This is a genomic window from Microbacterium sp. Beta (genome assembly GCF_005502545.1).
In the GTDB taxonomy this organism is placed as follows: domain Bacteria; phylum Actinomycetota; class Actinomycetes; order Actinomycetales; family Microbacteriaceae; genus Microbacterium; species Microbacterium oxydans.
This window is the reverse complement of the sequence record NZ_SCOG01000010.1, coordinates 1-56973: the sequence shown is the minus strand read 5'-3', so window position 1 is coordinate 56973 and position 56973 is coordinate 1. Positions and strand designations below refer to the sequence as shown.

51 protein-coding genes and 1 riboswitch are annotated in these 56973 nt (G+C 69.5%); of the genes, 31 read left to right on the top strand and 20 right to left on the bottom strand.

Features of this window, described 5'->3' with window-relative positions:
• Window positions 1-13: 13 nt before the first annotated feature.
• On the bottom strand, window positions 14-451 hold the full coding sequence (locus tag FFS56_RS11755) for an Lrp/AsnC family transcriptional regulator (RefSeq protein ID WP_127011923.1): 438 nt from the start codon (window positions 449-451) through the stop codon (window positions 14-16).
• Between the two features lie 150 nt (window positions 452-601).
• Between FFS56_RS11755 and FFS56_RS11750 the strand changes: the two genes are divergently transcribed.
• From FFS56_RS11750 to paaZ, 8 genes are all read left to right on the top strand, one after another.
• The gene (locus FFS56_RS11750; RefSeq protein ID WP_046748877.1) at window positions 602-1720 is read left to right on the top strand and encodes a thiamine pyrophosphate-dependent enzyme; all 1119 of its coding nucleotides are present in this window, start codon (window positions 602-604) and stop codon (window positions 1718-1720) included.
• Window positions 1717-2745, top strand: a complete 1029-nt coding sequence (locus tag FFS56_RS11745; RefSeq protein ID WP_127011922.1) for an alpha-ketoacid dehydrogenase subunit beta — start codon at window positions 1717-1719, stop codon at window positions 2743-2745. Before FFS56_RS11750 ends, FFS56_RS11745 begins: the two co-directional genes overlap by 4 nt.
• A complete protein-coding gene (locus FFS56_RS11740) occupies window positions 2742-4187 on the top strand; it encodes a dihydrolipoamide acetyltransferase family protein (RefSeq protein WP_127011921.1) in 1446 nt (481 codons plus the stop codon). The genes FFS56_RS11745 and FFS56_RS11740 overlap by 4 nt, the downstream gene beginning before the upstream one ends.
• Before the next feature lie 135 nt (window positions 4188-4322).
• On the top strand, window positions 4323-5642 hold the full coding sequence (locus FFS56_RS11735; protein ID WP_046748874.1) for an MFS transporter: 1320 nt from the start codon (window positions 4323-4325) through the stop codon (window positions 5640-5642).
• A gap of 122 nt (window positions 5643-5764) precedes the next feature.
• Window positions 5765-6955, top strand: a complete 1191-nt coding sequence (locus FFS56_RS11730) for an acetyl-CoA C-acyltransferase (protein WP_127011920.1) — start codon at window positions 5765-5767, stop codon at window positions 6953-6955.
• Window positions 6955-7725, top strand: coding sequence for an enoyl-CoA hydratase/isomerase family protein (locus FFS56_RS11725; RefSeq protein ID WP_127011919.1), 771 nt, complete (start codon window positions 6955-6957; stop codon window positions 7723-7725). Before FFS56_RS11730 ends, FFS56_RS11725 begins: the two co-directional genes overlap by 1 nt.
• On the top strand, window positions 7722-8606 hold the full coding sequence (locus FFS56_RS11720) for a 3-hydroxyacyl-CoA dehydrogenase family protein (RefSeq protein ID WP_058632478.1): 885 nt from the start codon (window positions 7722-7724) through the stop codon (window positions 8604-8606). Before FFS56_RS11725 ends, FFS56_RS11720 begins: the two co-directional genes overlap by 4 nt.
• On the top strand, window positions 8603-10684 hold the full coding sequence (gene paaZ / locus FFS56_RS11715) for a phenylacetic acid degradation bifunctional protein PaaZ (protein WP_127011918.1): 2082 nt from the start codon (window positions 8603-8605) through the stop codon (window positions 10682-10684). Before FFS56_RS11720 ends, paaZ begins: the two co-directional genes overlap by 4 nt.
• Window positions 10685-10705: 21 nt before the next feature.
• On the opposite strand, the gene FFS56_RS11710 is transcribed toward paaZ, so the two are convergent.
• From FFS56_RS11710 to dhaK, 7 genes are all read right to left on the bottom strand, one after another.
• Window positions 10706-11347: a TetR/AcrR family transcriptional regulator gene (locus FFS56_RS11710; RefSeq protein WP_127011917.1), complete on the bottom strand. Its 642-nt coding sequence runs from the start codon at window positions 11345-11347 to the stop codon at window positions 10706-10708.
• 97 nt (window positions 11348-11444) lie between these two features.
• Entirely contained in the window at window positions 11445-12764 is a 1320-nt protein-coding gene (gene paaK / locus FFS56_RS11705) for a phenylacetate--CoA ligase PaaK (RefSeq protein ID WP_061017939.1), read from the bottom strand.
• 23 nt (window positions 12765-12787) lie between these two features.
• Window positions 12788-13216, bottom strand: coding sequence for a hydroxyphenylacetyl-CoA thioesterase PaaI (gene paaI, locus FFS56_RS11700; RefSeq protein ID WP_046748869.1), 429 nt, complete (start codon window positions 13214-13216; stop codon window positions 12788-12790).
• A gap of 136 nt (window positions 13217-13352) precedes the next feature.
• Window positions 13353-14639 (bottom strand): sensor domain-containing protein, encoded by a 1287-nt coding sequence (locus FFS56_RS11695; protein ID WP_127011916.1) that lies wholly within the window; start codon window positions 14637-14639, stop codon window positions 13353-13355.
• A 155-nt stretch (window positions 14640-14794) separates the two neighbouring features.
• Complete coding sequence (gene ptsP / locus FFS56_RS11690) at window positions 14795-17302, bottom strand: phosphoenolpyruvate--protein phosphotransferase (RefSeq protein ID WP_127011915.1); 2508 nt, start codon at window positions 17300-17302, stop codon at window positions 14795-14797.
• Entirely contained in the window at window positions 17299-17943 is a 645-nt protein-coding gene (gene dhaL / locus FFS56_RS11685; protein ID WP_127011914.1) for a dihydroxyacetone kinase subunit DhaL, read from the bottom strand. The genes ptsP and dhaL overlap by 4 nt, the downstream gene beginning before the upstream one ends.
• Complete coding sequence (dhaK, locus tag FFS56_RS11680) at window positions 17943-18935, bottom strand: dihydroxyacetone kinase subunit DhaK (RefSeq protein ID WP_058632482.1); 993 nt, start codon at window positions 18933-18935, stop codon at window positions 17943-17945. Before dhaK ends, dhaL begins: the two co-directional genes overlap by 1 nt.
• Before the next feature lie 88 nt (window positions 18936-19023).
• Between dhaK and FFS56_RS11675 the strand changes: the two genes are divergently transcribed.
• The gene (locus FFS56_RS11675) at window positions 19024-19863 is read left to right on the top strand and encodes an IclR family transcriptional regulator (RefSeq protein WP_227751373.1); all 840 of its coding nucleotides are present in this window, start codon (window positions 19024-19026) and stop codon (window positions 19861-19863) included.
• 37 nt (window positions 19864-19900) lie between these two features.
• On the opposite strand, the gene FFS56_RS11670 is transcribed toward FFS56_RS11675, so the two are convergent.
• Window positions 19901-22054, bottom strand: a complete 2154-nt coding sequence (locus tag FFS56_RS11670; protein WP_127011913.1) for a DEAD/DEAH box helicase — start codon at window positions 22052-22054, stop codon at window positions 19901-19903.
• Window positions 22055-22172: 118 nt separating this feature from the next.
• Here FFS56_RS11670 and FFS56_RS11665 point away from each other — a divergent pair, with 118 nt between their 5' ends.
• The 8 genes from FFS56_RS11665 (at window position 22173) to FFS56_RS11630 (ending at window position 28848) form a co-directional block, all read left to right on the top strand.
• Complete coding sequence (locus FFS56_RS11665; protein WP_046748864.1) at window positions 22173-22592, top strand: hypothetical protein; 420 nt, start codon at window positions 22173-22175, stop codon at window positions 22590-22592.
• Between the two features lie 87 nt (window positions 22593-22679).
• Window positions 22680-23654, top strand: a complete 975-nt coding sequence (gene paaA, locus FFS56_RS11660; protein ID WP_046749059.1) for a 1,2-phenylacetyl-CoA epoxidase subunit PaaA — start codon at window positions 22680-22682, stop codon at window positions 23652-23654.
• Complete coding sequence (gene paaB, locus FFS56_RS11655; protein ID WP_017828375.1) at window positions 23654-23959, top strand: 1,2-phenylacetyl-CoA epoxidase subunit PaaB; 306 nt, start codon at window positions 23654-23656, stop codon at window positions 23957-23959. Before paaA ends, paaB begins: the two co-directional genes overlap by 1 nt.
• Window positions 23956-24822 (top strand): 1,2-phenylacetyl-CoA epoxidase subunit PaaC, encoded by an 867-nt coding sequence (paaC, locus tag FFS56_RS11650; protein ID WP_127011912.1) that lies wholly within the window; start codon window positions 23956-23958, stop codon window positions 24820-24822. The genes paaB and paaC overlap by 4 nt, the downstream gene beginning before the upstream one ends.
• Window positions 24816-25310, top strand: coding sequence for a 1,2-phenylacetyl-CoA epoxidase subunit PaaD (gene paaD / locus FFS56_RS11645; RefSeq protein ID WP_046748862.1), 495 nt, complete (start codon window positions 24816-24818; stop codon window positions 25308-25310). Before paaC ends, paaD begins: the two co-directional genes overlap by 7 nt.
• A gap of 1 nt (window position 25311) precedes the next feature.
• Window positions 25312-26475, top strand: coding sequence for a 1,2-phenylacetyl-CoA epoxidase subunit PaaE (paaE, locus tag FFS56_RS11640; RefSeq protein ID WP_113680093.1), 1164 nt, complete (start codon window positions 25312-25314; stop codon window positions 26473-26475).
• Between the two features lie 13 nt (window positions 26476-26488).
• Window positions 26489-27259: an enoyl-CoA hydratase/isomerase family protein gene (locus FFS56_RS11635; protein ID WP_046748860.1), complete on the top strand. Its 771-nt coding sequence runs from the start codon at window positions 26489-26491 to the stop codon at window positions 27257-27259.
• A 65-nt stretch (window positions 27260-27324) separates the two neighbouring features.
• Window positions 27325-28848 (top strand): ATP-dependent DNA ligase, encoded by a 1524-nt coding sequence (locus tag FFS56_RS11630; protein ID WP_127011911.1) that lies wholly within the window; start codon window positions 27325-27327, stop codon window positions 28846-28848.
• A gap of 43 nt (window positions 28849-28891) precedes the next feature.
• On the opposite strand, the gene FFS56_RS11625 is transcribed toward FFS56_RS11630, so the two are convergent.
• Window positions 28892-29401, bottom strand: coding sequence for a phosphoribosyltransferase (locus FFS56_RS11625; protein ID WP_046748858.1), 510 nt, complete (start codon window positions 29399-29401; stop codon window positions 28892-28894).
• Between the two features lie 163 nt (window positions 29402-29564).
• On the opposite strand from FFS56_RS11625, the gene FFS56_RS11620 reads away from it, so the two are divergent.
• Window positions 29565-31214: a thiamine pyrophosphate-binding protein gene (locus FFS56_RS11620; protein ID WP_046748857.1), complete on the top strand. Its 1650-nt coding sequence runs from the start codon at window positions 29565-29567 to the stop codon at window positions 31212-31214.
• A gap of 89 nt (window positions 31215-31303) precedes the next feature.
• On the opposite strand, the gene FFS56_RS11615 is transcribed toward FFS56_RS11620, so the two are convergent.
• The gene (locus FFS56_RS11615) at window positions 31304-33232 is read right to left on the bottom strand and encodes an endonuclease/exonuclease/phosphatase family protein (RefSeq protein ID WP_164734084.1); all 1929 of its coding nucleotides are present in this window, start codon (window positions 33230-33232) and stop codon (window positions 31304-31306) included.
• Window positions 33233-33325: 93 nt separating this feature from the next.
• On the opposite strand from FFS56_RS11615, the gene FFS56_RS11610 reads away from it, so the two are divergent.
• Window positions 33326-33718, top strand: a complete 393-nt coding sequence (locus FFS56_RS11610) for a VOC family protein (protein ID WP_046748856.1) — start codon at window positions 33326-33328, stop codon at window positions 33716-33718.
• Between the two features lie 24 nt (window positions 33719-33742).
• Here FFS56_RS11610 and FFS56_RS11605 read toward each other — a convergent pair whose 3' ends face one another.
• The 6 genes from FFS56_RS11605 to FFS56_RS11580 form a co-directional block, all read right to left on the bottom strand.
• Window positions 33743-34117, bottom strand: a complete 375-nt coding sequence (locus FFS56_RS11605; RefSeq protein WP_058632490.1) for a VOC family protein — start codon at window positions 34115-34117, stop codon at window positions 33743-33745.
• A 161-nt stretch (window positions 34118-34278) separates the two neighbouring features.
• Window positions 34279-34908, bottom strand: a complete 630-nt coding sequence (locus FFS56_RS11600) for a response regulator transcription factor (RefSeq protein ID WP_046748854.1) — start codon at window positions 34906-34908, stop codon at window positions 34279-34281.
• Window positions 34902-36023, bottom strand: a complete 1122-nt coding sequence (locus FFS56_RS11595) for a histidine kinase (protein WP_046748853.1) — start codon at window positions 36021-36023, stop codon at window positions 34902-34904. Before FFS56_RS11595 ends, FFS56_RS11600 begins: the two co-directional genes overlap by 7 nt.
• Window positions 36024-36051: 28 nt before the next feature.
• Entirely contained in the window at window positions 36052-36807 is a 756-nt protein-coding gene (locus tag FFS56_RS11590) for an ABC transporter permease (protein ID WP_058632493.1), read from the bottom strand.
• A 1-nt stretch (window position 36808) separates the two neighbouring features.
• Complete coding sequence (locus FFS56_RS11585) at window positions 36809-37783, bottom strand: ABC transporter ATP-binding protein (RefSeq protein ID WP_127011909.1); 975 nt, start codon at window positions 37781-37783, stop codon at window positions 36809-36811.
• A gap of 87 nt (window positions 37784-37870) precedes the next feature.
• Entirely contained in the window at window positions 37871-39742 is a 1872-nt protein-coding gene (locus FFS56_RS11580; RefSeq protein ID WP_046748851.1) for an FAD-dependent monooxygenase, read from the bottom strand.
• A 189-nt stretch (window positions 39743-39931) separates the two neighbouring features.
• Here FFS56_RS11580 and FFS56_RS11575 point away from each other — a divergent pair, with 189 nt between their 5' ends.
• Window positions 39932-40639: an IclR family transcriptional regulator gene (locus FFS56_RS11575; RefSeq protein ID WP_127011908.1), complete on the top strand. Its 708-nt coding sequence runs from the start codon at window positions 39932-39934 to the stop codon at window positions 40637-40639.
• A gap of 114 nt (window positions 40640-40753) precedes the next feature.
• Here FFS56_RS11575 and FFS56_RS11570 read toward each other — a convergent pair whose 3' ends face one another.
• Window positions 40754-42133: an MFS transporter gene (locus tag FFS56_RS11570; RefSeq protein ID WP_046748849.1), complete on the bottom strand. Its 1380-nt coding sequence runs from the start codon at window positions 42131-42133 to the stop codon at window positions 40754-40756.
• A gap of 150 nt (window positions 42134-42283) precedes the next feature.
• Here FFS56_RS11570 and FFS56_RS11565 point away from each other — a divergent pair, with 150 nt between their 5' ends.
• The 9 genes from FFS56_RS11565 to FFS56_RS11525 all read left to right on the top strand — a co-directional run bounded on the left by FFS56_RS11565 (window position 42284) and on the right by FFS56_RS11525 (window position 51502).
• Window positions 42284-43753: a fumarylacetoacetate hydrolase family protein gene (locus FFS56_RS11565; RefSeq protein WP_046748848.1), complete on the top strand. Its 1470-nt coding sequence runs from the start codon at window positions 42284-42286 to the stop codon at window positions 43751-43753.
• Window positions 43750-44478 carry a GntR family transcriptional regulator gene (locus FFS56_RS11560; protein WP_058632498.1) on the top strand — a complete coding sequence of 243 codons (729 nt, stop codon included), beginning with the start codon at window positions 43750-43752 and terminating at the stop codon, window positions 44476-44478. The genes FFS56_RS11565 and FFS56_RS11560 overlap by 4 nt, the downstream gene beginning before the upstream one ends.
• Complete coding sequence (hpaE, locus tag FFS56_RS11555) at window positions 44475-45974, top strand: 5-carboxymethyl-2-hydroxymuconate semialdehyde dehydrogenase (protein WP_137772061.1); 1500 nt, start codon at window positions 44475-44477, stop codon at window positions 45972-45974. Before FFS56_RS11560 ends, hpaE begins: the two co-directional genes overlap by 4 nt.
• Before the next feature lie 92 nt (window positions 45975-46066).
• Complete coding sequence (hpaD, locus tag FFS56_RS11550; protein WP_046748845.1) at window positions 46067-47230, top strand: 3,4-dihydroxyphenylacetate 2,3-dioxygenase; 1164 nt, start codon at window positions 46067-46069, stop codon at window positions 47228-47230.
• A gap of 9 nt (window positions 47231-47239) precedes the next feature.
• Window positions 47240-48025, top strand: coding sequence for a fumarylacetoacetate hydrolase family protein (locus FFS56_RS11545; protein ID WP_127011907.1), 786 nt, complete (start codon window positions 47240-47242; stop codon window positions 48023-48025).
• Entirely contained in the window at window positions 48010-48810 is an 801-nt protein-coding gene (locus FFS56_RS11540; protein WP_046748843.1) for an HpcH/HpaI aldolase/citrate lyase family protein, read from the top strand. Before FFS56_RS11545 ends, FFS56_RS11540 begins: the two co-directional genes overlap by 16 nt.
• 113 nt (window positions 48811-48923) lie before the next feature.
• Window positions 48924-50153, top strand: coding sequence for an MFS transporter (locus FFS56_RS11535; RefSeq protein WP_052748791.1), 1230 nt, complete (start codon window positions 48924-48926; stop codon window positions 50151-50153).
• A gap of 38 nt (window positions 50154-50191) precedes the next feature.
• Window positions 50192-50914, top strand: a complete 723-nt coding sequence (locus tag FFS56_RS11530) for a DUF6882 domain-containing protein (RefSeq protein ID WP_046748842.1) — start codon at window positions 50192-50194, stop codon at window positions 50912-50914.
• 30 nt (window positions 50915-50944) lie between these two features.
• Entirely contained in the window at window positions 50945-51502 is a 558-nt protein-coding gene (locus FFS56_RS11525) for a hypothetical protein (RefSeq protein ID WP_046748841.1), read from the top strand.
• A 76-nt stretch (window positions 51503-51578) separates the two neighbouring features.
• On the opposite strand, the gene FFS56_RS11520 is transcribed toward FFS56_RS11525, so the two are convergent.
• Together FFS56_RS11520 and glyA are read right to left on the bottom strand one after the other, a co-directional pair.
• Window positions 51579-52457, bottom strand: coding sequence for a bifunctional methylenetetrahydrofolate dehydrogenase/methenyltetrahydrofolate cyclohydrolase (locus FFS56_RS11520; protein ID WP_137772062.1), 879 nt, complete (start codon window positions 52455-52457; stop codon window positions 51579-51581).
• Window positions 52458-52625: 168 nt separating this feature from the next.
• Window positions 52626-53900, bottom strand: a complete 1275-nt coding sequence (glyA, locus tag FFS56_RS11515; RefSeq protein WP_046748839.1) for a serine hydroxymethyltransferase — start codon at window positions 53898-53900, stop codon at window positions 52626-52628.
• Window positions 53901-53938: 38 nt separating this feature from the next.
• A riboswitch (ZMP/ZTP riboswitch) is annotated at window positions 53939-54023 on the bottom strand.
• Window positions 54024-54131: 108 nt separating this feature from the next.
• Between glyA and FFS56_RS11510 the strand changes: the two genes are divergently transcribed.
• Together FFS56_RS11510 and nagA are read left to right on the top strand one after the other, a co-directional pair.
• Window positions 54132-55643, top strand: a complete 1512-nt coding sequence (locus FFS56_RS11510) for a family 20 glycosylhydrolase (protein ID WP_137772063.1) — start codon at window positions 54132-54134, stop codon at window positions 55641-55643.
• Entirely contained in the window at window positions 55640-56812 is a 1173-nt protein-coding gene (gene nagA, locus FFS56_RS11505) for an N-acetylglucosamine-6-phosphate deacetylase (protein ID WP_127011905.1), read from the top strand. Before FFS56_RS11510 ends, nagA begins: the two co-directional genes overlap by 4 nt.
• Window positions 56813-56973 lie beyond the last annotated feature (161 nt).

The following is a 56973-nucleotide window of genomic DNA, read 5'->3' as shown; positions in this document are numbered from 1 at the left end:
GACAGAAGAACCCTCACACCAGGTCGGAGTCCTCGAAGATCAGGATCGTCCGTGTGGAGCGGATCGACGGGATCGCCTGGATGTCCTCCAGCACGATGCGACGGAGGTCGCGGGCGTCGTTGGCCCGCACGAGCAGCAGCACGTCGAAGTCGCCCCCGACCAGAGCCATGTGCTCGATCTCGGGGATCACCCTGAGCCGCGCGCTCACCTCCTGCCACGTGGCCTGCTCGATCGCGAGCGTCACATAGGCGCTCGCGTGGTGTCCGAGCAGTACGGGGTCGGTGCGCACCGTGTACCCCGTGATCACCCCGGCGTCGGTGAGTCGCTTGATCCGCGCGTGCGCTCCGGCGCGGGAGATGTGCACCGACTCGGCGATCGCGGTCATCGACGCGCGAGCATCCCGCCGCAGCTCAGCGATGATCGCGCGATCCGTGTCGTCGAGCGCCGCCATGGCACCCCTCTCTCCTCCGGGAAATACTGACACTTCGGAGGCCATTCTGACACGGCGAGCGCAATCGTCCATGATTGCGCAGCAGTTCTTGGATGACTGTCGCATGCGCGGCATGCTGTCCTCATCGAGTTCGGCAAGGAAGGCGGACGGATGCACCCCCATGACATGCTCCCGCGAGACACCGCGGTACGACTGATCGACGAGGACGGGACCACCCTCCCCGACGAGGCATACGCGCTCCCCGCCGCCGACGTCCTGCTCGCCGCTTACCGCGGGCTCGTCGAAGGCAGACGCATCAACGACCAGGCGGGCGCGCTCGTCCGCCAAGGCCGCCTCGCGGTCTACCCCTCGTCACATGGTCAGGAGGCATGCCAGGTGGCAGCGGCGATGGTGCTCGGTGACACCGACTGGCTCTTCCCCACGTACCGCGACTCGGTCGCGGTGATCGCCCGCGGCATCGCTCCCGCTGAGGCGATGGTGCTCCTCAAGGGCGACTGGCACTCGGGCTACGACGTGCGCGCGCACCGCGTCGCCCCGCAGGCCACCCCGCTCGCGACCCAGCTCCTGCACGCGGTCGGCTTCGCGCAGGCGGCGAGGCACCGCGGTGAGGACACCGTCGTGCTCGCGCTCTGCGGCGACGGTGCCACGAGCGAGGGCGACTTCCACGAGGCGATGAACTTCGCCGCCGTGTTCCATGTCCCGGTCGTGTTCTTCGTGCAGAACAACGAGTTCGCCATCTCGGTGCCCCTCTCCCGGCAGACCGCTGCCCCCTCCCTGGCGCACAAGGCGGTCGGCTACGGCATGCCGGGGCAGCGCGTCGACGGCAACGACGTGGCCGCGGTCCTCGCGGTACTCACGGAAGCCGTCGACCGCGCCCGCGCCGGCGGCGGCCCCTCCCTGGTCGAGGCGCACACCTATCGCATGCAGGCGCACACCAACGCCGACGACGACACCCGCTACCGCGAGCGCGAGGAAGTGCAGGCCTGGCTCGCCCGCGACCCGCTCCTGCGCCTGCGCGCGCATCTCACTGCGACAGGGGCGCTCGACGCCGCCGCCGAGGAGCGCTTCGCCTCGGGTGCCGAGGAGATCGCGGCGGCGATGAGGGCAGCGCTGAACACCGACACAGACCTCGATCCCGAAGACCTGTTCCGCTTCGTGACCGCGACCCGCTCCCCTCAGCTCGACGAGCAGTGGCACCTACTGCGCGACGAGATCGAACGCTCGCGTCTCGTCGACGCCGAGCACGCCACGACCGGAGGCCACCGATGACGATCGCACAGGACGACACGCGCATCGAGAGCGGAGCCACCACGACGACCACGATGACCATGGCCGCCGCCTTGAACAGGGCGCTGGCCGACGCCATCGAGTCGGATCCGGATGTGGTGGTCTTCGGCGAAGACGTGGGAGCCCTCGGTGGCGTCTTCCGCATCACGGATGGACTCACCGCACGTTTCGGTGAGGACCGCTGCTTCGACACCCCGCTCGCGGAGTCCGGGATCGTCGGCACCGCGGTGGGGATGGCGATGAACGGGCTGCACCCCGTGATCGAGATGCAGTTCGACGCCTTCGCCCTCCCCGCGTTCGAACAGGTCGTGAGCCATGTCGCCAAGCTCGGCAACCGCACGCGCGGTGGCATGCGCATGCCCCTGGTGATCCGCATCCCGTTCGGGGGCGGCATCGGGGGCGTCGAGCACCACTGCGACTCGTCCGAGGCCTACTACGCCCATACCCCCGGCCTCACGGTCGTCAGCCCGGCCACTCCGCAGGACGCGTACTCCCTGCTGCGTGCGGCCATCGCCTCGCCCGACCCGGTGATCTTCCTCGAGCCCAAGAAGCTGTACTGGAGCAAGGGCGAGGTCGACACCTCGGTCACCGCGGAGCTCGGTTCGGCGCGTATCGCCCGCGACGGCACGGATGTGACGCTCCTCGCGTACGGCTCGTCCGTGCCGCTCGCGCTGGAGGTCGCCGAGGTGGCCGCTGCGGAGGGGCGGAGTGTGCAGGTCGTCGACGTCCGCTCCCTCTCGCCGTTCGACGACGCCACGGTGACGGCCGCCGTGAAGTCGACAGGCCGTGCCGTGGTCATCGCGGAGGCGCCGGGCTACGTGAGCGTCGCCTCCGAGATCCAGGCACGCGTGTTCGAGCGCTGCTTCGAATACCTGGCGGCGCCCGTGCGACGGGTGACCGGATTCGACACGCCCTACGCACCTCCGAAGCTCGAGCACTGGTACCTGCCGGACGTCGACCGCGTGCTCGATGCGATCGACACCCTGCACTGGGAGGACGAATCATGAGCACTCCGGTGAAGCCGCAGACGGGCACGCGGGTGTTTCGACTGCCCGACCTCGGCGAGGGGCTGACCGAGGCCGGACTCGTGCAGTGGCTCGTCGCGGTCGGCGACACCATCGTGACGGACCAGCCGATCGCCGAGGTCGAGACCGCGAAGAGCATCGTGGAGCTGCCGTCGCCGTTCGCCGGAGTCATCACGGCTCTGCACGGCACCGCCGGGGACACGATCGACGTCGGCGCCCCCGTGCTCGAGGTGGCGGACTCCCCGTCTTCCGCGGCGGCTCCCGAATCACCGGCGACTCCCGCTCCACCGGCCCAGCCCGAGCACGAGGCGTACCGCGAGGAGGAACGCGCGGGCTCAGGGAACGTCCTCATCGGCTACGGCACCACCGCTCGTGCGACCAAGGGACGGCGGCGCCCCCCGGTCGCATCGACGACGATTCACCCCGCATCGACGACGATCCACTCCGCATCGGGGACGCTTGCGGGCACTTCGCCCGCTGGATCGTCCGAGCGGCACCCCGTCGCCGTCCGCTCCCCGCTCGTGCGTCGTCTCGCGCGAGACCTCGGTCTCGACGTCCACTCGATCACAGCGACCGGCGCCGATGGTGCCATCACCCGCGCCGACGTGCTGCGTGCCGCGGTGGACGGCGCGGTCGACGCAGTGGCCGACGGCGCCTCCGCACACGACAGCGGCCGGACGACGCCAGGAACAGGCGTGGGCCCCGAAGCAGGCGAGACGGTCGACGGTCTCGAGGTGCGCGCGCGCGAGCGGATGTCGCCGCTGCGCAGGGCTGTCAGCGCGAAGCTCTCCCGCAGCCGGTCCGAGATCCCCGAGGCCACGGTCTGGGTGGATGTCGACGCCACCGAGCTGTGGGATCTGCGTGCGCGGATGGCTCCGGAGGGAGGCAAGGCGCCGTCGGTGACCGCACTGCTCGCCCGCTTCGTCCTGCTCGCCCTCGAGGAGTACCCCGTGCTGGCCTCGCGCCTCAGCGAGAACGGGGACGAGATCCTCTCCTTCGACGGAGTGAACCTCGGCATCGCCGCCGACACCGAACGAGGGCTCCTGGTCCCGGTCGTCCCCCGCGCCCATGACCTCTCCGTGACCCAGCTCGACTCAGCGCTGCGCGAACTCACCACCACGGCCCGCTCCGGCGCGATGCCACCGGAACGGCTGCGGGGATCGACCTTCACGCTCAACAATTACGGAGGCCTGGGCGTTGACGGCTCAGCCGCGATCATCAACCACCCCGACGTGGCCATCCTCGGGATCGGCCGGATCATCGAGCGCCCGTGGGTCGTGGACGGAGCGATCGTCGCCCGCCGCATCGTGCAGATCTCGCTGGTGTTCGACCATCGGGTATGCGACGGAGGCTACGCCGCGGGCTTCCTGCGCCGGGTGACCGAACTCATCGAGCATCCGTTGCGGGCATTCGGGAGGATCTGACGAGAGGTCCCTCGACCTCGATCCGAGGGCCACCATGCGCTACGCTCGGCAATTACTGACCGATCATTCGGTTAGGAAAGTCCCGAGCACCGCACAGTGCTCTCTCCCCCGGAATCGCAGAACAATGGAGTTCTCATGACGTCAGCAGTCTCCGACCGCACCCCATCCACACGGATGCCCGCCGAAGAACGGCGCGTACTCGCCGGCACCCTCGTGGGCACGTCGATCGAGTGGTACGACTTCTTCATCTACGCGCAAGCAGCGGGGTTGGTGCTCGCGCCCCTCTTCCTGGCTCCGATCGCACAGGAGAACCCCGGCTTCGCCCAGGTGCTCTCGTTCGCGACAATCGGCATCTCCTTCCTCTTCCGCCCGCTCGGCGCGATCGTCGCGGGCCACCTCGGCGACAAGCTCGGTCGCAAGAAGATGCTCGTGCTCACCCTCGTCATGATGGGCCTGTCCACGTCGTTGATAGGCCTCCTTCCGACGTATGCCGCGATCGGCGTGGCCGCGCCCATCCTGCTGATCCTGCTCCGCATCGTGCAGGGATTCTCCGCGGGTGGCGAATGGGGCGGAGCCGCCCTGATGGCCGTCGAGCACGCGCCGAACAGCCGCAGAGGACTCTTCGGGGCGTTCCCGCAGATCGGCGTCCCCGTCGGCATGATCCTTGCCACTTCCACCCTGTGGGTGCTCACCAGTTCGATGTCGCCGGAGGCCTTCCTCGAGTGGGGCTGGCGCATCCCCTTCCTGCTCTCGATCGTGCTCATCGCAGTCGGCTACGTGATCCGACGCGCGGTCGATGAGAGCCCGGTGTTCGAGGACCTGCGGCGCCGCCGCAAGGAGGCATCCGCTCCCCTGCGCCGGCTCTTCCGTCAGAACACCAAGCAGGTCGTCCTCACCGCGATCATCTTCATCGCGAACAACGCGGCGGGGTACCTGCTCATCGCGTTCTTCGCGACCTACGCCGTCACCACCCTCGGCATGGACCGACCCCCGGTGCTGCTGGCGACCACCCTCGCCTCGTTCGGGTGGCTCATCTTCACCCTGTGGGGCGGACACCTCTCCGACCGGCTCGGCCGCATCCGCACGTTCCAGATCGGCTACGTGGCGCTCGCACTCTGGGCGGTGCCGATGTGGTTCCTCATCGACACCGCGAACATCCTCTGGTACTTCGTGGCACTGTTCGTGATGACGTTCGCGCTCGGACTCTCTTACGGCCCGCAGGCAGCCCTGTACGCGGAGATGTTCCCCGCGAACGTGCGCTATTCGGGCGTCTCCATCGGCTACGCCCTCGGTGCGATCCTCGGCGGAGCGTTCGCGCCGATGATCGCGGAGGCGCTGATGAACCAGTTCCACGCGGCCTGGACGATCGGCGTGTACATCGCGGTGGCATCCGTGATCTCACTGATCGGCGTCTCGCTCGTCAAGGAGACGAAGGGCGTGGACCTGCTCAGCTGAAGCCGCCCCGATCGCGGCGCCGGCCACACCTGTGACATAATTACCGGACGATCGGTCAGTAATTCGGGCCGATCGTCCGGACAACGGGCAACCCGTCGAGACAACGCAGTCAGGAGTTCCGCATGACCGAGGCCTACCTCGTCGGAGGCGTACGCACCCCGGTCGGTCGCTACGGCGGAGCCCTAGCCTCCGTCCGTCCCGACGACCTCGCAGCGATCGTCGTCCGCGAGGCCGCGCGACGCGCAGGCGTCGACCCCCTCCAGGCGGAGATCGACGAGGTCATCCTCGGCGCCGCGAACCAGGCGGGCGAGGACAACCGCAATGTCGCCAGGATGGCGGTCCTGCTCGCCGGCCTTCCCGACAGCGTCCCCGGCATCACGGTCAATCGACTGTGTGCCTCCGGCATGTCCGCCGTCACGATCGCCGCTCAGGCGATCCGAGCCGGCGACGCCGACCTCATCATCGCCGGCGGCGTCGAATCGATGACCCGCGCACCCTGGGTGCAGGCCAAGCCCGAGAAGGCATGGGCGAAGCCCGGCGCCGCGTTCGACACCTCGATCGGCTGGCGATTCCCGAACCCGCGGCTCCTGGCCCGCGAGAAGGCGACGTACACGATGCCGGAGACCGCGGAGGAGGTCGCGCGCGTCGACGGCATCGGACGCGAAGAGGCGGACGCGTTCGCCCTGCGCTCGCAGCAACGGGCCGCCGCGGCGATCGCAGTCGGACGGTTCGAGGCGGAGATCGTCGGAGTCCCCGTCGGCTCGGGTGAGGTGCTCGTGGACGAGGGCCCTCGACCGGAGACGACGCTCGAAGGCCTCGCCCGACTGCGGCCCGTCGTCGCGGGCGGTCAGGTCGTCACCGCCGGAAACTCCAGCGCGCTCAACGACGGTGCCTCCGCGATCATGGTCGCGAGCGCGGAGGCGGTCGAGCGGCACGGGCTGACACCGCGGGCGCGGATCGTCGTCGGCACCAGCGCAGGACTCGCGCCCGAGATCATGGGCCTCGGACCGGTGCCCGCCACGGAGAAGGCGCTGCAGCGCGCCCGGCTCTCCATCGACGACATCGGCTCCGTCGAGCTCAACGAAGCGTTCGCCACCCAGTCCATCGCCTGCCTCCGACGCCTCGGGCTGGACGAATCCCGCGTGAACGCCGACGGCGGAGCGATCGCGCTCGGTCACCCGCTCGGCTCGTCCGGCTCCCGCCTTCTGGTCACGCTCCTCGGACGCATGGAGCGCGAGGGCTCCCGCTACGGACTCGCCACCATGTGCGTCGGCGTCGGCCAGGGCGCTGCTCTGATCGTGGAGAAGGTGTGATGCCGCGGTCTCCCCTCGGCGATACGCAGGCGCACGACGAACCCCTGCTCGTCGAAAGGCGTCACGACCGCGTGGTCGCCACCCTCAATCGGCCGCACAAGCGCAACGCGATCGACCAGGCCACGATCGACGCGCTGCACGCGCTGTGCGCCGAGCTGGAGACCGTGCCGCTCCCGCTGATCCTCACCGGCGCCGGCGGGGTCTTCGCGGCGGGTGCCGACATCGCCGAACTGCGCGAACGGCATGCCGCCGACGCGCTGCGCGGGATCAACGCTCACGCGTTCGTCCGACTCGCCGAACTGCCGATGCCCGTCATCGCGGCGATCGACGGCTACGCGCTCGGCGGTGGAGCCGAGCTCGCCTACGCGGCAGACATCCGCATCGGGACGCCGACGCTCGCGATCGGCAACCCGGAGACCGGGCTGGGCATCCTCGCAGCGGCCGGCGCGAGCTGGCGTCTCAAGGAGATCGTCGGCGACGCCAGGGCGATCGAGCTGCTGCTCACGGGTCGCACGGTGAAGGCAGAGGAGGCGCTGCGCATCGGGCTGGTCTCGGCGATCCACGAGACGACGGACCTGCTGCCGACCGCCCACGCCATCGTCGACCGCATCGCCCGCAACGACCCCACAGCGACCATCGCGACCAAGCGGGTGTTCCGGGCACCCCGCGACCACCACCCCGCCGCCGATCTGGAAGCCCAGGCCGAGCTCTTCGAGAGCCCGGAGAAGTTCCGACGGATGACCGACTTCCTCGAACGGAGAGACCGATGACCGAGAGCACGTTCATCGCGCCCGAACAGGTGGGGGTGCTCGGCGGCGGACGTATGGGCGCGGGCATCGCGCACGCCTTCCTGCTCGCCGGCTCCCGGGTCGGCATCGTCGAACGCGACGCCGACGCGGCGGAGGCGGCCACGGCACGCGTGCTCGAGTCCATCGACGCCTCGGTCGCACGCGGCACGGCCCTCGACTCCCCCGAGGCCTATCGGGCGCGCCTGACCACGGGCACGGATGCCGCCCTGTTCGCGCAGTGCACGCTCGTCGTCGAAGCCGTTCCGGAGGACCTCGCCCTCAAGGTCGACGCGCTCCGTCGGGTCGAGGCGCAGATCGCACCGGACGCCGCCATCGCCTCGAACACCTCGTCCATCTCGATCGATGAGCTGGCCGCGGTGCTCGATCGCCCCTCGCGGCTGCTGGGCATGCACTTCTTCAATCCGGTGCCCGCCTCCACCCTCGTCGAGATCGTCCATGGTGCGAGCACCGCTCCTGCGCTCGTCGATGCCGCCCGCGGCTGGGTGGCCGCCATCGGCAAGACACCGATCGTCGTGGCCGATGCTCCCGGATTCGCGTCGTCCCGCCTCGGCGTCGCGATCGGGCTCGAGGCGATCCGCATGCTGGAGGAAGGTGTGGCCTCCGCCGAGGACATCGACGCCGCGATGACGCTCGGATACAAGCACCCCGTCGGTCCGCTGCGGCTCACCGACATCGTGGGCCTCGACGTGCGCCTGGGCATCGCCGAGTACCTCTCCGCACAGCTGGGTGAGCGCTTCGAACCTCCGGCCCTACTGCGACGCCTGGTCGCCGAAGGCCACCTCGGCCGCAAGAGCGGACGCGGCTTCTACGAATGGGACGCCTCAGGAAGGGAACAGAAATGATCGAGATCCTCCCCAGCTACGTCGAGGGAGCGTGGTGGACGCCGTCGTCCGACGCCGAGGCCACGGATGTCCGTGACGCCTCAACGGGAGAGGTCGTCGCCCGCGTCTCGACCGACGGGCTCGATCTGGGGCCCGTGCTCGACCACGCCCGCACCGTGGGACAGGCGTCGCTGGGAGAGCTCACATTCCATCAGCGCGCCGTGGTGCTCAAGCAGCTCGCCCTCGCCCTCACCGAGCGCAAGGCCGAGCTGTACGAGCTGTCCAGCCGCACCGGTGCCACAGCGCAGGACTCCTGGGTCGACATCGACGGCGGGATCGGCGTGCTGTTCGCGTACTCCAGCAAGGGCCGGCGCGAGCTGCCCAACGCGAAAGTGTACGTCGACGGGGGTGTCGAGAACCTCTCCAAGGACGGCTCGTTCCTCGGCCGCCACATCTACACGCGACTCCGCGGCGTCGCCGTGCAGATCAACGCCTTCAACTTCCCGGTCTGGGGGTCTCTCGAGAAGTTCGCACCCGCGTTCCTCGCCGGCGTCCCCACCGTCGTGAAGCCGGCCACCCCCACCGGATACCTCGCCGAGGCCATGGTGCGCGTGATGGTGGAATCGGGGCTCCTCCCCGACGGGTCGCTGCAGCTGGTCTCCGGCAGCGTGCCGGGTCTCTTCGACGAACTGCGGCTGGGCGATCTGGTCGCCTTCACCGGCTCCGCGTCGACCGCCGAGAGCCTGCGTGCCCACGATGCCGTGCAGACGGGAGGGGTGCGCTTCACGAGCGAGACCGACTCGATCAACGCGTCGGTCCTCGGAACGGATGCCGTCTCGGGCACGCCGGAGTTCGATGCGTACGTCAAGCAGCTGGTCGCCGAGATGACCACGAAGGCCGGGCAGAAGTGCACCGCGATCCGCCGGGCGATCGTGCCGGCGGAAGCTGTCGACGACGTGATCGCCGCGGTCCGCGAGCGGCTGTCGTCGCGCGTGATCCTCGGCGACCCGCGCGCCGAAGGGGTGACCATGGGCCCGCTCGCCTCCACCGCGCAGCGTGAGGAGGTGCTGCGTCAGGTCGACCGCCTGCAGGCCGGCGGCGGCGAGCTGGTGATCGGCACGACCGAAGCGCCGATCGTCCGCCATGCCGACGGCACCGAAGGAGCAGCCCCCGACGGCGCCTTCGTGGCGCCGATGCTGCTGCGCTTCCCCGATCCCACGAGCCCCGCCGTGAACGAGATCGAGGCGTTCGGACCGGTGTCGAGCATCGTCGGCTATCGCACCCTCGACGAGGCGAGCAGCCTCGTGGCTCGCGGCGGCGGCTCGCTCGTGACGAGCGTGGCGACGCACGACCCGGAGGTGGCCGTCGCCCTCGCCACCGGCATGGCCGCCTACAACGGGCGCGTCCTCTTCCTCGACCGGGACGACGCCCGCACCTCGACGGGGCACGGCTCTCCACTCCCGAACCTCGTGCACGGTGGCCCGGGCCGCGCGGGCGGAGGTGAGGAGCTCGGCGGCATCCGGGCGGTGCTGCACCACATGCAGCGCACCGCGGTGCAGGGTTCCCCGGAGATGATGACCGCCCTCACGGGAGTCTGGCACCAGGGCGCGAGCTCGCGCCCGTACGAGCGGGGCGACGGCGTGCACCCGTTCCGAAAGTCGCTGGCCGAACTGCACGTCGGCGATCAGGTGGCCAGCGGCTCGCGCACGGTGACCCTCGACGACATCGAGACGTTCGCGGCGTTCACCGGCGACACGTTCTACGCGCACATGGACGAGGACGCTGCCTCCGCGAACCCGTTCTTCCCCGGACGCGTGGCGCACGGATACCTGCTGGTGTCGTGGGCTGCGGGACTGTTCGTCGACCCGGCTCCCGGCCCCGTGCTGGCGAACTCCGGGCTGGAGAATCTGCGATTCGTCACGCCCGTCTCCCCCGGCGACGACATCAGGGTCGAGCTGACCGCGAAGCAGATCACCCCAAGGGAGACCGACGAGTACGGGGAGGTGCGGTGGGATGCGGTGCTGAAGAACCAGCACGATGACATCGTGGCCACGTACGACGTGCTCACCCTGGTGGCGAAGGAGCGGGCGGCGGCGTGACGCTGAGCGCGGGAGCCCCGGTCAGTCGACCGCGGCTCCCGCGCCATCGTCCGTGCGCAAGCCGTCCAGGGCGATGGCCACCACGTCGTCTGCGAGACGGTCGGCGCCCTCGCGCCCGCCGGGCCGATACCACTCGACGATCGAGTTGATCATCCCGAACACCAGACGCGCCACCACACTCGCGTCGATGTCGGCCCGCAGCTCCCCCTCGCGCTGCGCCTCAGACACGAGAGCGGTGATCCGACGGTCGAACGCCCGGCGACGGATGAGAGCCCTGCGCTCCACCTCGGTGTTGCCCCGCACCCGCAGCAGCAGCGTCACGGTCGGCAGCTGCTCCACGAGCACCCGGACGGCGCCGCGCAGCACCTGCTCGAGCCGGTCGACCGCGCTCGATGCCCCCTGAGCGGCAGCCGAGTCGGGAATCGGGCCGTCCACCACGGCTTCCAAGCCGCTCAGCGCCGCGTCCAGAGCGAGGTCGAGGATCTCGTCCTTCGAGCCGAAGTGATGGTAGATCGCCGACTTCGACAGACCGAGGCGCTCGGCGAGCGTCCCGATCGACGTGGCGTCGTACCCGTACTCATTGAACGCGGCGACGGCGACGGCGAGGATCCCCTGCTGGTCGTACCCCGGTCGGCCTCGTCGCGTGCTCTGCATCTCGGACATCACCCCACAGTCTCGCACTCGAAGCGGCGGGCGGGCGGGAGCACCGACCGCGAGGCGGGCGCGACGGCTCTCCGTGTCAATCCCCGCATCGCCCGCATCAGCGCAGGTCGTACACCCGCTTGTACTTCCCCTCGCTCCGGGGCAGCGCTCCCGGCTCCTCGAGTTGGACGGCCACCGTCGATCCGACGAAGATCTTGATCCGCTGCGCCAGCACCTCCGCGGCGCTGCGGCAGGTCTCGACGGACAGGTCGGGGTGCCGCTCGATGCGGACCTTCAGCGTGTCCATGCGCCCCGCCTTCGACAGCTCGAGGATGAAGTGCGGGGTCAGCTGCTCGATCCCCAGCACCAGCTCCTCGATCTGCGTGGGGAACAGGTTCACGCCCCGCAGGATGATCATGTCGTCGTTGCGGCCGGTGATCTTCTCCATCCGCCGCATCCCGGGCCGGGCCGTCCCCGGAAGCAGGCGGGTGAGGTCGCGGGTGCGATAGCGGATGACCGGGAACGCCTCCTTGGTCAGAGAGGTGAACACGAGTTCCCCGAGTTCGCCGTCCGGCAGCACGGCGCCGCTCTCTCCGTCGATGATCTCCGGCAGGAAGTGGTCCTCCCACACATGCGGACCATCCTTGGTCTCGAGACACTCGTTGCCCACACCGGGCCCCATCACCTCGCTGAGACCGTAGATGTCGAGCGCGTCGATGCCGAGGCGCTGCTCGAGCTCGTGACGCATCTCGTTCGACCAGGGCTCCGCTCCCAGAACCGCGACCTTCAACGAGGTGGAGCGCGGGTCGACTCCCTGCGCGGCCATCGCATCGGCGATCGTCAGCAGATAGCTGGGCGTGCACAGGATCGCGTCGGGCTCGAAGTCGAGTATCAGCTGCACCTGGCGTGCGGTCTGGCCGCCGGACATCGGGATGACCGTCGCGCCGAGCGCTTCGATGCCCGCGTGTGCGCCGAGCCCGCCGGTGAAGAGTCCGTAGCCGTAGGCATTATGCACCTTCATGCCGGGGCGGATGCCGCTGGCTCGCAGCGAACGCGCGACCAGCGCGCCCCACCGCTGGAGATCGCCTCTGGTGTAGCCGACGACCGTCGGGCGGCCGGTGGTGCCGCTGGAGGCGTGGATGCGGGCGACGTCGGACATCGGCACAGCGAACATCCCGAACGGATAGGTCTCGCGCAGATCCGCCTTGGTCGTGAAGGGAAGCAGCCGCACGTCGTCGAGCGTGCGGATGTCGTCCGGGTGCACGCCGGCCTCGTCGAACTTGCGCGTGTAGAGAGGCACGTTCGCGTAGGCGTGGCGCACGGTCTGCTGGAGTCGACCGAGCTGGAGCGCGGCGATCTCGTCGCGCGTCATCCGCTCTTCCGCGTCGAGCTCGGCGGATGCGGGCGGGTGGACGTGGGAGGGTGTTGCGGTCGTCATCGACACGAGGTTCTCCGGAGCATTCAGAAGGTCTGGCTGGTGATGCGGGAGCGCCCGCGGAACTCGGCGACGGGGTGGCCCCGTTCGTCGACCACGGTCACGTCGTAGATGCCGGAGCGTCCGCTGAGCGACCGTCGGACGGCGGTGGCGGTGAGGGTCTGTCCCGATACGGTCGGCTTCAGGAAGGAGATGTCCGCACCGGCGGCCACGGTGACCCTGTCGTCTTCGTTGCACGCGATCGCGAAGGCGGTGTCCGCCAGGGCGAAGACGAAGCCGCCGTGGGTGATGTGGAAGCCGTTGGTCATGTCGTCCCGCACGCGCATCGAGACGACCGCGTGGCCGGGGTCATCGCGTTCGACCACGAGGCCCAGCGAAGCCGAGGCGCGGTCGCGCTCCATCATCGCGCGGTTCGGGCGCACGTCGTCCGTCGTCTGCGCCGTCGCTTCCGTCATCGTCGACCTCCTCGTCGAGCGGGTTCGGGCGCTGCACCTGCGGTACCCGATCCGCTCATACTAACCGACCGATCGTTCAGTTAGTCAAGCAGGTCAGCCTCGTCTGCTCCGGGATCCCGGCCTGTGGACGAACCCCTCAGCTGAAATCGGGAAGCCGGCGCAGTGTCGCATCCTCCGTCAGGATGCCGGTGATCACGGCACTCGGGTCGCCGGCGTCGCGATCGACGCGGAACCGGATCGCCGCCCCCTCGCGCGTCGTCCACTGATAGAAGTACTCGCCGGAGGAGACGATGCGGATCGCCGTGCCCCCGGGGAACGCATCCTCGGCCTCGCCGACGGTGTCCCCGATCCGCACCTCGCCTGCCGTCGGCAACGCGGCAGGATCCTCCTGGGGCTCGTTCCCGACGTTCGCGGAACCGATGGATGCGGCATCGACGACGGAGTCGCCCGCGTCGGTCCACAACAGCACAGAGGCCGAACCGTCCGGACTGACGATCCGCGTCTGCCCTCCGTCCCACTCCGGCCTGATCACCGTCGCTCCCGGGACGGCCGCGATGGCCTCGTCGAGGTCGGAGCCGAGGACGATCGGCCCGATCCCGGTAGCGCTCACCTGCCAGCTGCTCCACGCCGCAGCAGGGTCGACAGCAGGCGGCGTCGCTGCGGGCGCCGGCGGGTTCGCGGTCAACTCCTCGATCAGCTGCGACCGAGCGTCGGACGCCTGGTCGCTCAGGAACGCGGCGGCCCGCTCAGCGTCGAAGGCGGCGTCGCCGGTGAACGGCTGCCAGAAGTTCACGAGGACGTTGCCGACCGACGCGTACCCCTGGTAGAGCCGGTGTCCGCCGCCGAGTCCGTCGTCGAGCACCAACGCTCCGGTGACGGCGCGGATCCCATCCCCGGAGTCGAGCGTGGTCGAGTCGAACGTCGACGCGCCGCTGCCGTAGGTGAAGTCCGCACACTGCTTCGCCACCTCGACGTACCGGTCCATCAGCCCCTGCGCCGTCGCCTCGTCCGCGAACTGGAGCACATGCATCCAGCCGTCCCGCCCATCGGGGAGGGAGCTGGTCCACGTGACCGAACGCGCGCCGATCGACGCCTGGGAAGGCTCGTAGAGGAAGAGGTTGCAGATCGCCGGCGAGAGCTCGGGGCCGCCTCCGTCGGAGATCTGGATCAGCGACGGTGACGGCGACCCCACGTCGCCGACGTCGGGGAGGAGACCGGCGATCTCGTCGGCGCTCGGCAGGAACCAGTCGAGCTGGTCTCCGACGAACACCGTCGGACCGTCGTACGGCGCCGGAGCAGGGCTCTCGGTTGCCGGAGTCGGCTTCGGTGTGGCTTGCGGTGCGGGCACGCACCCCGACAGGGCGATGATCGCCCCCGCCGTGAGCATTCCCAGGACAGTTCGTGACGACCACCGTGTGGACATGGACCCTCCGATTGCTCGCGACGCCACGATCGACGCCCCCTCGCTGATGAGCCTAGGGCCGGATCCATCGCCCTCACGCTTCTGGACCATGTCGATATCAGAATGGAACGAAACGCATGCCGAGGTGCGCATACGACGTGGCAGGACCGTCTCGTTCACCCCTCGACGAGAGTCGAGGAGACGGCTGCGCGCGCGGCATCCGCAGAGCTCGCACCGACTGCTGCCTCCGCGGCTCGTCGGCAGTCATCGCCGGACAACTCCTGCAGGCGCGCGGCCACGCGACCGAGCGATCGCGGCGCCATGGACAGCGACGTCACCCCGAGGCCGATCAGGACCGGAGCGAGCGCGGGGTCGCCGCCTGCTTCGCCGCAGACGCCCACCGACTTTCCGGCAGCCCGACCTGCGGCACCGACGGCGGCGATGAGTCGCAGCACTGCGGGCTGCCACGGATCGTTGAGGTCGCCCAGATCGCTGAGCAGCCGATCCGCCGCCATCGTGTACTGGGCGAGGTCGTTGGTGCCGAGGCTCACGAAGTCGACGACCTCGAACAGCTCCGCGGCGAGCAGTGCGGCGGACGGGGTCTCGATCATGATGCCGACCCTGTCGAGCCCCGCGGACCGACAGCGTTCGGCGAAGTCCCTGGCCTCGTCGACCGTCGCGACCATCGGAGCCATCACCTCGACCTCCGCCGCTTCCGCCGCGGCCGCTCGTGCGAGGGCGACCAGCTGATCATCGAGCAGCTGCGGGCGGCGTCGGGCGATCCGCAGCCCGCGTACGCCGAGCGCGGGGTTGTCCTCGCTGTCGGAGTTGGCGAAGGGAAGGGGCTTGTCGCTCCCCGCGTCGAGGGTGCGCACGACGACCTTGCGCCCAGGGAAGGCGGACAGCACGCCGCGATAGGCGGTCACCTGTTCGTCGATGCTCGGCGCCTCGGCGCGGTCGAGGAAGCAGAACTCCGTGCGGAAGAGTCCAACGCCCTCCGCATGCGCCGCGGCCGCCACCGTCGCGTCCGCCGCTCCTCCGACGTTGGCGAGCAGCGGTACGCGCTGCCCGTCGGAGAGCGCTCCGACGCCGTCGAAGTCGACAGCGGTCGCCGAGGCGCGCGCTTCGGCGACGCGGGATTCCGCCGGGGCGACCTCCACCGTGCCGCGGTCGCCGTCCACGAGGACCATCGTCCCCACCGGGATCGCCCGGGCGTGGACGACACCGACGACAGCCGGCAGCCCCAGGGAGCGCGCGATGATCGCCGTGTGCGAGGTCGGTCCGCCCTGAACCGTGACGAGGGCGACGCATCGGCCCCCGGCGAGCAGAGCGGTGTCAGCGGGAGCGAGGTCGGCGGCCACCAGCACGAAGGGATCGTCGCGCTCGGGGACACCCGGCATGTCGACTTCGAGGATCTCGGCGATGATCCGGTCGCGTACATCGCGGATGTCGGCGATGCGCTCGGCCATCCGACCCCCCAGCGCGGCGAGGGCCTTCTCGTGGACGACGGCGGTCTCCCAGACCGCACGGGCGGCGGTGCGCCCCTTGGAGAGGACCAGAGCCGTCGCCTCGGACACCAGCTCGGGGTCGGAGGCCAGCAGGCGCGAGGCATCGAGGATGGCCTTGGTCTCTCCCGTCGCCTGCGCCGTGCGTGAGCGGAGCTGATCGGCGACCGCGACGGCGGCCCACTCGATCGCTGACACCTCGGAATCGCGGTCGGCGGGGGGCACCAGCACGTCCGGATCGGGTTCGGGAAGCGGCGGTGCGAGATGCACGACGGGGGCGGCGGCCCGGCCGGAGCTCACCCCGCGCCCGCGGAGCACGGCGCCCGGCGCGACGGTTCGCGTCGGCTCCTCCTGCTCACGCGAGTTCGGTTCATCCGCGCGCGTCGGCAGACCGGGTGCGGGTGCGATCGCGGTCGAAGTCGCGTCGCCATCGGGTCCGGTCTCCTCGGTCCCCTCCCCGAAGCCGTCATCGAACAGAGCGACCAGGCGATCCAGCGCCTCCTCTCCCGCATCGCCCCGTGCGGTCAGCTCGATCTCGTCCCCCTGCCGCGCACCGAGCACGAGCAGCCGCGTCAGGCTCGCCGCCGACGCGTCGGGGCCGTCGGGAAGCCGGCGCACGCGCACATCCGCGCCGGACGACGCCTTCGCGATCAGTGCCGCGGGGCGCGCATGGATCCCCTGCGGGTTGCGGACCCGCACTCGTCGCACCTGCGCGTCATCGTCCTTCGGAGCATCGGAGGTCTCCGCCTCGTGCGCCTCCTCGACACCGAGGGCGCCGGTCTTCGCCGTCAGGGCCGTCGAGGCCTCAGCCGCCACGGTGTCGAGCGATCCGCCCGCCGCAGCGGACACGACAGCGGCGAGAAGCCCCTCCACGAAGGGTGCGGGAGCGAGCCGGACGGGCACGTCGCTCGAACGCAGCTCCACCGCGAGTTCCGCGCTGAGCACGGCTGAGCCCAGATCCATGAGCACGAGGACGCCGTCGCACTCCGTGGCGAGCTCATCGATGGCGGCGGACACCGCGACAGCGTCCGTACCGAGGATCGGTACGCCCTCGGCGTCGACTCCGGCGCCGGCGGCGACCCGCACCCGCACCTCGCCGTCGTGGACCATCTGCAGGGCGAGCTCCAGCGCCGCCTCCCCGAGCCGTGCACTGTGGGAGACGGCGACGATGCCGATCATCTGGCGCTGTCCTCGATCGTCTCGGCGAGCGTCTCGAAGAGGATCGCCGTCGAGGCCGCTCCGGGGTCGAGGTGTCCGCCGCTGCGCTCGCCCAGGTAGCTCGCCCTGCCCTTCCGGGCGACGAGAGGGAGGGTGGCGTCCCGACCTGTCGCCGCGGCATCCGCAGCGGCTCTGGCGGCGTCGGAGACGGAGGTGCCCGCGGCGAGCGCGGCATCCATCGCGTCGACCGCCGGCGCCATCGCGTCGAACATCGTCTTGTCCCCCGCCTCGGCCTTGCCGCGCGCGACGATACCGTCGAGTCCTGCCCGCAGTGCGGCCGCGAGAGCGTCGCCGTCGAGATCGGACACGGCACCCGCGGCCATGCCCATGCGGAGGAAGAACGTGCCGTACAGAGGCCCGCTGGCACCGCCGACCGAGCTCACCAGCGTCATGCCGACCGTCTTCAGGAGCTCGTCCACCGTTGCCGGCGCGCCCGCGGACAGCTTCTCGCCGACAGCGCCCATGCCCCGAGCCATGTTGGCCCCGTGATCGGCGTCGCCGATGGCCGAGTCGAGTTCGGTGAGCCAGTCGCGCTTCTCCGTCACGGCGGCGCCGAAGCGTGCGATCCAGTCGGCGAGGAGCGTGGTGTCGACCGCGGCCATCAGACGCCCCATCGCAGACCGGGGGTGTTCACCGGGGCATCCCACAGCCGCAGCAGCTCATCGTCGGCTTTGAGCAGGGTCACCGAGCACCCGGCCATGTCGAGCGAGGTGATGTAGTTGCCGACGAGGTTCCTGGCGACCTGCACTCCGGCCTTCTCCAGCAGCGCGGCGACCTCGCCGTACATGAGGTACAGCTCGATCAGCGGGGTCGCACCCATGCCGTTGAGCATCACGATCGCAGGACCGGTGCCGTCGATGTCGGCCAGGATCGGCTCGACGAGCTGCCGGGCGATCTCGGAGGCCGGGGCGAGGGGTTCGCGATGCCGGCCCGGCTCCCCGTGGATCCCTATGCCGATCTCCATCTGATCGTCCGGAAGGTCGAAGGTGGGCTTGCCCGCTGCGGGCACCGTGCAGCTGGTGAGGGCCATTCCCATCGAGCGGCCCTGTCCGTTCACCTTCTTCGCCAGCTCGACCACGGCCGGGAGGTCGCGCCCCTCCTCCGCTGCCGCACCGAGGATCTTCTCGAGCAGCACGGTGAGGCCCACCCCGCGGCGTCCTGCGGTATACAGGGAGTCCTGCACCGCGACGTCGTCGTCCACCGTGATGCTGCCCACCTCGATGCCGTCCATGGCGGCGAGCTCGGCGGCCATCTCGAAGTTCAGCACGTCACCGGTGTAGTTCTTCACGATGTGGAGCACACCCGCTCCGCGATCGACGGCCTTGGTCGCGACCTGCACGCGGTCGGGGGTGGGTGAGGTGAAGATCTCTCCGGCGACAGCGGCGTCCAGCATCCCGGTGCCGACGAAACCGCCGTGCAACGGCTCATGGCCGGAGCCTCCGCCGGAGACGATCGCGACCTTGCCCTGCGCCTTGGGCGTGGCGCGCGTGATGACATGGTTCTCCAGGTCGACGGAGAGCTCGGGGTGAGCGAGCGCGACGCCTCTCAGCGACTCGACGAGAACGTCTTCCGGGGCGTTGATGAGCTTCTTCATCGTTCGATCTCCTTTGATCTTTCGCGGACTCTTTCGCAGAAATCCGAAAGCAATTCGTTAATGTCGAATATGCTCGGAGCCTGCCGGGTTGTCAAGATCAATCGTGAAGCCCGGCTCCATCGACACCGGCTCGACGACGCACCGGAAGGAGGCCCTCCCCGTGATCCAGGCGATCGACCGCGCGGCGAAGATCCTCGAACTGCTCCAGGGAGCACGCCACCTCGGCATCACCGACCTCTCTGCAGCCCTCGGCCTGCCGCCGTCGACCGTGCACGGGATCGTGAAGTCGCTGCGCGCGCATGGGCTCGTCGCGAAAGAGCGGGGTGGCCAGCGCTACATGCTCGGCCCCACCCTGCTGCGCCTGAGCAACGTCTACCTCGACACCCTCGACGTGCGCGCCAGAGCCATGCGGTGGACGCAGGAGCTCGCACGCCGCACCGACCTGTCCGTACGGCTGGGCGCTCCGCACTTCACCGATGTGCTCGTCATCCACCACAATCTGCGCCCCGATGACAGCCAGCAGATGCTCGAGACCGGTGTCGCCATCCCCGCCCACGCCTCGGCGATGGGCAAAGTGCTCCTCGCCTACGACCTCGGGTTCCAGCAGAGCGTCTTCGAACAGCCGCTGCGCAGCCTCACCGGCGACACCGTCACCGACGTGGCGCGCCTGACGCTGGAGTTGCCGTCGATCGCCGAACGCGGCATGGCCGGGGAGTTCGACGAGGCCGTCCTCGGCGAGTCCTCGATCGCCGCCCCCGTCGCTGACGCGTCGAACGACATCGTCGCCGCGGTCGCCGTCGTGTTGCCCACCTCGCAAGCGCCGGCGTCGGATGCGATCCTCAACGCACTGCGGGAGACGGCACGCAACATCTCACGCGAACTCGGCGCCACCGCCTGGCCCCCGCGCATCGCGCCCGCCGACGACTGACACCTGTCCCACGCAGCGCCACCCCGACGGTCGGCTGTCAGCCGCGCAGCGCCAGCGCGAAGGGCAGCACGCCCGTCGCCCCGGCACGACGGAGCTCACGCGCCGCGACGGTCATCGTCCACCGGCTGTCGACGAGGTCGTCGACGAGCAGCACCGGTCCGGTCGGCACATCCAGATGCCGAGCGCTGAAGCGCTCCCAGAGTCCCGCCAGGCGGAAGACGCTGTTCCCACCCGGCCCGCCGGAAGGCCCTCCTCCCACGAGTTCGAGCGCCCCGAGATACGGCAGGCGCCCGACATCGGCGAGTCCGCGCGCGAGCGAGTCGACCAGCAGCGGGTGCGAGCGCGAGGGCATCGCGACCACCGCCACGGGGCGCTCCTCCCACCCCCAACCTGCGAGCACGCGGACGCACGCCTGCAGCAGCTGCGGTGTCACCGCGGCATCGGGCGCCCCGGCCGCGAACAGCTCGCGCAGCGCCCCGCCCCAGCCCAGATCGGTGAGACGCGCGAGTGCACGCCCCTCACTCGCCTGCTCCTCTGCCGGGATGCGCCCCTTGACCGGCACGTCCAGCCGGTCCGCACCGGTCGGCCAGGCACGACGAGGCTCGATCGGCACTCCGACGCGGTCGAGCGATTCCACGGCCTGCGAGCTCGCGGAGGCACCGATCTCCCGCGGGAACCACTCCCCCGCGCAGTTGTCGCACCTCCCGCACGGAGCGGCCGTGTCGTCGTCGAGCGCGCGCTGCAGGAACTCCATGCGGCACCCATCGGTCTGCTCGTACTCGATCATGTGCTGCTGCTCGGCCACACGCTCGGCGGCGATGCGCTCATACCGCTCGGCGTCGTAGCTCCAGGGTGCACCGGTCGCGACCCACCCTCCCTGCACGCGCCGGACCGCCCCGTCGACGTCGAGCACCTTCAACAGCAACTCGAGCGGCGTGCGGCGGATGTCGACCATCGCCTCGAGCGCCGGCGTCGAGATCGGAACGTCGCCGAGGGCCCCGATCACCCGCTCGGCTCGTTCACGATCGGGCATCGAAGCTGTCGCGAAGTAGTGCCAGATGTCACGGTCCTCGACGCCGGGGAGCAGCAGCACGTCCGCGCTCTCGCTGGCACGTCCGGCACGACCCACCTGCTGGTAGTAGGCCACGGGGGAAGACGGCGCGCCCAGGTGCAGCACGAAACCCAGATCGGGCTTGTCGAACCCCATGCCCAGCGCGCTCGTGGCGACGAGAGCCTTGACCTCGTTGCGCTTGAGCATCCCCTCGGACTCGGCGCGCTCGTCGGGGTCGGTCTGCCCGGTGTAGGCACGCACGTCGTGGCCGTGCTCACGCAGCAGGCGTGCGGTGTCGACGGCGGCCGCGACCGTCAACGTGTAGATGATGCCGGAACCGGGAAGGTCGTCGAGGTGGCTCAGCAGCCAGGCGAGGCGACTCGCCGAATCGCGCAGGCGCAGCACTCCCAGTCGCAGCGACGTCCGGGCGAGCGGCCCGCGGATCGTGAGCACCGGAACCGCATCGGCGTCGGCGGCCGTCCCGTCGTCCGCTCGGAGGCTGCCGAGCTGCTCGGCCACGTCGGCCACGACACGGCTGTTGGCGGTCGCCGTGGTCGCGAGCACCGGCAGGTCAGGCGGCATCTGGGCGATCAGGTCGCGCAGGCGGCGGTAGTCGGGACGGAAGTCGTGCCCCCAGTCGCTGATGCAGTGCGCCTCATCGACCACCAGCATCCCGATGCGCCGGACGAGCGCCGGCAACTGCTGCTCACGGAAGGCGGGGTTGTTGAGCCTCTCGGGAGAGACCAGCAGCACATCGACCTCATCGCGATCGAGCTGCGCGAGCACATCCGACCACTCGTGCGCATTGGTGGAGTTGATCGCCACAGCCCGCACCCCCGCACGTTCGGCGGCGGCGATCTGGTCGCGCATGAGGGCGAGCAGCGGAGACACCAGCACGGTCGGGCCCGCCCCCTGCCGACGCAGCAGGAGCGTGGCGACGAAGTAGACAGCGGACTTGCCCCACCCGGTGCGCTGCACCACGAGCGCGCGGCGGCGTCCTTCGACGAGCGCCTCGATCGCGTCGTACTGTCCGTCGTGGAAATCGGCATCCGGGCGTCCGACGAGTTCGCGCAGCGCGACACGGGCGGACTCGCGGAGGTCGGCGGCCTCGGGGGATGCTGCAGCGGCGTCGGCGGTCATCCCCCCACTCTGCCCCACACCTCCGACACCTCCGACACCTCCCACACCTCCGACACCCGTGGTCGCGTTCCACAGGTTCGCCGGGCCCCGGGCGAGTGCCGTCGTCTAGCGTGAGGGGATGATCACACGCGAGCTCGCCGTCGCCCTGCGGGACACCGGACTGATCTGGCATCCGGCCGATGGCGACCGCTTCCAGCTCGATCTCCCCGACGACGTGGAACTCGAAGCGGAGGCCGACGTTTTCACCGTGAGTGAGATGACGATCGAGGCCCGTCAGACGCCGAGCGGCACCGATCTGGCGTTCAACGGCACGACGGAGTGGGCGCTCGACGCGGTGACGCTCGCGGACGCCGTATGGCTGCCGCGGGAGGACCAGCTTCGCGATCTGCTCCGCGGCACGTTCCGTTCGCTGGCGCGCCTCGAGGACTCCTTCCGCGTCGAGATCGAGGTCGGGGGCGAGCTGCTCGCTTTCGAGCACCCCGACCCCTCGGAGGCGTACGGCCGCGCCCTCCTCGATCTGATCTCCCGTTCGCGCTGACCCCGCCGTCTTGAATCCGGCAGTCCACTGTGTCAGAATTACCAAACGATCGGTCAGTAAAGATGGCCCGATGCCGAGGAGTCGATGATGACCAGTCCTGCAGACCTGTCCCTGGTGGGCGAGATCTCCGATGAGGAGCGCCTGTTCGACGAGCTCATCGCCAACGAGCAGCGCATCGAACCCCGCGACTGGATGCCCGACGCCTATCGCAAGACACTGGTGCGGCAGATCTCGCAGCACGCGCACTCCGAGATCATCGGCATGCAGCCGGAGGGCAACTGGATCACGCGCGCGCCGAGCCTCAAGCGCAAGGCGATCCTGATGGCCAAGGTGCAGGACGAGGCCGGTCACGGCCTCTACCTGTACTCCGCCGCCCAGACCCTCGGCACCACGCGCGACGAGATGATGGACCAGCTCATCAGCGGCAAGGCCAAGTACTCGTCGATCTTCAACTACCCCACCCCGACCTGGGCGGACATGGGCGCGATCGGCTGGCTCGTCGACGGCGCCGCGATCTGCAACCAGGTGCCGCTGTGCCGGGCGTCCTACGGCCCCTACGGCCGCGCCATGGTGCGCGTCTGCAAGGAGGAGTCGTTCCACCAGCGTCAGGGCTTCGAGATCCTGCTCACCCTGATGCAGGGCACCGAGGAGCAGCGCGCGATGGCTCAGGATGCGGTGAACCGCTGGTACTGGCCGAGCCTCGCCATGTTCGGGCCGCCCGATGACCAGTCCCCCAACTCGGCGCAGTCGATGAAGTGGAAGATCAAACGGTTCTCCAACGATGAGCTGCGCCAGCGCTTCGTCGGCATGCTCGTGCCCCAGGCCGAGATCCTCGGCGTCACGCTGCCCGACCCCGACCTGCACTTCGACGAGGAGAGCGGGCAGTACGTGATCGGCGAGATCGACTGGGACGAGTTCTTCGAGGTGGTGCGCGGCAACGGGCCCTGCAACGCCGAACGCCTCGAACGCCGCCGGACGGCTCATGAAGAGGGCGCCTGGGTGCGCGAGGCCGCGGCCGAGTACGCGCGCAAGCAGTCGCCGAAGACGAAGGCGGTGGCGTGATGGCGACGCCCGGCGCCGACGAGCGCGAGCCCTGGCCGCTGTGGGAGGTCTTCGTCCGAGCGAACCGCGGACTGAGCCACGTGCACGTCGGCTCGCTGCACGCTCCGGACGCCGAGATGGCGATCCGCAATGCGCGCGACCTGTACACGCGTCGTGGAGAGGGCGTCTCGATCTGGGTCGCCCCCGCAGACGCGATCACCACGAGCGACCCCGACGCCAAGGGCGCCTACTTCGAGAGTCCCGCCGGCAAGAACTACCGCCACGCCGTGTACTACACCGCCTCAGAGGGAGTGCCGCACCTGTGAGCACGGCACACGAGGAGACGGCACACGAGGAGACGGTGCACGAGGACATCGACGTGCACGGGAACGTCTCGGTCGACGAACTCGACCTGGCGCAGGAGCTGTCCGGCACCGGCGCGGTCGCCGCATCGGCCGACGTGGCGGAGTACGCACTTCGTCTCGGCGACGACGCGCTGATCCTCTCGCAGCAGCTGGGCGCGTGGATATCCCGCGCTCCCGAGCTCGAGGAAGACGTGGCCCTGGGCAACATCGCCCTCGACCTGCTCGGTCATGCGCGCTCGTTCCTCCACTACGCCGGGTCCTTCGACGGGCGCAGCGAAGATGATCTGGCCTTCTTCCGCGACGAACCCGATTTCCGCTGTGCATGGATCGTGCAGCAGCCCAACGGCGACTTCGCCCAGACCATCGCTCGCCAGTTCGTGGTGGCCACGTACATGTTCGAGCTGTACTCGGCCCTGCGCGGCAGCAGCGACGAGACGTTCGCCGCGATCGCGGAGAAGTCGCTCAAGGAGGTCGACTACCACCGCGACCACGCCGTGCAGTGGATCCTGCGTCTCGCCGGAGGCACGGAGGAGTCGCGCGCCAGGATCATCCGCGCACTCGGCGACGTGTGGCCGTACGTCGATGAGCTGTTCCGCGACGACGATCTGATCGCGCGGCTCGGCGACGCGGCCGTGGTGCCGTCGACGCTGCGGCCTGCTTTCGACGGCGTGGTCGAGACGGTGTTCGCGGAAGCGGAGCTCTCGGTGCCCGCCGTGATGTCGTCGTCAGCCGGCGGGCGCACCGGTGCGCACGCGACCCCGCTCGGCCACATCCTCGCCGAGATGCAGGTGCTCGCCCGCAGACATCCGGGGGCGACATGGTGACTCTCACGCCGACGCAGGCCGCGTGGCGGATCGCTGCCTCCGTGCCCGACCCCGAGGTTCCTGTGCTCACGATCGAGGACCTCGGTGTGCTCCGCGCGGTGGAGGTCGACGGCACCGCGGTGCATGTCGACATCACCCCGACCTACAGCGGCTGCCCCGCGATGGACACGATCCGCGACGATGTGGTCCTGGCTCTCACCGCCGCCGGCTTCGACGAGGTGTTCGTGCGCCTGGTCCTCTCCCCCGCCTGGACGACCGACTGGATGACACAGGCGGGCAAGAGCAAGCTCGCCGAGTACGGCATCGCACCGCCCTCGGGCCGCGCCGCCGTGTCGACCGGCCCCATCCGCCTGGCGTTGAGCGTGCGCTGCCCCCGCTGCGGGTCGCTCGACACGCGCGAGGTCTCCCACTTCGGCTCCACGTCATGCAAAGCCCTGTTCGAGTGCCGCGCCTGCCTCGAACCCTTCGACCACTTCAAGGTGCACTGACATGTCGCTCTTCACCTCCGCGCCAGCGCCCATCCCGCAGGCGACGACGCCCCGCGAGACCGCACCCCGCAAGCGCGCCCGGTTCCACACCCTCACGGTCGAAGACGTGCGCCCGCTCACCGACGACGCTGTCGAGGTGACCTTCACGGTTCCCGCCGCCCTCGCCGACGAGTACGACCACCTGCCCGGTCAGTACGTCGCGCTGCGCACGACACTCGACGGCGTCGAAGTCCGGCGTTCCTACTCGCTGTGCCGCGCCCCGGAACACCGCGGCGACGGTCAGGACACGCGCTTGAGCGTCGCCGTGAAGCGGGACGAGGGAGGTCTCTTCTCCACGTGGGCGCAGACCGGTCTCCACGCCGGCTTCGAGATCGACGTGATGAGCCCGCAGGGCACCTTCACCTCCGCTCTGCCCGACCTCGACGACCGACACGTGGTGGGGATCGCGGCCGGCTCCGGCATCACGCCACTGATGGCCCTCGCGCACACTGTGCTCACCCGGTCGGACACGTCGCGATTCACCCTGCTGTACACGAACCGCGCCACGCTCGACGTGATGTTCCTGGAAGATCTCGCCGACCTCAAGGACCGCTACCCCACCCGACTCGTGCTGCACCATGTGCTGTCCCGTGAACAGCGGGCCGCTCCCGTCCTCTCCGGGCGCATCGACGAGGAGAAGCTCCGCACGATCCTGGCGACCCTCATCCCCCCGTCGACCGTCGACGAATGGTTCCTGTGCGGCCCTCTCGCTCTCGTCGACCTGTGTCGCGAGGTGCTGGCCGACCACGGTGTCGACCGCTCCCACATCCGCTTCGAGCTGTTCACGACGGGTGATGAACCCGTGCGCGCGGCACGGCCGGTGCAGGTGCGTGCCGGCGAGAAGACGGTGCGTATCGAGGTCACTCTCGACGGCGTCTCGTCGACCGTGGAGAGCCCCGTCGACGCCAGGGAGTCGGTGCTCAATGCGGCACTGCGCGTACGGCCCGACGCTCCGTTCGCCTGTGCCGGCGGAGTCTGCGGCACCTGCCGCGCACGCGTGATCGAGGGCAGCGTGACGATGACCGAGAACTACGCCCTGGAGCCCGACGAGCTCGAGCGCGGCTTCGTACTCACCTGCCAGTCCCACCCCACCAGCGACCGCGTGGTCGTCGACTACGACGTCTGACCGAGGAGCGCCCATGCTCGACCTCACCATCGCCGACGACGTGGCCACGATCGTGCTGGACGCGCCATCGAAGCTGAACGCTCTCGACGAGAGGGCACTCGCCGAACTGGATGCCGCCTATGTCGAGGCCGAGGCTGCGGGAGTGAGAGCACTCGTGCTCCGTGGCGAGGGGCGCGCGTTCTGCGCGGGGCGTGACATCTCCGGCGTCAACCCACGGGACGACGATGTGCTCGGCTATCTCGGCGGTCTGGTGACCCCTCTGCTGCAGCGCATGTCGCGGTTCCCCGCGCCGACGTTCGCTGTCGCCCACGGCGCCTGCCTCGGCGTGGGCCTCGGCCTGCTGATCGCGACCGACGTGGTCTACGTGGCGGAATCGGCGAAGATCGGCTCCCCGTTCGCCTCCCTCGGTGCGACGCTGGACTCCGGCGGACACGCGCTCTTCCTCGATCGGCTCGGCGCGCACAAGACGCTGGACCTCATCTACACGGGACGCCTGATGAGCGGTACAGAGGCCGTGGCGTCCGGTCTGTTCTCCCGCGTGTTCCCCGATGATGAGGTGGTGCAGGCCACGACCGATGCGGCCGCCGCCGCCGCTCGCGGTGCGACGGCGGCGTTCCTCGCGAGCAAGGAGCTCATCGCCCGCATCCGCGACGAGCGACTCGCCCTGTGGGATGCGGTCGGGATCGAGAACGCCGCACAGGCCGCGCTCTGCGACACCGACGACTATCGCGAGGGCTTCGCGGCGTTCCAGGAGAAGCGCAGGCCCGAGTTCCGCGGGCGCTGACGCCCGGGTTCCCGCTTCTCGGCAGCGTCGTCTCCAGCGTCGGAGGCCGATGCGACAATACGGAGATGATGCTCTCCGAGGTCGTCTCCACGGCAGAAGAGGTCTCCGCCACGGCGTCCCGCCTCACGAAGATCGATGCCCTCGCACGGCTGCTGGCGCGTTCCGCAGCGGACGAGCTCCCAGCCGTCATGGGGCTCCTGCTGGCCGCTCCGCGCCAGGGACGGCTCGGCGTCGGTTGGCGGGGACTCGCCGCCATCGAGATCACGCATGCGGAAGATCCCACCCTCACGGTGAGCGACGTCGATGCCTCACTCACCGCCCTCGCCGCCGCCTCCGGATCAGGCTCCGCGGCAGCCCGCACCGGGATCCTCGGCGAGCTCGGCTCGCGAGCGACGGCCGCCGAATGGGACTTCCTCGTCCGCGCCATGCTCGGCGAGCTTCGCACCGGGGCATTGTCCGGCGTCCTTCTCGACGCGGTCGCGAAAGCGTCCGACCGGCCGCTCTCCCTCGTCCGCCGCGCCGCCATGCTCTCCGGCGATCTCGGCGAGACCGCTCGTGTCGCCCTCACCGAAGACGCAGACGCGCTGGACGCGGTCGGCCTCGAAGTCGGTCGCCCTGTCCTTCCCATGCTCGCCTCCACCGCGGCGACGCCATCGGCTGCACTCGAGATCACCGGCACGGCGTCGGTGGAGTACAAGCTCGACGGTGCTCGCATCCAGGTGCACCGTCACGGCGACGACGTCGGCGTCTACACGCGGAGCCTGGCCGACATCACCCACCGCGTACCGGAACTCGTCGAGATCGTGCGCGCTCTCCCCGTGGACGATGTGATCCTCGACGGCGAGACGCTGTCGCTCGATGAAGACGGTGGGCCCAGGCCCTTCCAGGAGACGATGTCGAGGTTCGGTGCCGATGCCTCCCGCGAACTGGTGCTGCGGCCATGGTTCTTCGACGTGCTGCACGTGGACGGACGCGACCTGATCGACGAGCCGCTCTCGATCCGCCTCGCCGAGCTCGAGCGCGTGGCCGGCGAGTGGCGGATGCCCGGCATCGTGACCGACGACCCGGATGCCGCGGAGCAGCTGTCGCACGAAGCCCTCGCCGCCGGCCATGAAGGCGTGGTGGTCAAGGGTCTCGACGCCCCCTACGCCGCCGGCCGTCGGGGCAAGTCCTGGGTCAAGGTCAAGCCCGTGCTGACCTTCGATCTCGTCGTGCTCGGCGCGGAGTGGGGTTCGGGCCGCCGCCGGGGATGGCTGTCGAACCTGCACCTGGGTGCGCGCGACCCCGACGGCGAGTTCGGCGACGCCGGGGAATTCGTCATGGTGGGCAAGACCTTCAAGGGCCTCACCGACGAGCTGCTGCGCTGGCAGACCGAGGAGTTCCCCGAGCATGAGACCCACCGCACGGCGTCGACCGTGTTCCTGCGCCCCGATGTCGTGGTCGAGATCGCCATCGACGGCGTGCAGCGCTCTCCGCGTTACCCGGGAGGTGTCGCGCTGCGTTTCGCCCGGGTGAAGGGCTACCGGCCCGACAAGTCGCCGGCCGAAGCCGACACGATCCAGACGCTGCGCTCCCTGCTGCGCGGCTGACGAACCACGCGAGTCAGGCGGACGGCGTCCAGGCCGACGGCATTCAGGCCGACGGGGCGAGTCCCAGGTCCTCTTCCCGCACGGTGCCGCGGAACGACCACGGGAAGTTGATCCAGAGGTCGGTGTCCTTCCATGCGAAGTCGGGCTGGATGATCGTGGAGGGCTTGGTGTAGATCGTGACCGACCGCACATCGGCGCCCTTGTCCTTCAGTAGCTGCACGGCCAGGGCGAGCGTGCGTCCGGAGTCGGCGACGTCGTCGACCAGCAGCACGCGGCGGCCATCGAGGTACGCCATGTCGAGCTCGGGAGGCAGCACCTCGGGCGCGTCGAGCACCGTGCCGATGCCGGTGTAGAACTCGACATTGATGGCGCCGCAGTTCTTCGCGCCCAGCCCGTAGGCGATCGCCCCTGCCGGGAGCAGGCCGCCCCGGGCGATGGCGACGACGACCTCCGGCATGAAGCCGCTGTCCAGGATGCTTCGTGCCAGATCGCGCGTCGCCTCCCCGAAGCCGTCCCAGGTGAGTGTCTCGCGCTCGATCTCCGCATCAGTCATTCCTGCATTCTCCCGCATCTCTGCGGGTTCGCTCGCCGATAGACTGAGCTGGTCCGGCCAGGCCGGTGCCTGAAAAAGAGGCACGAAGCACTTCGCGAAGACGCGGAGGCGAGACACATACGGATCCCGCAGTTCCTCCGTCCCTGTCTCGAAAGGCTTTCCCATGCCCTCCGTGTCCGCCCATGTCGCCCTCACCCTCGCCCAGCACATCGATGCCGTCTTCGGGGTGATGGGCAACGGCAACGCCTACTTCCTCGACGCGATCGAGACGCAGACGGATGCGGTGTTCACCGCCGTCCGTCACGAGCAGGGTGCTGTGGTCGCAGCCGACGCCCACTTCCGCACCTCGGGTCGCATCGCCGCAGGCACCTCGACGTACGGAGCCGGCTTCACGAACACGCTGACCGCCCTCGCCGAGGCCGTGCAGGCGCGGGTGCCTCTGGTGCTGGTCGTCGGCGATGAGCCCACGTCCGGCCCCCGCCCGTGGGACGTCGATCAGATCGCCCTCGCCTCGGCGGTCGGCGCCCGCACCTATACGGTCGGACGGGCCGATGCCGCCGCCACCACGGTCATCGCGATCGAGCACGCCCTCACGTACCGGGTGCCCGTCGTCCTCGCGATCCCCTATGACGTCGCAGCGCTCGAAGCCGGTGAGGTGCCGGATGCTCCCTCACCCCGGATCCCGGCCCCGCTCGCCCCTCGCGGCGAATTCGCCGATGCGATGCTCGACGAGATCGCCACCGCCCTGGCCGGGGCAGAGCGCCCGTTCCTGCTCGCCGGTCGCGGGGCGTGGCTGTCCGGTGCGAGCACCGCGCTGGGAGAGCTGGCCGCGGCCACCGGCGCTCTCACCGCCTCTTCCGCTTTGGGCCGCGGAGTGTTCCCCGACACCAGGTACGACCTCGGCGTGACCGGTGGCTTCGGGGCCGACGGAGCGATGGAGCTCGTGCGATCTGCAGACGTCGCCGTCGTCTTCGGAGCGGGCTTGAACCAGTTCACGATGCGTTTCGGCGACCTGTTCGCGCCGGGGACCCGGGTCTTCCAGATCGACATCGCGGCGGCGGCGACGCACGCCCACGTCGGAGGCTTCGTCCGTGCGGACGCCCGTCTCGCCGCGGAAGAGCTCGTGGCGCGGATCGGAGACGCCGGCTCGGCGCACTCCTGGCGCGAGAGCGTGGACGTGGCGGCCGCACGCACCTACGACCGCGGCGACGACCTCGCCCCCGACGGGCGTCTCGACCCGCGCTCCGCCGCTCGTCGCATCGCCGAGCTGCTGCCGGAAGACCGCGTCGTGGTGTCGGACGGCGGGCACTTCATCGGGTGGGCGAACATGTACTGGCCGGTCGCCGCCCCCGACCGCATGATGATGGTCGGCACCGCGTTCCAGTCGATCGGGCTCGGTTGGCCGAGCGTGGTCGGGGCCGCTCTCGCGCGCCGCGAGTCCACCGTGGTACTCACCTCCGGCGACGGCGGCGGGCTGATGGCCATCGCTGATCTGGAGTCGGCCGTCCGGGCGGCTGGAGGACGCGGCATGGCGGTGGTCTGGAACGACGCGGCCTACGGAGCCGAGGTCAACCTCTACGGTCTCAAGGGACTGGCGGAAGGACCGATGCGCATCCCCGAGGTCGATTTCGCCGCGTTCGGTGCGGCCGTCGGCGCAGAGGGCGTCGTGGTGCGCACGCTCTCCGATCTCGACCGTCTCGCCAACTGGGTCGAGGAGGACCCGTCCTCACGGCCCTTCCTGCTTCTCGATCTGCGCGTCTCGGGCGATGTGATCGCGCCGTACCAGCAGGAGATCATCCGCGTGAACTCCTGACGCCGCGGGACAGTCGGCAACGCGAGGGGGTCGGCACGACGCGAACGTCGTGCCGACCCCCGCGTCGCACCCGAGCGTCGTTCAGTCGATCACCCGAGACGCCGGCGCCTGCGCGCGATGCCGAGGCCCGCTCCGACTGCCAGCAGCAGCACCCCGGCGAGGAGGAACGGCGCGCTGTCGGCTCCTGTCGCGGCGAGGTCGCCGTTGCTCGTCGTGCCGTGGCCGGAACCCGCGTTCCCCGACCCGTCGGCGGGAGCACCACCCGGAGCGCCTCCGCCTGGGGTATCGCCGCCGGGAGGTGTGCCACCGGGCGCAGCCGTGACGGCGATCGCCGCCGTCGTCTCCACGCCGTCCGGGTCGATGAGCACGACGCTGTGGGTGCCGGGTTTCGTAGCGGCCGGAACGGTCACGGTCACGCGGAACCCGCCGGTCGCGTCCGTCGTCACGGCACCGAGCGGAACCGGCGTCGAACGCAGCTCGATCCGCAGCGCTGTGGCGGCGCGGAAGCCGGCGCCGGAGATCGTGATCGCATCGCCCGCGGCGACCGATGCCGAAGCGAGCGTCACGGTCGGCTGCTCGGGCTCAGGCGTCGTGCACCCGCCGCCGCAGACGGTGAAGTTCGCCAGCACCGCCTTGTGGTCGGAGGGCCAGACGGCATCCGGCGTCAGGATCTCATCGGCACTGTCGTCGACGACACGCTGATTGCGCACGATCGTCGACTGCGGTCCCACCACGCTCGCTCCGTCGATCGACAGTCGCTCGTCCGGCGTGGCGAAGACGTAATCGATGCGGTCGCGCTCATCGGCGTCGGGAGCCCAGGTCAGAGATGACGTGGGGAACAGAGGATTGTCCGACGGCCACGTGAAGCCCGGATTCGCTGCGGGATCGGGATGCACGGTGCGGAAGGCATCGACCAGTCCCCCGTCGAGCAGCGTCTGCGTCGTCTGCCAGGGAACGACGACGCCGTTGTGGTCGAACAGCTCGGCTGTCGCTGCGGTCCAGTCCTGCGACGGCGGCTCGTTGAAGTCGCCGCCCACGATGGCGATCCGTCCAGTCGTGCGCTCTGCGGCGATGTCGGCGAGCAGCTCGGCAGCGGCGGCCGGTCGGCCCGACTGCGCGTTCGCCGCCAGGATGGCCTCGACGTCGGTCACCGGGGCGTCGAGCTTGTTCCAGGTGTTCCACCCGGCCGGCCAGTCGCCGTGGATCTCCCCGCCGTAGCCGCGCGGGAGGTACGTGGTGTACCAGCGGTACTCCAGGTGGCCGCCGTACACCACGACCTCCGATCCGTTCACGTCGAGAACCGCCTTCGACCACCAGCGGCCGATCGTGTCGGTGGAGACGATCGGATAGCGCGAGACGATCCCGGTGTCGGTCGCCGTGAGGTGCTGGTAGCCGAGCAGTGCGGCGACCTGAGCGGGCGCCTGACCCACTTCGGGGAGGAACGTCACGTCGGCGTCGGTCTGCGTGATGACATCGGCGATCTGACGCGCACCGTCGGCCACCTGGGTGCCCCCGTGCCAGACGTTGAAGGTGAGCACGTTCAGGCCGCTCTTCCCCCCGACCTCGGGCTTCGGTTCGGCCGGGGCGACCGGCTGCGCCTCCTCGTCCGTGACGGTGAGATCGATCGGCCCGGCCAGCACGGTGTAGCCGTCGTCTTCGAGGAGGTAGACGTCGTACTCGCCCGCCCCCATCGTCTCCGAGTTGCGGGTCCAGCCGTCCCGACGCGAGGCGTTCCACGTGACCTGGCCGGTCTGGTCTGCGACGTATCGCCAGTCGAGGGATGCCGGACCGCCGGGCACCGCGCCGTCACGATAGATCCCGATCCAGTTGCGATCGTGCACCGCCGAGCCGGCGTCGAACGAGAACGTGACCGTCTCGTCGACCCCGATGCGGGGCGTGTCCAGCGTGAGCATCCCTTCCGCCGCCTGAGCGGCGGGAACGACGAGGAGACCGGCGAGAACGATGCCGGTGCCGAGCAGGGCGAGGAGCCCCCGCTTCGGCCGAGTGGCGGAGGTCATGACGAGAAGGTCCTTTCGACGACGTGGCGCATCGAAAGCTACGGCCGCCGGATGACCGGACCGTGACCGTGAGGTGAATGGCAGAATCGGACGATGCCTGGTCTCCATCACGTCGAGCTGTGGATCGCCGACCTCGATGAAGTGCGCGCGCAGTGGCGGTGGATCCTCGAGCGCGTGGGGTTCTCCCCGACGAGCGAATGGAGCGGCGGCGAGTCGTGGGCCGCAGGGGGCAGCTATCTCACGCTCACGATGTCTCCGAACCTGTCGAGCTCCGCGCACGACCGTCGACGCGCCGGCCTCAACCATCTGGCATTCCAGGGCGGTGATCGCACCGCGGTGGATGCGCTGATGGCCGAGGCCGAGCGCCACGGCTGGCGACCGCTGTATGCGGAGCGCTACCCGCACGCCGGCGGCGACCAGCACTACGCGGGCTGGCTCGAGAACGCCTCCGGCTTCAAGATCGAAGTGGTCGCGGACCCGTCGTAGCCGAGCCGGCCTGCTGCCGGACCCCTAGGCGCCGTAGTCGGGCAGCTCCTGCAACGTCCAGGTGTTCCCGTCGGGATCGTCGAACGATACGAACCGTCCCCAGTCGAGGTCCTGGACGCCACGGGCCTCGACGCCGAGCCCCTGCAGGTGCGCGAGCGCCTCGTCGGCATCGGGGACGACGACCTGGATCGAGTTCTGCTGTCCCGGCTCGAGCTCGATGCCCAGCCCGGTGCCGAACGCGATCGAGCAGGCGGACCCCGGCGGCGTCATCTGCACGAAGCGCAGCCCATCGACGGGCGTCTGGTCGTGATCGGGGGTGAATCCGATCCTCTCGTAGAACTCCTTGGACCGGTCCACATCGGTGACCGGCACGAAGATGAGTTCGATCTTCCAGTCCATCACGCACTCCTCCTGTCGGGCTCCTTCGCCCGTCGGCACCCACGGTACGCGGGGCCACCGACACCGCAGAGACACCGACACTGCACAGTCGCCAATCGTGCATGGACGCCGAGACCGCAAGGACACCGAGACGCGATGTGGAGCCGCCGCGAGCCTCGGCGTCAGATCCACCCCTTGTCGAGCGCGATGCGCACCGCCTGCGCACGATTGGCCGCACCGGTCTTGCCGATGGCAGCGGACAGGTGGTTGCGCACGGTGCCGGCCGACAGGAACACCTCGGCGGCGATGGCGGCCGCCGAGCGCCCGTCGGCGGCGAGTCGCAGCACCTGGCGTTCCCGGTCGCTCAGCGGATTCGCTCCGTCGAACAGGCCGTCGGCGGCGAGCTGCGGATCCAGCACCCGCAAACCCGAATGCACGCGGCGGACGGCGTCGGCGAGCGTCTCGGCGGGAGTGTCCTTCACGATGAATCCGCTCGCCCCGGAGTCCAACGCGGAGCGCAGATAGCCCGGGCGTGCGAAGGTGGTCACCACGAGGACGCGCGTCCTCGTGCTCACCTGTCTGATCCGCCGCGTCGCCTCCACACCGTCCATGCCCGGCATCTGGATGTCCATCAGGCACACGTCGGGGTGCAGCTCCTCAACGAGCCGCACGGCCTCCGCGCCGTCCGAGGCCATGCCGACCACAGTCAGGTCGGGCTCGAGGTCGAGCAGCGCACCGAGCGCACCACGCACGAGCGCCTGATCGTCGGCGATCAGCAATCGGATGGACCCATCGTCAGGCGCCGTCACCATGTCACCTCCACGCGGGTTCCGTCCTCCTCGGTCGAGCCGAGGGCGAACGCCGCCCCCGCAGCCGCCGCGCGCTCCCGCATGCCGCGGATGCCGTTGCCCTCTGCGGTGGCGATACCCGCGCCGATGCCCACTCCGTCGTCCTCCACGGCGAGCCGTCCCGGCCATAGGATGACCCGCACGGTGCGGGCACCCGAATGCCGCAGGACGTTGGTCGTCGCCTCGCGGAGGATCCAGCTCGCCGTGATGGCCTGCACCGGCGACAGCGCCTCCGGCTCCCCCTCGACCCGCAGCTCGATGTCCGCCGCGCGGAGCGAATCCCGCGAGGAAGCGAGCTGCTCGATCAGCGTGGTCGCCCGCGCGCCCGCGACCGTCGAGCGCACTCCGGCGATCGCCTCGGCCGTCAACCGCTCGATGTCTGCGAGCTCGGCCCTGGCGCGTTCCGGGTCGGAGTCCATGAGTCTCCGCACCAGCTGCGCTTTGAGACCCACCACCGTCAGCGAATGCCCGATCAGATCGTGCACATCGCGGGCCACGGCTTCGCGTCCCTCGCTGGTCGCGAGTTCCAGACCGAGCCGCTCCGCCTCGGCCGAACGCAGGATGAGCCACGTCGACACCGTGTTGACCACACCGAGCAGCGCGACGATCGCGAGCACCGACAGGTAGCTCAGCCCGCCCGGGAGCAGGAATACGCAGAGCGCCGTCACGGCGACCGCCGCGATGGTCGTGATCCAGTGCCATGCGCGCGTCAGGCCGTAGGACGCGAACGACATGATGAAAGGCAGGAAGCTGAGCGCCGATCCGCCTTCGGCCGGCACCGAGACCAATGCGCAGACGATGAGCGCGGCGAACGTGGCCCACTGCCGCTTCGAGGGGGTGCGCCCCAGCCCGCCACCCCCGCGCATGCCGTGCATGAACCCGGTGACGTACAGCACGACGAACGTCACCAGAGCGACCCATCCCCCGACCACCCAGGCGAGGGGCGCCTCGGAACCGAGCAGGGCGATCACGGGGTAGACGAGGAACACCAGCCAGACCACCGCCATCAGCCAGCCGAACCGCGCCCACGGGTCCTTTCCCGTGGCGCGGCTCGTCGTGCGCTTCTCGTGCGGGGTCATCCGTCCAACCTAGTGTCGCCGCGTGCCACTACTGCCGCGCCCGCGAGCGCTTCATTCCCATCGCGACGAGGAGCGCGAAGAGGACGAGCCAGACGGCCACGTTGAGGAACAGCATCCACAGCGGATCGGTCTGCCCGGTCGTGAGCACCCCGTCGGTGAGGGGCCAGCGGCTCAGCGCCACGAAGCCGTACAGCGGGGTGAACCGGGCGATGTCGAGCATCACGCCGTCGAGAGGCATGAACACGTTGCCGAAGAACGCGAAGAACGTCATCGAGATGGAAGCGAGCGCCGCGGCCGAGTCCGAGCTGAAGAACAGTCCGACACCGAGGCCGAACAGCCCGTACATGAGACCGATCCCGAGGATGATGCCCGCCGTCGCGACCCACCGCCAGGCGTCCTCGGCCTGAGCACCGGTCATCATCCCTGCCACGAACACCGCGACCAGGGCGAGCGCGGCGAAGGACACGGCAGTGAGCAGTTTGGTCAGCGCATACCCCGCGGTGGTGAGCGGGGTCATCGCGAGCTGCCGTCCCCACCCCTGCTTCGCCTCGGTCGCCGCGAGGGAGGTGAGCGAGCTCATCGCGACAGCGGTGCCGTACGCGGCCATCGAGGTCATGACGTAGAACGAGACGTTCCCGTGGCCGGCAGAGAGCGAGCCGTATCCCATCCCGGCACCGAACAGCAGGTACATCGCGACGGGCATCGCCAGGGTGAACGCGAGAGTGTAGGGGTTGCGCAGCTGGCGGACGCCTTCGATGCGCAGCATGGTGGGTGAGACGAGCATGTCAGTTCTCCGTCAGAGCCGTGAAGGCGGTTTCGAGGGTGGGGGCGGCGATCTCGAGGTCGTGCGCGCCGCCGGCGAGGAGGATCCGCGCTGCCGCATCGGAGTCCGTCGCGCGCAGGCTGAGACGATCACCGTCCACACGCACAGCCGCGATCCCCTCCGTCGACGTCAGCGTCGCGACGAGCGCCGTCGGGTCGTCGTCGACCGTGGCGGACACCGTCCGCTCCCCGAGGCTGGCGCGCAGCAGCGCGGTGGGGGCGTCGGCGACGACCGTTCCGCGATGCATCACGACGGTCCGCCGAGCGAACTGCTCCGCCTCTTCGAGGTAGTGGGTGGCGAAGACGATCGTGCGGCCGGCGTCGGCATCCGCACGCATCACGTCCCAGAAGTGGCGGCGGGCCGTGACGTCCATCCCCGCCGTCGGCTCGTCGAGCACCAGGATGTCGGGGTCGGAGATCATCGCGAGCGCGAACTTCACGCGCTGCTGCTCGCCACCCGAGCACTTCGACACCCGTCGGCGGGCGAGAGCGGTGAGGTCGGCGCGCGCCATGACCTCGTCGACCCTCCCCCGCGCCTCGTCTCCGCAGAGGGAGGCGATGAGGCGCACGGTCTCCCCGACGGTGAGGTCGCCCAGCAATCCGCCCGTCTGCAGCACGGCGCCGATCGCACCGCTGGAGGTCGCACGATCCGGAGTCACCCCGAGCACGCGGACGGTGCCGCTGCTCGGTTCGGTGAGGCCCAGCAGCATGTCGAGCGTGGTCGTCTTGCCTGCCCCGTTCGGTCCCAGCAGTGCCACGACCTCGCCCCGCCGGATGGACAGGTCGACCCCGTCCACGGCCTGCACACGGCGCTCCCCTGCGCCGAAGTGTCGTCTCACGGCGCTGAGCTCCAGCACCACGGGGTCATCGATCGGGGCAGCGGAAGCCGGTCGCGCGATGACCCGCGTCGCCGATCCGTCCCTAGAGGTGTCGTCCATGCCTCCAGCCTCGTCCGATGCCGACGAGGAGTCCGGAGGGCGGTGTCATCTCCTCGACGTGACACGTGTCATGTCGAGACCCTCGGCTCATCGTGCCGGGAGCAGCGCCCCCTCGAGGAATTCGGAGAGCTCTGCCGTGTCGTCCAGCGGCAGGATCGCCGCCACGTACTGGTCGGGGCGCACCACGACCACCACACCGTCGCGCGAAAGCTCACGCGCTGCGAAGATGTCGGTCTCCGTCCACTTGCTGGGGCCCGCCGCGTAGACCTTCTCCCAGTCGGTGAGTCCGAGCGGGCCGGTCTTCGGCTGGAACAGCTCGGGTGCCGAGGTGACCTCGACCTCCTCGAAGGGCTGCTGGTAGACGGCTTTGACGTCGAAGATCGCATCCACGTCGGCATCCGTCGGAGTGAAGCGCGCGAACAGCGGAGCGGCCTGCTCCGCCCAGGCGGCGAGCGCCTCGCCGGTGCGGTCGCCGAACGCGTACACGCGCCAGCGCCCGTCGGCCTTCGCGTGGTGTCCGAGGTGCACCACATTGCCGTCGCCGACGCGCACGACCTCGGCCGACTTGAACCGCTTGCCCAGCGGGTAGCCGGGCGCCAGTGCCTGGTGCGCGGCGGTCCCCGTGATCATCGAGGAGGTGTACTGCGTCATGAACCCGGACGGGAACTCGGCCGTTGCGAGGTAGTACGTGGCCAGTTCGTTGGGGTCGGAGATCTCCTCGGGCTTGCGGGCCATCAGGCTCGACCATTCGCGGTCGAAGTCGATCAGCTGCTGGGCGACGGGGCGTCGCTCGGCGCCGTACGTGGCCAGGAGCGCCTCGGGAGCGCGGCCCGTGAGCACCGACCCGAGCTTCCATCCGAGGTTGAAGCCGTCCTGCATGGAGACGTTCATGCCCTGCCCGGCCTTGGCGCTGTGCGTGTGGCAGGCGTCGCCGGTGAGGAACACGCGGGGTGTGCGTCCGGAGCCGTCGATGACGTCGTCGAAGCCGTCGGTCACGCGGTGGCCGACCTCGTACACGCTGTGCCAGGCCACTTCGCGCACGTCGAGCGTGTACGGGTGCAGGATCGCGTTGGCGCGACGGATGATCTCCTCGATGGGCGTCTGGCGCACCCGGTGGTCGTCGTCCTCCGCGACCTCGCCGAGGTCGATGTACATGCGCGAGAGGTATCCGCCCTCGCGCGGGATGTGCAGGATGTTGCCCGCCTCCGAGTTGATGGCGCACTTGGTGCGCCAGTCCGGGAAGTCGGTGTTCACGAGCACGTCCATCACACCCCAGGCATGCGCGGCGGAGGCGCCGACGTGCGTGCGGCCGATGGCCTGTCGCACACCGCTGCGTGCGCCGTCGCACCCGGCGACGAACTTCGCGTGGATCCTGCGTTCTTCGCCCGCGCGCTCACCGGCGACGTAGCGGATCCCCACCTCGACCGGGTACTCCCCCTCGTCGTGGACCGTGAGCCCGGTGAACTCGATCCCGTAGTCGGGCACGATCCGCCCCGGACCGTTGGCCGCGGCCTCGGCGAAGTAGTCGAGCACGCGCGCCTGGTTCACGATGAGGTGCGGGAACTCGCAGATGTCGTAGGCGTAGTCGGCCGTCCGGGAGGTGCGGACGATCTCGTCGCGCTTGTCGGGGTTCGGGCCCCAGAAGTTCATCCAGCCGATGTTGTAGGCCTCGGCGATGATCCGCTCGGCGAACCCGAACGCCTGGAACGTCTCGACGCTGCGCGGCTGGATGCCGTCGGCCTGGCCGAGCGGGAGGCGGCCGTCGCGCTTCTCGATGATGCGGGTGGAGATCTCGGGGTACTGCGCCATCTGGGCGGCCAGCAGCATTCCTGCAGGCCCCGATCCGACGATGAGCACGTCGATCTCGTCAGGGAGGTCGGTGGGGCGGGCTGCGCCGATGCCGGCGGCGTCCTGCACACGCGGGTCAGCGGACACATAGCCGTGGTGGTGGAACTGCATCGTCGTCGATTCCTTCCGGACGTCTTCGTCGGGTCAAGCGCGTCGGGTCCAGCGGGTCTGGTCATGCGCTTCGGGTCGTGTGTGAGGAGCTGTTGCGCGAAGAACTGGTTTGTTCTATATTCGAACAGAGAGTTCTACTATTGAACACAGCCTAAACCGCGACGTCCGTCATCGCAAGGGAGTGCCCCCATGCCCGGCAGCACCACCTCTCCCGCTTCGCAGACTCTGAGCCGCGGCATCCGGATCCTCGAAGTGCTGGCCGATGCCCGCACGCCCCTGACGATCGACGAGCTCGCGTCCCGCCTCGGCGTGCACCGCTCGATCGCCTATCGACTGCTGCGCACGCTGGAGGATCACGGGCTGGTCACGCGCGATGCCGCAGGGGCCGTGAGCCTCGGCGCCCGGATGGCCGCACTCGCCGCCGGGGTCGCGCACGACCTCCAGGCCGAGGCACTCCCCGAGCTCACGGCCATCGCCAACGAGCTCGGCATGACCTGCTTCCTCGGCGTGCTGGACGGCGAGGAGTGCATCACCCTCGCGAGCGTCGAGCCCCGACATGCAGTCGCGAGCGTCGCCCAGCGCCCTGGCGCCCGTCACCCGGTCACGGTCGGCGCACCCGGCAAGGCCATCCTGTCGCTGCTCCCCGAGGATGAATGGCCGCACGTCGTGCCGCCGACCCTCGCCGGCGATGTGGAGTCGACCCGCATCCGCGGCTATGCGACGAGCCACGACGAGGTCATCCCCACGGTGCAGGCCGTCGCCGTCCCCCTCGTCCTGCGCGGACAGCGCCCCGCCGCGATCGCCGTGGTGCACGTGTCCACAGACCTCGACGACGCCGAGATCGCCGCACGGCTCCAGCGTGCAGCATCGGACATCCGCGACGCTCTCGACGGCTGACGTCCGGCTCCGCCGAGACCGCGCACAGACGAACACTCCCGCCGCGCTTCCGGTCGGTCGCCGTAGGGCAGATGACAGGGAGCGCGACGGGAGCAGGTCGACGAGCGGCGCGGCTCAGGCCTTCGCGAGTCCGTAGATCGGGCTGACGGACTGCTCCTCCTCGTGATCCGGTCCGAGCGGGATGCCCGAGCGGTCGCGCAGCAGCAGGGTCGCGACGAGGCCCAGCACGGTCATGCCGGCCAGGTACCAGGTGACGGCGCCCGTCGAGCCGGTCGCCTTCACGATGGCCGTCGCGATCGTCGGGGCGAACGCGCCGCCGGCGATGGCACCGATCGCGTACGAGATCGAGACACCGGAGAAGCGGATGCTCGCGGGGAACAGCTCGGCGTACAGCGCCGCCTGCGGGCCGTAGGTGAATCCGAGGCCGATCGTGAGGATCGCGAGTCCGGTGAACAGCAGCCCGATCTCACCGGTGTTGACCAGCGGGAACAGCGTGAACACACCCACCAGCTGCAGCACCCAGCCGACGATGTACGTGGTGCGACGGCCGATGCGGTCGGAGAGCCAACCCGCGAGGAGGGTGGTGAGCAGCCAGGTGACCGCAGACCCGGCGACAGCCCAGAGCACGGGGCCGCGCTCGAGGCCGATGGGACCTGCGGGGTCCGTGGCGTACCCCTGGATGTAGCCACCGGTGGTCATGTAGCCGACCGCGTTGTTGCCGGCGAAGACGAACGCGGCGACGATCACGAGCAGCAGGTGCTTGCGGAACAGCTGCGCGATCGGCATCCTGGCCTTCTCCTTGCGGGCCGCGAGCTCGGTGAACACGGGGCTCTCCTCGACCTTGCGACGCACGTAGTAGCCGACGAGGATCAGCACGACGCTCAGCAGGAACGGCACGCGCCAGCCCCACGCGAGGAACTGGTCGCCGGGGGCGATCACCGTCATGAGCGCCATCACACCGGAGGCGAGCAGGAGGCCGAGGGGCACGCCGATCTGCGGCGACGCGCCGAAGATGCCGCGCTTCTTGCGGGGAGCATGCTCGACGGCCATCAGCACCGCGCCGCCCCACTCGCCGCCCGCCGAGATGCCCTGCACGATGCGCAGCAGCACCAGCAGGATCGGCGCCATCAGCCCGATGGTCTCGTAGGTGGGGAGGATGCCGATGAGGGCGGTGGCCGCACCCATCAGGATCAGCGTCCACATCAGCACGGTCTTGCGCCCGAGCTTGTCGCCGTAGTGGCCGGCGAGGAAGGCGCCGAGGGGGCGGAACAGGAAGCTGACGCCGACCGTCGCGAAACCGATCAGGGCGCTGTTCTCGCCGAGCGGGGCGAAGAAGAGCTGGCCGAAGACGAGACCGACGGCCGTGGCGTAGATGAAGAAGTCGTACCACTCGACAGTGGTTCCGACGACGGTGGCGAACACGACACGACGTCTGTCTGCCGCTGTCGCGATGGTTCCGGTGGGCGTGAACCCAGCCTGTGACTGCCCGCTCATGGGGTGTCTCCTTTGGTTGTGACCGCATTGTCACGGCGCGCGACGGACGTGAATCCGGAGTGCTTGCCGAGGGGTGAACCGATAATATATGATTTCGAATACGACGCACAAGGCGTCGCGCAGGACACTGACAGCGCGAGGAGGCGCCCCGTGACGGAACCCATCGACCGCCCCGGCAAGATCATCGCGATCCACCTGAGCTACGCCTCCCGAGCGGATCAGCGCGGCCGGCGCCCCGCCGCCCCCTCCTACTTCTTCAAGCCGGCCAGCTCCGTCGGCGTCTCCGGCGGCACCGTCGAGCGGCCGGCCGGTACCGAGCTGCTCGCGTTCGAGGGAGAGATCGCGCTCGTGATCGGCTCGGCCGCGCGCCGCGTCTCCCTCGACGACGCCTGGTCCCACGTGGGCTGGGTGACCGCCTCGAACGACCTCGGCCTGTACGACCTGCGCGCCAACGACAAGGGCTCGAACGTCCGCTCCAAAGGCGGCGACGGCTACACCCCGATCGGCCCCGAGCTGATCGATGCCCGCACCGTCGACCCCGCGGCGCTGCGCGTGCGCACCTGGGTCAACGGCGAACTCCGCCAGGACGACACCACGGCAGGGCTGATCTTCCCGCTCGCCCAACTCGTCGCCGACCTCTCCCAGCACTTCACGCTCGAGCCCGGCGATGTGATCCTCACCGGCACCCCCGCCGGCTCATCCGTCATCGTCCCCGGCGACGTCGTCGAGGTCGAGGTGGACGCACCGGATGCACCGGGAGCCCCGAGCTCGGGTCGCCTCGTCACCACCGTGACCCAGGGCGAGACTCCGTTCGACGGGGAGATCGGCTCGCTCCCCGCCGTTGACGACCTGCAGCGCACCGAGGCATGGGGCTCGCGGGCGGAAGCAGGACTGCCTCCCGTCGAGAAGGCTCCCGGCCTCTCCCCCGAACTGCGCGCACAGTTGCTGGAGGCGCCGACGGCCGGGCTCTCGGCGCAGCTCCGCAAGCGCGGACACCACTCCTGCTTCATCGACGGGGTCTCGGTCAACATCCCGGGACAGAAGATCGTCGGCACCGCGAAGACGCTGCGCTTCGTCCCGTTCCGCGAAGACCTCTTCGCCTCGCACGGCGGCGGCTACAACGCCCAGAAGCGGGCGTTCGATGCCGTGGAGGACGGCGAGGTCATCGTGATCGAAGCTCGCGGCGATGCCACGACGGGCACTCTCGGCGACATCCTGGCCCTGCGCGCCAAGGTGCGGGGCGCAGCGGGAGTCGTCACCGACGGCGGCGTCCGCGATTACGACGCGGTGGCCGAGATCGGCCTTCCCGTGTTCTCGCAGGGCGCGCACCCGTCGGTGCTCGGTCGCAAGCACGTGCCGTGGGACGTGGACGTCACGATCTCCTGCGGCGGCGCGACCGTGCAGCCCGGCGACATCATCGTCGGCGACAGCGACGGCGTGATCGTGATCCCACCGGCCCTGGCCGCCGAGGTCGCGGCGAGCGCCGTCGCGCAGGAGATCGAAGACGCCTGGATCGCCGAGCAGGTCGCCGCAGGACACCCGGTCGACGGCCTCTTCCCCTTGAACGCCGAGTGGCGGGCACGCTACGAGAAGGCCGTGTCCGACGGGAGCACACGATGACCACGACGGCCGCGAGCAAGTCCGAGGTCGCGTACGAGTGGCTGCGCTCCCGCATCACGGGACACATGTTCAGCCCCGGATACCGGCTGGTGCTGGGATCCATCGCCGACGATCTCCAGATGAGCGTCGTCCCCGTGCGCGAGGCGATCCGCCGTCTCGAGGCCGAAGGGCTCGTGACGTTCGAGCGCAACGTCGGCGCGCGGGTGACCCTCGTGGATGAGAGCGAGTACGCGCACACGATGCAGACGCTCGGCCTCGTCGAGGGCTGCGCCACCGCCCTGTCCGCTCCCCTGCTCGACGACCAGGCCCTCGAGGAGGCCGCCCGGATCAACGACCGGATGGCGCAGATGCTCGACCACCTCGACGCGCACGCCTTCACCGAGCTCAACCGCCAGTTCCATTCGGTGCTGTTCGAGCCGTGCCCCAACCCGCACCTGCTCGATCTCGTGCACCGCGGCTGGTCGCGACTCTCCGGCATCCGCGAGACGACCTTCGCCTCGATTCCAGGGCGCGCTCAGCACTCGGTCGAGGAGCACACCGAGATCCTCGACCTCATCCGAGCAGGCGCGGATCCGCTCGAGATCGAACTCGCCGCGCGCAACCACCGCTGGCGCACCATGGACGCGTTCCTCGACGCCCTGCACACCCGTTCCGCCCAGACGACCTCAGCTCAGACGACTTCATCACAGACGACTTCCGCACAGACGACCGGAGAAACCTCATGACCGATTCGCGCATCCCCGCCGACCTCCCCGACCACATCCAGCACTACATCGACGGCGCCTTCGTGGATTCCGTCGACGGCGACACGTTCGACGTGCTCGACCCGGTGACGAACAAGACCTACACGACGGCCGCTGCCGGCAAGAAGGCCGACATCGAGCTCGCGGTGGCCGCAGCCAAGCGCGCCTTCGACGAAGGGCCCTGGCCGCGCATGCTGCCGCGCGAGCGCTCGCGGGTGCTGCACAAGATCGCCGACATCGTGGAGTCGCGCGACGCCCGGCTCGCCGAGCTGGAGTCGTACGACTCCGGCCTGCCGATCACGCAGGCGTTGAGGCAGGCCCGCCGCGCCGCCGAGAACTTCCGCTTCTTCGCCGACCTGATCGTCGCGCAGTCCGACGACGCCTTCAAGGTGCCGGGCAAGCAGATGAACTACGTCAACCGCAAGCCCATCGGCGTGGCCGGACTCATCACACCCTGGAACACGCCGTTCATGCTCGAGTCCTGGAAGCTCGGTCCCGCCCTCGCCACCGGCAACACGGTCGTGCTGAAGCCGGCCGAGTTCACGCCGCTGTCGGCATCCCTGTGGGCGGGCATCTTCGAGGAGGCCGGCCTCCCCCAGGGTGTGTTCAACCTCGTGAACGGCGTCGGCGAAGACGCGGGCGACGCCCTGGTGAAGCACCCCGACGTGCCGCTCATCTCGTTCACCGGCGAGAGCCGTACGGGACAGATCATCTTCGGCAACGCGGCACCCTTCCTCAAGGGGCTCTCGATGGAGCTCGGCGGCAAGTCGCCCGCCGTGGTCTTCGCCGATGCCGACCTGGAGGCCGCCGTCGACGCGACCATCTTCGGAGTCTTCTCCCTGAACGGCGAGCGCTGCACGGCAGGTTCGCGCATCCTCGTCGAGCGGTCGATCTACGAGGAGTTCGTGGAGCGCTACGCGGCGCAGGCGAAGCGCGTCAAGGTCGGCTACCCGCACGACCCCGCCACGGAGGTCGGAGCGCTCGTTCACCCCGAGCACTACGACAAGGTGATGAGCTACGTCGAGATCGGCAAGGGCGAGGGCCGCCTGGTCGCCGGCGGTGGCCGTCCGGAGGGCTTCGAGGAAGGGAACTTCGTCGCACCGACCGTGTTCGCCGATGTCTCCCCCGATGCCCGCATCTTCCAGGAGGAGATCTTCGGTCCGGTCGTCGCGATCACGCCCTTCGACTCCGACGCCGAGGCGCTGTCGCTCGCGAACAACACGAAGTACGGTCTGGCCGCCTACATCTGGACCAACGACCTCAAGCGTGCGCACAACTTCGCGCAGTCGGTCGAGGCCGGCATGGTGTGGCTGAACAGCAACAACGTGCGGGACCTCCGCACCCCGTTCGGCGGTGTGAAGGCATCGGGCCTCGGCCACGAGGGCGGCTATCGCTCCATCGACTTCTACACCGACCAGCAGAGCGTGCACATCACGCTCGCTGAGCACTCGCACAACCCGACCTTCGGCAAGAACTGACCACTACCCCTCCGCTCCGGTCGCGATATGACAGGCTTCTCGCCCGAATCCCCTGGAATATCGCGACCGGAACCGTAAGCAAGGACGCTGACATGACACACCGCGACGACATGACCCTGACCTCCTCGGGCTTCTACGTCTCCCAGGAGGCGCCGATCCGCTCGGACAACCCCATCGCGACGCCGCAGAGCTCGCCTCCGGACATCCTGCGCTGCGCCTACATGGAGCTCGTGGTCACCGACCTCGCCGCGTCGCGCCAGTTCTACGTCGACGTCCTGGGTCTGTACGTGACCGCGGAGGACGACGAGGCGATCTACCTGCGCTCGACCGAGGAGTTCATCCACCACAACCTCGTCTTGCGAAAGGGGCCGATCGCCGCCGTCGCCGCGTTCTCCTACCGCGTCCGCACGCCGGAGGACCTCGACCGCGCCGTCGAGTTCTACACCGAGCTGGGCTGCGACGTGCGCCGCAAGGAGGGCGGCTTCGTGAAGGGCATCGGAGACTCGGTGCGTGTGGTCGACCCCCTCGGCTTCCCGTACGAGTTCTTCTACGCCACCGAGCACGTCGAGCGGATGTCGTGGCGGTACGACCTGCACATCCCCGGCGAGCTGGTGCGGCTCGACCACTTCAACCAGGTCACCCCCGACGTGCCGCGCGCCGTCGGCTTCATGCAGGACCTCGGCTTCCGCGTCACGGAGGACATCCAGGACGAGGAGGGCACGGTCTACGCCGCCTGGATGCGCCGCAAGCCCACCGTGCACGACACGGCCATGACCGGCGGCGACGGACCCCGCATGCACCACGTGTGCTTCGCGACGCACGAGAAGCACAACATCCTCGCGATCTGCGACAAGCTCGGAGCTCTGCGCCGTTCCGACTCGATCGAGCGCGGTCCCGGCCGTCACGGCGTGAGCAACGCGTTCTACCTCTACCTGCGCGACCCCGACGGGCACCGCGTCGAGGTGTACACGCAGGACTACTACACGGGCGACCCCGACAACCCGGTCATCACCTGGGACGTGCACGACAACCAGCGCCGCGACTGGTGGGGCAACCCCGTCGTCCCGTCCTGGTACACGGATGCGTCTCTGGTGCTCGACCTCGACGGCAACCCGCAGCCCGTGGTCGCCCGCACCGACTCCAGCGAGATGGCAGTGACCATCGGTGCCGACGGCTTCTCCTACACGCGAGCGGAAGACGACAAGGACATGCCCGAGTACAAGCAGGGCGAGTACAAGCTCGGCCACCAGCTCTAGGAGGATCCGATGCTGCCAGAGGAGACGATCGCCGCGATCGCCGCAGAACTCGCCGATGCCGACCGCGCGCACAGCGTGATCCCGCGCATCACGGCGCGGTACCCCGAAGCCACGGTCGAGGATTCCTACGCGATCCAGGGCGTCTGGAGGGACTCGCAGATCGCTGCGGGACGTCGCCTCGTGGGGCGCAAGATCGGCCTGACCTCCAAGGCCATGCAGCAGGCGACGGGGATCACCGAACCGGACTACGGCGTCATGTTCGACGACACCGTGTACGAGTCCGGCGCCGCGATCCCCGTCGACCACTTCTCGAACGTGCGCATCGAGGTCGAGCTGGCCTTCGTGCTGAAGACGCCGCTCGAGGGGCCGGACTGCACCCTCGAGGACGCTCTCGCGGCGATCGACTACGCGGTGCCAGCGCTCGAGGTGCTGAACTCGCACATCGAGCTCGAGGGCCGGACGATCGTCGACACCATCAGCGACAACGCCGCCTACGGGGCGATGGTGCTCGGCACGGTGCACAAGCGTCCGGACGAGATCGATCTGCGCTGGGTGCCCGGCGTGCTCTCCCGCAACGGAGAGATCGAGGAGACCGGTGTCGCCGCCGGGGTGCTCGGGCATCCGGCCACCGGAGTGGCATGGCTCGCGAACAAGTTCCACCAGCACGGCGCGCGTCTCGAAGCGGGCGAGATCATCCTGGCAGGATCGTTCACACGCCCGATGTGGGTGTCGCGCGGCGACGAGGTGCTGTGCGATTACGGACCGATGGGAACAATCGCATGCCGCTTCGTCTAGCTCCGTCCTTCCGCGAGCAGTTGGCCGACTCCGACCGATCGCTCGTGGGGATGTGGGTCTGCTCCGGCAGCCCGCTGCTCGCCGAGGTCGCCGCGGGGTCGGGTCTCGACTGGCTGCTGATCGACATGGAGCACTCGGCGAACACGCTGGAGTCCGTGCTGGTGCAGCTTCAGGCGGTCGCCGCCTACCCGATCGCTCCCCTCGTGCGGGTGCCGTCGAATGACACCGTCGCGATCAAGCAGGTCCTCGACCTCGGGGCGCAGAACCTCATCGTCCCGATGGTGTCGTCCGCCGAAGAGGCGCGCACCGCCGTCGCCGCGACCCGGTACCCGCCGGAGGGCGTGCGCGGAGTGGGCAGCGCTCTGGCCCGCAGCGCCCGCTGGAATCGCGTCGACCGGTATCTGCAGGAATCCGCGCAGCACGTGTCGTTGACGGTGCAGATCGAGACGGCTGCGGGCGTCGAAGCCGCCGCCGACATCGCCGCGGTCGACGGGGTGGACGCGGTGTTCGTCGGCCCCTCCGACCTCTCCGCGTCGATGGGATTGCTCGGCCAGCAGACCCACCCCGAGGTCACGGCCGCTGTCGAGAGGGTCTTCACCGCCGTCAAGGCTGCGGGCAAGGCCGTGGGTGTGAACGCCTTCGACCCCACGGCCGCCGATGCCTATCTCGCGGCGGGCGCCGACTTCGTGGCGGTCGGAGCCGACGTGGCGCTGCTCGCCCGAGCCTCCGAGGCCCTGGCCGCCCGCTTCATCGCCGTGGATGCCGCCGACCGCGCCAGCTACTGACCGTTCGACTCGCGCGAATCGTCGTATCCAGGTCCTGGATGCACCCCTTTGCGCGATTCGAAGGGCTCCAGGCCGTGGCAGGATAGCCGGGTGCACAGAGGCGAGGTCGTGAGGTGATCCGCGGGCTCGCCGCGATGCAGGACCGCAACTTCCGCTGGTTCTTCCTGGCGCGCGCCATCACGATGATCGCCGGCTCGATGTCGTCGATCGCGCTCGCGTTCGCGGTCCTCGAGATCGACAACGACGCCAGGTCGCTGTCGTTCGTGCTCGCCGCCTTCACGATCAGCAACATCGTGTTCGTGCTGTTCGGTGGAGTGATCGCCGACCGTCTCCCCCGTGCGCTGATCATCCAGGCCTGCTACGTGGTCGACATCCTCTCGATCGGCACGATCGCGGCTCTGCTGTTCACCGGCACCGCCACGATCCCCCTGCTCATCGTGCTGTCGATCGTGAACGGCGCCTCCACGGCGTTCGTGCTGCCCGCGATGCAGGGCATCATCCCGCAGCTGACGACGCCGGAGCACCTGCAGCAGGCGAACGCGATGCTGTCCTTCGTGCGGTCCGCCGTGACCATCGGCGGCCCGATCATCGCGGGGGTCCTGGTGGCGACGGCGGGGCCGGCGTGGGCGATGGTGGTGCAGGCCGCCGGCTGGGTGATCGCGATCCCGGTGCTGGCGCTCGTGAAGCTCCCGCCGCCATCGCACGCGGGCGGCACCACGATGTTCCACGACCTCCGCATCGGCTGGCGGGAGTTCTGGAGCCGGTCGTGGCTGTGGACGATCGTGCTGGCCTTCATGATCATGAACGCCATCCATGTGGGCGCGTGGGGCGTCGTCGGTCCGTACATCGCCAAGAACAACGACCTGCTGGGCATCACCGGCTGGGGATGGGTGGTCAGCGCCGAAGGCGTCGGGGTGCTGCTGATGACCCTGCTGCTGATGTGGTTCCCGCTGCGACGACCGCTGCGCTACGGGATGATCGGCATGGCCGCGTTCGCGATCCCCGTCACGATGCTGGGCGTCCACCCCGCCGTGGTCCTGCTCGCCATGGCCGCCTTCATCGCGGGTGCCGGCGCCGAGGTGTTCAGCACCGGCTGGAACCTCGCGATGATGGAGAACATCCCCGGCGAGAAGCTCTCCCGGGTGTCGAGCTACGACATGCTCGGGAGCTTCGTCGTGATGCCGATCGGAACCCTGGTCTACGGCTGGCTGATCACGCACGCGGATCCGGCGACCGTTCTGATCACGTCCGGGGTCGTCTACGCGGGTGTCGCGCTCGTCACGCTCGCGGTGCCGAGCGTGTGGCGGATGGGCAGGCCGCAATCCGCGACCCTCCCCGTATGAGCGAGCGGATTCATAGCATCGACCGCGAGACTGTGGGCATGACCTTCGCCGCGCTCCAGCCCCTCGCCGATCGTGCCGCTCTCTTCGTCGCACTCCGTCAGGACGCCCTCTCCGCCGCTGCCGACGCCCTCGGCGAGCACCGCTGGGACGCCGACCTGGCCGCCGGCACGATCACCTTCACGTCCGACGCGGATCCGTCTCGCCAGCTGGTCGCCCGCGCCCACCTGATCGCGACGATCGCGCCGGGCCCCCGCTCTCTCCTCTGGGCCTGGGCACATCCGAGCGGCGACCCGCAGGGCGTCGCGGGTCAGCTGCACGCCTACGGCAGCGAGCACGGGATCACGGAACTGACGACGGCGGAGGTGCCGTTCCCCGACGGCGTGTCCGGCGACGACGCGTGGATCGCTCAGGCTGCGCACACGATCGGCGGTGTCGCCGTCGAGCTCACGGGCCGCTCCCCGTACTACTCCGCCCCGGTCGGCAACGGAACCCGCGCCGTGTTCCTCCTCGATGCCCCGCTCGCACCGCTCACGGTCGCGGATGCGGTCATCGCACTGCCCCGTGTCCTCTCCGCCACGGCACTCCCCGACGCGCGCACGGCGGTCTGGGACCTCGCGCGTCTCGCGGGGTGGACCCTCACCTGGACGGACGAGGCGTTCTCCGGGGCGACGGTGTCGGATGCCACGGGAACCGCGAGCTTCCGCTTCGACGAGCAGGCCCGCATCAGCGGGATCGAGAGCACCCTGCAGACCCAGGGGTGATCGCTTCCTGAGGTGTGGGATTCTGGTCGCATGAAGAACGGAATCGTCCGGTTCGCCGCGCTCTACGTGTTCAACGTCGCGGTCCTGTTGCTGATCGGTCTGCTGCTGCCGGGCGTCTCCGTCGGCCTCAACGCCCTGTGGGCATCGGTCGTCCTGACTCTCGCCGCCCTGTTCGTGAAGCCCCTGCTCGCCGGGGCCTTCCGCAGATCGGCGGCGAAATCGGCGGCCGAGCGCACGAAGACCGGCGAGAAGATCGTGCAGTACGTGCTGGTGTACCTCGTCGAACTCATCATCTGGGTGCTCACGGTCTGGCTGAGCGGTGTGCGCGCTTCCGGATTCTGGGCATTCGTGCTGCCGCCCCTGGCGCTGCTGTTCGGGTGGATGATCTACGACCAGATCGACGATCGCCTGCGGGCGAAGACCGGCGAGATCTACGACTCGGTGCAGGCGAGGATGAAGGGCGGGACGAAGACCGCGCCCTCCGCCGCCGCGCCCGTCCCCGAGACCCCCGAGACCCGAGCCGCACGTGACGAGCTCGGAGACGGTCTGACGGCCGAGCAGCGTCGGATGCTCGACGAGCTGGGCTGATTCGACCCCGCTCCGCGAAGACGAGAGGCGCCCATCCTCCAGGATGGGCGCCTTCTCGTTTCGAGGTCGGTCGTCGTCAGAGCGACCGCTCAGCGGCCTCCACGACGTTCGTCATGAGCAGGGCGACCGTCATGGGGCCGACGCCGCCCGGGTTCGGAGAGATGTACCCCGCGACCTCGGCCACATCCGGTGCGACGTCGCCGAACACGAGGCTCTTGCCGGTGTCGGGGTCGGTCTCGCGCGTCACGCCCACGTCGAGCACTGCAGCTCCGGGCTTGACGTCTTCCGCGCGGATCAGGTGCTTCACCCCGGCGGCGGCGACGATCACGTCGGCTTCACGCAGGTACTTCGGCATGTCGACGGTGCCGGTGTGGGTGAGTGTGACGGTGGCGTTGAGGTCGCGTCGGGTCAGCAGCAGGCCGATGGAGCGACCGATGGTCGCCCCGCGTCCGACCACCACGACGTGCTTGCCCTTGAGGTCGTAGTCGTTGCGCAGCAGCAGCTCGATCACACCGCGCGGCGTGCACGGCAGCGGGGTGTGGATCGGGCTGTTGACGTTCAGCACCAGCCGACCGAGGTTGGTCGGGTGCAGGCCGTCCGCGTCCTTCGCCGGGTCGATCCGCTCGAGGATCGCGTCCGTGTCGATGTGCTTCGGCAGGGGCAGCTGCACGATGTAGCCGTGGCAGGCGGGGTCGGCGTTGAGCTCGTCGATCAGGGCCTCGACGTCGGCCTGCGTCGCATCGGCGGGCAGTTCACGCTGGATCGAGTTCATGCCGATCGCCTCGGACTGCCGGTGCTTCATGCCCACGTACAGCTGCGACGCCGGATCGGCACCCACGAGCACCGTCGCGATTCCCGGCGTGATCCCCTTGCTCTTCAGCTCGGCGACACGCTCGGTGAGCTCGGCACGGATCGCCGCAGAGGCCGCCTTCCCATCGAGGATCTTCGCGGTCATGTCTTCTTCCTTCTTTCCCTGTCGTGTCCTGTTCCTGCTCACCTTGCCCCCTCGCCCCACTCGGCCCGTCGAGCGCACCGGTACTCGGCGAGTGCACGGCCGGTTCGCGTGAACGAGCCGTGCACTCGGCGATATCGCGTGCACTCGCGGAGCGAGGAGCGAGAGGTGCTACTGCTGCAGGTCGGGGTAGAGCGGGAAAGCGGCGGCGAGGGCGTCCACGCGCGCGCGGAGGGCCTCGATATCGGCACCGGGGAGCAGCGCGAGCGCGATGATGTCGGCCACCTCTGTGAACTCGGCATCACCGAAGCCGCGGGTCGCGAGCGCGGGCGTGCCGATGCGCAGACCCGAGGTCACCATCGGCGGACGCGGGTCGTTCGGCACGGCGTTGCGGTTCACCGTGATGTGGATGTCGTGCAGGAGGTCCTCGGCCTGCTTGCCGTCGATCTCGGCGTCGCGCAGGTCGACGAGCACGAGGTGCACGTCGGTTCCGCCCGAGCGCACGGCGATGCCGGCGTCCTGAACGTCCTGCTGCGACAGACGCTCGGCGATGAGCTTCGCACCGCGGAGCACGCGCTCCTGGCGCTCCTTGAACTCCGGCGTGCCTGCGAGCTTGAAGGCGGTCGCCTTCGCGGCGATCACGTGCATGAGCGGCCCGCCCTGCTGGCCGGGGAACACCGCGGTGTTGATCTTCTTGGCGAGCTCGGCGTCGTTGGTGAGGATGAAGCCGGAGCGCGGTCCGCCGATGGTCTTGTGCACGGTCGAGGAGACCACGTGCGCGTGAGGAACCGGGTTCGGGTGCAGACCTGCGGCGACGAGGCCGGCGAAGTGCGCCATGTCGACCCAGAGCAGCGCCCCGACCTCGTCGGCGATCGCACGGAACGCCGCGAAGTCCATCGTGCGTGGGTAGGCGGACCAGCCGGCGATGATCACCTTGGGCTTGTGCTCGATCGCGAGACGACGCACCTCGTCCATGTCGATCGTCGAGGTCTCGGGGTCGACCCCGTAGGCGACGATGTCGTAGAGACGGCCGGAGAAGTTGATCTTCATGCCGTGCGTGAGGTGGCCGCCCTGGTCGAGCGACAGGCCGAGCAGGGTGTCGCCGGGGCGGGCGATCGCGTGCAGCACAGCGGCGTTCGCGGATGCACCCGAGTGCGGCTGGACGTTCGCGAACTCCGCGCCGAACAGGCTCTTGGCTCGGGAGATGGCGAGCTCCTCAGCCACGTCGACCTCTTCGCAGCCGCCGTAGTAGCGACGTCCGGGGTAGCCCTCTGCGTACTTGTTGGTGAGCACGGAGCCCTGCGACTGCAGCACCGAGACGGGCACGAAGTTCTCCGAGGCGATCATCTCGAGGAAGGTCTGCTGACGCTTCAGCTCGCGGTCGAGCACCTGGGCGATCTCGGGATCGACCTCGGAGAGCGGGGCGTTGAAGTAACGGTCGGTCATGACGTGCTCCTTTTGACGACGGATTCGAAAGGGGTGTTCCTATCGGCCCAGGCGCGCGGTCGAATTCCGTGGTCAGTCGCTCCCCGGTGGTAGTCCACCCAGACGCCAGTCGCGACGGTTACGAGCATAGCCGATCAGAGCCGGCGCGCACGTTGCTGATCCGGCCATCGTCGCAGAATCGATTCGATCTCGACCATTCCCCTCGACGACGCCGACGGGTAGGTTTTGTTCATGGTCCTTCCTCATCCTCTCCCTCTGGTCCCCTCACCCGTTTCGGCCGTCCCGCGCGAAGGACGGATGCCGATCACCGCGACGACGCGTGTTCTCGGCTCCTCCCCTGCTGCCGACCAGCTGATCGAGGCGGTCGAGCGTCGCAGCGGTATCCGCCTGGCGCTCGCGGACGAGGCACCCGCCGACATCGAGCTGCTGATCGATGCGACCTCTTCCGCACCCGAGGGGTACACGCTCGAGGTCGGCGAGCGGGCTGTCGTCGTCGGTGCCGACGAGGCGGGACTGTTCTACGGCGTGCAGACACTGCTGCAGTTGCTGCGCCAGGACGAGTCCGGCTGGGGCCTGCTCGGCGCGGAAGTTGCGGATTCCCCCCGCTTCCCGCGGCGCGGAGTCATGCTCGACGTGGCGCGCCACTTCTTCGGCGTCGACGACGTCAAGCGGTTCATCGACAGCACCAGCGCCCTCAAGTTCAACCACCTGCACCTGCACCTCAGCGACGACCAGGGGTGGCGCGTGCACATCGACTCCTGGCCCCTGCTGACCGAGCGGGCATCCCTCACCTCGGCGGACGGCGACCCCGGCGGCTTCTACACGAAGGACGACTACCGCGAGATCGTGAGATATGCCGCCTCGCGTCACATGATCGTCATCCCCGAGATCGACCTTCCCGGCCACACCCACGCGATCGGCGTCGCCTACCCCGAGCTCGTCGAGGCGCCCGTGCTGAACGACAACCTGATCGCGGAGTCGGAGCGGCTCGGCCAGCCCCTCCCCATCGCCGGTGAGACCTACCTGGGGTGGGGGGTCGGCCACTCCAGCGTCCGCATCCACGATGAGCGCACCTACGACTTCGTGCGCGACGTCGTGCGCGAGCTCGCCGAGATGACCCCCGGCCCGTACATACACATCGGCGGCGACGAGTCCCTCGGAACACCTCAAGCCGACTTCGATCTCTTCGCGGAGCGCGCGACCGCGATCGTCGTGGAAGCCGGCAGGATCCCGGTGGCCTGGCACGAGATGGGCTCGGCGGCACACATCGCCGAGGGCACGGTCGGACAGTACTGGGGGAAGACCACCCCCGAGGGCACACACGCCGAGGAGGCCGCCCACTTCGTCGAGCGCGGCGGCGCCCTGATCATGTCGGCGGCGGACGTCACGTATCTCGACATGAAGTACACCGAGGACTTCCCGCTGGGCCTCACCTGGGCAGCGATCATCGATGTGCGCTCCGCCTACGAGTGGGAACCCACCGACGTCCTCGACGTGCCGGACAGCGCGATCCTCGGCATCGAGGCTCCACTGTGGTCGGAGACCACCCGCACGCTCGACGAGGTCGAACAGCTGGTCTTTCCTCGCGCAGCCGCACAGGCCGAGGTCGCCTGGTCGCCGAGAGAGGCACCGGAACGCGCGTGGGAGTCGTTCCGGGTGCGCGTCGGGTCGCTCGCCCCGTTGTGGAAGGCTGAGGGGGTCGACTTCCACCCCGCAGACGAGATCCCCTGGAGCGCACGTTGAGCACCCACTCCTCCGCGACCGGTTCGCTGGTCATCCACTCCGCACGGATCGTCGACCACGGCGACATCGTCGAGGACGGCTGGGTCCGTATCGACGACGGCGTCGTGACCGAGCGCGGGACCGGTTCGGGATGGACGTCCGCGGATGAGGTCGTCGACGCGACGGCCGTCGCCGGTGCCGGCGCTCTGCTCACCCCGGGATTCGTCGACATCCACGGCCATGGCGGCGCCGGCGCGGCGTTCGACGACGGGGCGGAGGCGATCCGCATCGGCCGCGATCTGCACCGGGAGCACGGCACGACCCGTGCCGTCGTGTCGCTGGTCACGGCGTCGCTGGATTCGCTCGCCCGCAGCGTCGGGCTGATCGCCGATCTGACCGAGACGGATGCCGACATCCTCGGCTCGCACCTCGAGGGTCCGTTCCTCGACCCCGGTCACCACGGTGCGCACGAACCGTCACTGCTGCGCCATCCGACGACCGCCGACGTCGCGCGACTGCTGGACGCCGGACGTGGCACCATCCGCCAGGTCACGATCGCTCCCGAACTTCCAGGCGGGCTCGACGCGATCAGGCAGATCGTCGCAGCCGGTTCGGCGGCTGCGATCGGGCACACCGACGCGGACGCGAGCATGGCGGTCGCGGCGTTCGAGGCCGGCGCTTCCATCCTCACGCACGCGTTCAACGCGATGCCGGGCATCCATCACCGTGCCCCCGGACCTGTGCTCGCCGCGGCGGCAGACCACCGTGTGGTCCTCGAGGCGATCGCCGACAACGTCCACCTCGACCCGCACGTCGTCAAGCTGGTGTTCGACTCCGCGCCGGGACGAGTGGCGCTGATCACGGACGCGATGGCGGCCGCAGGAAGCGCCGACGGCCACTACGACCTCGGCGCGGTGAGCGTGACGGTCGAGAACGGAGTCGCGAGAGCCGATGACACCGGGTCGATCGCCGGCTCCACGCTGACGCAGGATGTGGCTCTGCAGCGCGCCGTGCAGGCAGGGGCGAGCCTGGCGGAAGCCGTCCGGGCTCTCACCGAGACCCCGGCGCGTGCGATCGGGCGCGAGGCCTTCCTGGGAAGACTCAGTCCCGGGATGCTCGGCGACGCCGTGCTGCTGGATGCGGAACTGCGCGTCGCGCGCGTGTGGTCAGGACCACGGCTGCTCGTCTGAGACGGCGCCGCGCGCGACGCGCAGCTCTGCGCTCTCCGGTCATGCATTGGTGGGGTGGGAGGCCGCCGTTCCCCAGATCGGCGGCCTCGTCCCCCCTCGTGAGACGGGCGGCTGGGTTCTCCTCCCCCGAGGATCCCGACCCGCCCGACCGGCGCGAATAC

Excerpts from the sequence above, each read along its gene's own strand:
- paaD (WP_046748862.1), top strand. The coding sequence starts at position 24,816 with ATGGTGACTCTCACGCCGACGCAGGCCGCGTGGCGGATCGCTGCCTCC.
- FFS56_RS11625 (WP_046748858.1), bottom strand. The coding sequence starts at position 29,401 with ATGACTGATGCGGAGATCGAGCGCGAGACACTCACCTGGGACGGCTTC.
- paaA (WP_046749059.1), top strand. The coding sequence starts at position 22,680 with ATGACCAGTCCTGCAGACCTGTCCCTGGTGGGCGAGATCTCCGATGAG.
- FFS56_RS11590 (WP_058632493.1), bottom strand. The coding sequence starts at position 36,807 with ATGCTCGTCTCACCCACCATGCTGCGCATCGAAGGCGTCCGCCAGCTG.
- FFS56_RS11595 (WP_046748853.1), bottom strand. The coding sequence starts at position 36,023 with ATGACCCCGCACGAGAAGCGCACGACGAGCCGCGCCACGGGAAAGGAC.
- FFS56_RS11610 (WP_046748856.1), top strand. The coding sequence starts at position 33,326 with ATGCCTGGTCTCCATCACGTCGAGCTGTGGATCGCCGACCTCGATGAA.
- FFS56_RS11510 (WP_137772063.1), top strand. The coding sequence starts at position 54,132 with ATGGTCCTTCCTCATCCTCTCCCTCTGGTCCCCTCACCCGTTTCGGCC.
- FFS56_RS11570 (WP_046748849.1), bottom strand. The coding sequence starts at position 42,133 with ATGAGCGGGCAGTCACAGGCTGGGTTCACGCCCACCGGAACCATCGCG.
- FFS56_RS11720 (WP_058632478.1), top strand. The coding sequence starts at position 7,722 with ATGACCGAGAGCACGTTCATCGCGCCCGAACAGGTGGGGGTGCTCGGC.
- FFS56_RS11620 (WP_046748857.1), top strand. The coding sequence starts at position 29,565 with ATGCCCTCCGTGTCCGCCCATGTCGCCCTCACCCTCGCCCAGCACATC.
- FFS56_RS11710 (WP_127011917.1), bottom strand. The coding sequence starts at position 11,347 with ATGTCCGAGATGCAGAGCACGCGACGAGGCCGACCGGGGTACGACCAG.
- FFS56_RS11745 (WP_127011922.1), top strand. The coding sequence starts at position 1,717 with ATGACGATCGCACAGGACGACACGCGCATCGAGAGCGGAGCCACCACG.
- FFS56_RS11670 (WP_127011913.1), bottom strand. The coding sequence starts at position 22,054 with ATGACCGCCGACGCCGCTGCAGCATCCCCCGAGGCCGCCGACCTCCGC.
- dhaL (WP_127011914.1), bottom strand. The coding sequence starts at position 17,943 with ATGGCCGCGGTCGACACCACGCTCCTCGCCGACTGGATCGCACGCTTC.
- FFS56_RS11575 (WP_127011908.1), top strand. The coding sequence starts at position 39,932 with ATGCCCGGCAGCACCACCTCTCCCGCTTCGCAGACTCTGAGCCGCGGC.
- FFS56_RS11520 (WP_137772062.1), bottom strand. The coding sequence starts at position 52,457 with ATGACCGCGAAGATCCTCGATGGGAAGGCGGCCTCTGCGGCGATCCGT.
- paaE (WP_113680093.1), top strand. The coding sequence starts at position 25,312 with ATGTCGCTCTTCACCTCCGCGCCAGCGCCCATCCCGCAGGCGACGACG.
- FFS56_RS11750 (WP_046748877.1), top strand. The coding sequence starts at position 602 with ATGCACCCCCATGACATGCTCCCGCGAGACACCGCGGTACGACTGATC.
- FFS56_RS11560 (WP_058632498.1), top strand. The coding sequence starts at position 43,750 with ATGACCACGACGGCCGCGAGCAAGTCCGAGGTCGCGTACGAGTGGCTG.
- FFS56_RS11725 (WP_127011919.1), top strand. The coding sequence starts at position 6,955 with ATGCCGCGGTCTCCCCTCGGCGATACGCAGGCGCACGACGAACCCCTG.
- FFS56_RS11545 (WP_127011907.1), top strand. The coding sequence starts at position 47,240 with ATGCTGCCAGAGGAGACGATCGCCGCGATCGCCGCAGAACTCGCCGAT.
- FFS56_RS11525 (WP_046748841.1), top strand. The coding sequence starts at position 50,945 with ATGAAGAACGGAATCGTCCGGTTCGCCGCGCTCTACGTGTTCAACGTC.
- FFS56_RS11615 (WP_164734084.1), bottom strand. The coding sequence starts at position 33,232 with ATGACCTCCGCCACTCGGCCGAAGCGGGGGCTCCTCGCCCTGCTCGGC.
- paaK (WP_061017939.1), bottom strand. The coding sequence starts at position 12,764 with ATGACGACCGCAACACCCTCCCACGTCCACCCGCCCGCATCCGCCGAG.
- FFS56_RS11665 (WP_046748864.1), top strand. The coding sequence starts at position 22,173 with ATGATCACACGCGAGCTCGCCGTCGCCCTGCGGGACACCGGACTGATC.
- paaB (WP_017828375.1), top strand. The coding sequence starts at position 23,654 with ATGGCGACGCCCGGCGCCGACGAGCGCGAGCCCTGGCCGCTGTGGGAG.
- hpaD (WP_046748845.1), top strand. The coding sequence starts at position 46,067 with ATGACACACCGCGACGACATGACCCTGACCTCCTCGGGCTTCTACGTC.
- FFS56_RS11585 (WP_127011909.1), bottom strand. The coding sequence starts at position 37,783 with ATGGACGACACCTCTAGGGACGGATCGGCGACGCGGGTCATCGCGCGA.
- FFS56_RS11735 (WP_046748874.1), top strand. The coding sequence starts at position 4,323 with ATGACGTCAGCAGTCTCCGACCGCACCCCATCCACACGGATGCCCGCC.
- FFS56_RS11630 (WP_127011911.1), top strand. The coding sequence starts at position 27,325 with ATGATGCTCTCCGAGGTCGTCTCCACGGCAGAAGAGGTCTCCGCCACG.
- paaZ (WP_127011918.1), top strand. The coding sequence starts at position 8,603 with ATGATCGAGATCCTCCCCAGCTACGTCGAGGGAGCGTGGTGGACGCCG.
- FFS56_RS11530 (WP_046748842.1), top strand. The coding sequence starts at position 50,192 with ATGACCTTCGCCGCGCTCCAGCCCCTCGCCGATCGTGCCGCTCTCTTC.
- FFS56_RS11695 (WP_127011916.1), bottom strand. The coding sequence starts at position 14,639 with ATGTCCACACGGTGGTCGTCACGAACTGTCCTGGGAATGCTCACGGCG.
- glyA (WP_046748839.1), bottom strand. The coding sequence starts at position 53,900 with ATGACCGACCGTTACTTCAACGCCCCGCTCTCCGAGGTCGATCCCGAG.
- paaI (WP_046748869.1), bottom strand. The coding sequence starts at position 13,216 with ATGACGGAAGCGACGGCGCAGACGACGGACGACGTGCGCCCGAACCGC.
- FFS56_RS11580 (WP_046748851.1), bottom strand. The coding sequence starts at position 39,742 with ATGCAGTTCCACCACCACGGCTATGTGTCCGCTGACCCGCGTGTGCAG.
- dhaK (WP_058632482.1), bottom strand. The coding sequence starts at position 18,935 with ATGAAGAAGCTCATCAACGCCCCGGAAGACGTTCTCGTCGAGTCGCTG.
- hpaE (WP_137772061.1), top strand. The coding sequence starts at position 44,475 with ATGACCGATTCGCGCATCCCCGCCGACCTCCCCGACCACATCCAGCAC.
- FFS56_RS11730 (WP_127011920.1), top strand. The coding sequence starts at position 5,765 with ATGACCGAGGCCTACCTCGTCGGAGGCGTACGCACCCCGGTCGGTCGC.
- ptsP (WP_127011915.1), bottom strand. The coding sequence starts at position 17,302 with ATGATCGGCATCGTCGCCGTCTCCCACAGTGCACGGCTCGGGGAGGCG.
- FFS56_RS11635 (WP_046748860.1), top strand. The coding sequence starts at position 26,489 with ATGCTCGACCTCACCATCGCCGACGACGTGGCCACGATCGTGCTGGAC.
- FFS56_RS11600 (WP_046748854.1), bottom strand. The coding sequence starts at position 34,908 with ATGGTGACGGCGCCTGACGATGGGTCCATCCGATTGCTGATCGCCGAC.
- FFS56_RS11755 (WP_127011923.1), bottom strand. The coding sequence starts at position 451 with ATGGCGGCGCTCGACGACACGGATCGCGCGATCATCGCTGAGCTGCGG.
- FFS56_RS11740 (WP_127011921.1), top strand. The coding sequence starts at position 2,742 with ATGAGCACTCCGGTGAAGCCGCAGACGGGCACGCGGGTGTTTCGACTG.
- FFS56_RS11540 (WP_046748843.1), top strand. The coding sequence starts at position 48,010 with ATGCCGCTTCGTCTAGCTCCGTCCTTCCGCGAGCAGTTGGCCGACTCC.
- FFS56_RS11605 (WP_058632490.1), bottom strand. The coding sequence starts at position 34,117 with ATGGACTGGAAGATCGAACTCATCTTCGTGCCGGTCACCGATGTGGAC.